Origin of the sequence: Vibrio sp. HDW18 (assembly GCF_011306175.1) — a bacterium.
GTDB classification, from domain to species: Bacteria; Pseudomonadota; Gammaproteobacteria; order Enterobacterales; family Vibrionaceae; genus Vibrio; species Vibrio chanodichtyis.
Genome location: NZ_CP049913.1, coordinates 2305887 through 2363557, shown reverse-complemented (window position 1 = coordinate 2363557; position 57671 = coordinate 2305887). Strand labels below are relative to the sequence as shown.

General features: G+C 45.7%; 40 protein-coding genes, 1 tRNA gene, 6 pseudogenes and 2 riboswitches (2 of these 49 cut by a window edge). Of the genes and pseudogenes, 22 read left to right on the top strand and 25 right to left on the bottom strand.

Going from position 1 to position 57671, the window contains the following annotated elements:
- Positions 1-605, bottom strand: the 5' portion of a protein-coding gene (locus tag G7083_RS11245) for a hypothetical protein (RefSeq protein WP_166014853.1). The gene continues 79 nt to the left of window position 1, outside the view; only the first 605 of its 684 coding nucleotides appear in the window; the start codon lies at positions 603-605; its stop codon lies beyond the left edge, outside the window.
- A gap of 258 nt (positions 606-863) precedes the next feature.
- Between G7083_RS11245 and G7083_RS11240 the strand changes: the two genes are divergently transcribed.
- Entirely contained in the window at positions 864-3230 is a 2367-nt protein-coding gene (locus G7083_RS11240) for a YgiQ family radical SAM protein (protein WP_166014852.1), read from the top strand.
- Positions 3231-3448: 218 nt separating this feature from the next.
- Here the strand turns inward: G7083_RS11240 and mukB are convergent, their stop codons facing one another.
- The 4 genes from mukB to cmoM are packed head-to-tail and all read right to left on the bottom strand — an operon-like array spanning position 3449 to position 10752.
- Positions 3449-7924 carry a chromosome partition protein MukB gene (mukB, locus tag G7083_RS11235; protein ID WP_166014851.1) on the bottom strand — a complete coding sequence of 1492 codons (4476 nt, stop codon included), beginning with the start codon at positions 7922-7924 and terminating at the stop codon, positions 3449-3451.
- Positions 7921-8640 carry a chromosome partition protein MukE gene (gene mukE / locus G7083_RS11230; RefSeq protein WP_166014850.1) on the bottom strand — a complete coding sequence of 240 codons (720 nt, stop codon included), beginning with the start codon at positions 8638-8640 and terminating at the stop codon, positions 7921-7923. The genes mukB and mukE overlap by 4 nt, the downstream gene beginning before the upstream one ends.
- Positions 8621-9958, bottom strand: a complete 1338-nt coding sequence (gene mukF, locus G7083_RS11225; protein ID WP_166014849.1) for a chromosome partition protein MukF — start codon at positions 9956-9958, stop codon at positions 8621-8623. The genes mukE and mukF overlap by 20 nt, the downstream gene beginning before the upstream one ends.
- Complete coding sequence (cmoM, locus tag G7083_RS11220; protein WP_166014848.1) at positions 9955-10752, bottom strand: tRNA uridine 5-oxyacetic acid(34) methyltransferase CmoM; 798 nt, start codon at positions 10750-10752, stop codon at positions 9955-9957. The genes mukF and cmoM overlap by 4 nt, the downstream gene beginning before the upstream one ends.
- Positions 10753-10868: 116 nt before the next feature.
- On the opposite strand from cmoM, the gene elyC reads away from it, so the two are divergent.
- From elyC to G7083_RS11205, 3 genes are all read left to right on the top strand, one after another.
- Entirely contained in the window at positions 10869-11684 is an 816-nt protein-coding gene (gene elyC, locus G7083_RS11215) for an envelope biogenesis factor ElyC (protein ID WP_166014847.1), read from the top strand.
- Positions 11685-12088: 404 nt separating this feature from the next.
- Positions 12089-13099: an HTH-type transcriptional repressor PurR gene (gene purR, locus G7083_RS11210; RefSeq protein ID WP_166014846.1), complete on the top strand. Its 1011-nt coding sequence runs from the start codon at positions 12089-12091 to the stop codon at positions 13097-13099.
- 158 nt (positions 13100-13257) lie between these two features.
- A riboswitch (cyclic di-GMP riboswitch) is annotated at positions 13258-13343 on the top strand.
- A gap of 114 nt (positions 13344-13457) precedes the next feature.
- Positions 13458-14045, top strand: a complete 588-nt coding sequence (locus tag G7083_RS11205) for a TfoX/Sxy family DNA transformation protein (protein ID WP_166014845.1) — start codon at positions 13458-13460, stop codon at positions 14043-14045.
- Positions 14046-14191: 146 nt separating this feature from the next.
- Here G7083_RS11205 and G7083_RS11200 read toward each other — a convergent pair.
- The 3 genes and pseudogenes from G7083_RS11200 to glgC all read right to left on the bottom strand — a co-directional run bounded on the left by G7083_RS11200 (position 14192) and on the right by glgC (position 17835).
- A pseudogene (locus tag G7083_RS11200) lies at positions 14192-14997 on the bottom strand (alpha/beta hydrolase).
- A gap of 165 nt (positions 14998-15162) precedes the next feature.
- A pseudogene (glgA, locus tag G7083_RS11195) lies at positions 15163-16616 on the bottom strand (glycogen synthase GlgA).
- A gap of 1 nt (position 16617) precedes the next feature.
- Positions 16618-17835 (bottom strand): glucose-1-phosphate adenylyltransferase, encoded by a 1218-nt coding sequence (glgC, locus tag G7083_RS11190; RefSeq protein ID WP_166014844.1) that lies wholly within the window; start codon positions 17833-17835, stop codon positions 16618-16620.
- A 130-nt stretch (positions 17836-17965) separates the two neighbouring features.
- On the opposite strand from glgC, the gene G7083_RS11185 reads away from it, so the two are divergent.
- Positions 17966-18130, top strand: a complete 165-nt coding sequence (locus G7083_RS11185) for a hypothetical protein (protein ID WP_166014843.1) — start codon at positions 17966-17968, stop codon at positions 18128-18130.
- Positions 18131-18343: 213 nt separating this feature from the next.
- Here the strand turns inward: G7083_RS11185 and topA are convergent, their stop codons facing one another.
- Positions 18344-20971 (bottom strand): type I DNA topoisomerase, encoded by a 2628-nt coding sequence (gene topA, locus G7083_RS11180; protein ID WP_166014842.1) that lies wholly within the window; start codon positions 20969-20971, stop codon positions 18344-18346.
- Between the two features lie 540 nt (positions 20972-21511).
- Between topA and G7083_RS11175 the strand changes: the two genes are divergently transcribed.
- Positions 21512-21775, top strand: coding sequence for a YciN family protein (locus G7083_RS11175; RefSeq protein ID WP_166014841.1), 264 nt, complete (start codon positions 21512-21514; stop codon positions 21773-21775).
- 57 nt (positions 21776-21832) lie between these two features.
- Here G7083_RS11175 and aroA read toward each other — a convergent pair whose 3' ends face one another.
- Entirely contained in the window at positions 21833-23119 is a 1287-nt protein-coding gene (gene aroA, locus G7083_RS11170; protein ID WP_166014840.1) for a 3-phosphoshikimate 1-carboxyvinyltransferase, read from the bottom strand.
- A gap of 336 nt (positions 23120-23455) precedes the next feature.
- On the opposite strand from aroA, the gene aat reads away from it, so the two are divergent.
- From aat to infA, 3 genes are all read left to right on the top strand, one after another.
- Positions 23456-24187, top strand: coding sequence for a leucyl/phenylalanyl-tRNA--protein transferase (gene aat, locus G7083_RS11165; protein WP_166014839.1), 732 nt, complete (start codon positions 23456-23458; stop codon positions 24185-24187).
- 3 nt (positions 24188-24190) lie between these two features.
- On the top strand, positions 24191-24892 hold the full coding sequence (locus tag G7083_RS11160; RefSeq protein ID WP_166014838.1) for an arginyltransferase: 702 nt from the start codon (positions 24191-24193) through the stop codon (positions 24890-24892).
- Positions 24893-24975: 83 nt separating this feature from the next.
- Positions 24976-25194 (top strand): translation initiation factor IF-1, encoded by a 219-nt coding sequence (gene infA / locus G7083_RS11155; RefSeq protein ID WP_166014837.1) that lies wholly within the window; start codon positions 24976-24978, stop codon positions 25192-25194.
- Between the two features lie 226 nt (positions 25195-25420).
- Here infA and fabV read toward each other — a convergent pair whose 3' ends face one another.
- Together fabV and G7083_RS11145 are read right to left on the bottom strand one after the other, a co-directional pair.
- Entirely contained in the window at positions 25421-26623 is a 1203-nt protein-coding gene (gene fabV, locus G7083_RS11150; protein WP_166014836.1) for an enoyl-ACP reductase FabV, read from the bottom strand.
- Between the two features lie 213 nt (positions 26624-26836).
- Positions 26837-29092, bottom strand: coding sequence for an acyl-CoA dehydrogenase (locus G7083_RS11145; protein ID WP_166014835.1), 2256 nt, complete (start codon positions 29090-29092; stop codon positions 26837-26839).
- A gap of 602 nt (positions 29093-29694) precedes the next feature.
- Here G7083_RS11145 and G7083_RS11140 point away from each other — a divergent pair.
- Positions 29695-30519 (top strand): TonB-dependent receptor, encoded by an 825-nt coding sequence (locus G7083_RS11140; RefSeq protein ID WP_166014834.1) that lies wholly within the window; start codon positions 29695-29697, stop codon positions 30517-30519.
- Positions 30520-30600: 81 nt separating this feature from the next.
- Here the strand turns inward: G7083_RS11140 and G7083_RS11135 are convergent, their stop codons facing one another.
- A complete protein-coding gene (locus tag G7083_RS11135; protein ID WP_166014833.1) occupies positions 30601-32328 on the bottom strand; it encodes a mechanosensitive ion channel family protein in 1728 nt (575 codons plus the stop codon).
- Positions 32329-32518: 190 nt separating this feature from the next.
- On the opposite strand from G7083_RS11135, the gene G7083_RS11130 reads away from it, so the two are divergent.
- From G7083_RS11130 to G7083_RS11105, 6 genes are all read left to right on the top strand, one after another.
- Positions 32519-33847: a paraquat-inducible protein A gene (locus G7083_RS11130; RefSeq protein ID WP_166014832.1), complete on the top strand. Its 1329-nt coding sequence runs from the start codon at positions 32519-32521 to the stop codon at positions 33845-33847.
- Positions 33840-35462 (top strand): intermembrane transport protein PqiB, encoded by a 1623-nt coding sequence (gene pqiB / locus G7083_RS11125; protein WP_166014831.1) that lies wholly within the window; start codon positions 33840-33842, stop codon positions 35460-35462. Before G7083_RS11130 ends, pqiB begins: the two co-directional genes overlap by 8 nt.
- 2 nt (positions 35463-35464) lie before the next feature.
- Positions 35465-36061 (top strand): ABC-type transport auxiliary lipoprotein family protein, encoded by a 597-nt coding sequence (locus G7083_RS11120; RefSeq protein ID WP_166014830.1) that lies wholly within the window; start codon positions 35465-35467, stop codon positions 36059-36061.
- A gap of 233 nt (positions 36062-36294) precedes the next feature.
- Positions 36295-37389, top strand: a complete 1095-nt coding sequence (locus tag G7083_RS11115; RefSeq protein WP_166014829.1) for an efflux RND transporter periplasmic adaptor subunit — start codon at positions 36295-36297, stop codon at positions 37387-37389.
- Complete coding sequence (locus G7083_RS11110) at positions 37389-40439, top strand: efflux RND transporter permease subunit (RefSeq protein ID WP_166014828.1); 3051 nt, start codon at positions 37389-37391, stop codon at positions 40437-40439. The genes G7083_RS11115 and G7083_RS11110 overlap by 1 nt, the downstream gene beginning before the upstream one ends.
- A gap of 226 nt (positions 40440-40665) precedes the next feature.
- A tRNA-Ser gene (locus G7083_RS11105) sits at positions 40666-40753 on the top strand.
- A gap of 410 nt (positions 40754-41163) precedes the next feature.
- On the opposite strand, the gene G7083_RS11100 is transcribed toward G7083_RS11105, so the two are convergent.
- The 3 genes and pseudogenes from G7083_RS11100 to G7083_RS11095 form a co-directional block, all read right to left on the bottom strand.
- Positions 41164-41580, bottom strand: coding sequence for a hypothetical protein (locus tag G7083_RS11100; RefSeq protein WP_166014827.1), 417 nt, complete (start codon positions 41578-41580; stop codon positions 41164-41166).
- Positions 41581-41730: 150 nt separating this feature from the next.
- Positions 41731-42221 (bottom strand): annotated as a pseudogene (locus G7083_RS15180) (integrase core domain-containing protein); the annotation flags it as partial.
- Positions 42198-42317, bottom strand: a pseudogene (locus G7083_RS11095) (ATP-binding protein); the annotation flags it as partial. The pseudogenes G7083_RS11095 and G7083_RS15180, both read right to left, overlap by 24 nt.
- A gap of 178 nt (positions 42318-42495) precedes the next feature.
- Here G7083_RS11095 and G7083_RS11090 point away from each other — a divergent pair.
- Positions 42496-42699, top strand: coding sequence for a DUF2986 domain-containing protein (locus tag G7083_RS11090; RefSeq protein WP_166014826.1), 204 nt, complete (start codon positions 42496-42498; stop codon positions 42697-42699).
- Here the strand turns inward: G7083_RS11090 and G7083_RS11085 are convergent.
- On the bottom strand, positions 42691-43164 hold the full coding sequence (locus G7083_RS11085; RefSeq protein WP_166014825.1) for an NYN domain-containing protein: 474 nt from the start codon (positions 43162-43164) through the stop codon (positions 42691-42693). The genes G7083_RS11090 and G7083_RS11085 overlap by 9 nt on opposite strands.
- A gap of 362 nt (positions 43165-43526) precedes the next feature.
- Positions 43527-44291 (bottom strand): LexA family transcriptional regulator, encoded by a 765-nt coding sequence (locus tag G7083_RS11080; RefSeq protein ID WP_166014824.1) that lies wholly within the window; start codon positions 44289-44291, stop codon positions 43527-43529.
- Positions 44292-44437: 146 nt separating this feature from the next.
- On the opposite strand from G7083_RS11080, the gene G7083_RS11075 reads away from it, so the two are divergent.
- From G7083_RS11075 to G7083_RS11060, 4 genes and pseudogenes are all read left to right on the top strand, one after another.
- Positions 44438-44662 carry a helix-turn-helix transcriptional regulator gene (locus tag G7083_RS11075; RefSeq protein ID WP_166014823.1) on the top strand — a complete coding sequence of 75 codons (225 nt, stop codon included), beginning with the start codon at positions 44438-44440 and terminating at the stop codon, positions 44660-44662.
- Positions 44663-44692: 30 nt separating this feature from the next.
- Positions 44693-45016 (top strand): hypothetical protein, encoded by a 324-nt coding sequence (locus G7083_RS11070; protein ID WP_166014822.1) that lies wholly within the window; start codon positions 44693-44695, stop codon positions 45014-45016.
- A gap of 16 nt (positions 45017-45032) precedes the next feature.
- Positions 45033-46685, top strand: a pseudogene (locus G7083_RS11065) (ATP-binding protein); the annotation flags it as partial.
- 41 nt (positions 46686-46726) lie between these two features.
- Positions 46727-48367 (top strand): response regulator, encoded by a 1641-nt coding sequence (locus G7083_RS11060; protein WP_166015050.1) that lies wholly within the window; start codon positions 46727-46729, stop codon positions 48365-48367.
- Between the two features lie 107 nt (positions 48368-48474).
- On the opposite strand, the pseudogene G7083_RS11055 reads toward G7083_RS11060, so the two are convergent.
- Positions 48475-48543 (bottom strand): annotated as a pseudogene (locus G7083_RS11055) (nuclease); the annotation flags it as partial.
- A gap of 174 nt (positions 48544-48717) precedes the next feature.
- A riboswitch (cyclic di-GMP riboswitch) is annotated at positions 48718-48805 on the top strand.
- An 82-nt stretch (positions 48806-48887) separates the two neighbouring features.
- On the opposite strand from G7083_RS11055, the gene G7083_RS11050 reads away from it, so the two are divergent.
- Positions 48888-52310 carry a M66 family metalloprotease gene (locus G7083_RS11050; protein WP_166014820.1) on the top strand — a complete coding sequence of 1141 codons (3423 nt, stop codon included), beginning with the start codon at positions 48888-48890 and terminating at the stop codon, positions 52308-52310.
- 433 nt (positions 52311-52743) lie between these two features.
- Here the strand turns inward: G7083_RS11050 and queE are convergent, their stop codons facing one another.
- From queE to G7083_RS11020, 6 genes are all read right to left on the bottom strand, one after another.
- Positions 52744-53409, bottom strand: a complete 666-nt coding sequence (gene queE / locus G7083_RS11045; protein ID WP_166014819.1) for a 7-carboxy-7-deazaguanine synthase QueE — start codon at positions 53407-53409, stop codon at positions 52744-52746.
- A gap of 182 nt (positions 53410-53591) precedes the next feature.
- Positions 53592-53954, bottom strand: coding sequence for a 6-carboxytetrahydropterin synthase QueD (queD, locus tag G7083_RS11040; RefSeq protein WP_166015049.1), 363 nt, complete (start codon positions 53952-53954; stop codon positions 53592-53594).
- A 242-nt stretch (positions 53955-54196) separates the two neighbouring features.
- A complete protein-coding gene (locus G7083_RS11035) occupies positions 54197-55327 on the bottom strand; it encodes a hypothetical protein (RefSeq protein WP_166014818.1) in 1131 nt (376 codons plus the stop codon).
- The gene (locus G7083_RS11030) at positions 55327-56757 is read right to left on the bottom strand and encodes a DUF6844 domain-containing protein (RefSeq protein WP_166014817.1); all 1431 of its coding nucleotides are present in this window, start codon (positions 56755-56757) and stop codon (positions 55327-55329) included. Before G7083_RS11030 ends, G7083_RS11035 begins: the two co-directional genes overlap by 1 nt.
- A 50-nt stretch (positions 56758-56807) precedes the next feature.
- Entirely contained in the window at positions 56808-57410 is a 603-nt protein-coding gene (gene lpoB, locus G7083_RS11025) for a penicillin-binding protein activator LpoB (RefSeq protein ID WP_166014816.1), read from the bottom strand.
- Between the two features lie 9 nt (positions 57411-57419).
- Positions 57420-57671 carry the end of a hypothetical protein gene (locus tag G7083_RS11020; protein ID WP_240911910.1) on the bottom strand. The gene runs 858 nt beyond the window's last position, so 252 of the gene's 1110 nt are visible here — the last part of the coding sequence; the start codon falls outside the window, past its right edge; the stop codon is at positions 57420-57422.

Sequence of the window (57671 nt, the reverse complement as noted above, 5' to 3'; positions counted from 1 at the left end):
TTGGCGCTAGCCGCGGAAAGTAAATGCCAGCACCACACTATACAACCGATGATCAACACCGCTAAATTCAGCAAAATCGGCTGCACTAATCTGCCGATCTGGTTTTCATCTAACCCATGTATATACGGCAGAATACACAGTGCGATCAGCATGGCCGCGATCACCCCAACCACAGGTAAAATGCGCTGGAATGCTTGTAAGCGTGAACGAGCAAGGCTTAATAACAGATGGGCAAATAATGCTCCGAGCAAAGCAACCGATGCTAATACCATCAGCGATGCAGACCAGACGGGCGCTTGACTCGCCAACATCAGCACATAGACCAGCGCGAAACCATTGGCGAAATAAAGAACCCACAACGGGCCTTGTTCACGAGTTTTTTGCGTTTGTACTTGTGAATAAAAATAAAACAGCGTCAACGCCACCAATAAAGCGACAAGGTTGAGTGACGCCATCGCCAACCATAATGCGAGTAGCACAGGCAACAATTTATGCAGCCGGCCACGTTGACCGGGGCAAATTTCGCCCTTCACCAACACTAAAGTCATTATGATTTGAGCCCCCAACAGCATTGGGGCGAGTACGGAGAGTAAAGAATCAAGCATAGTAGGCTAATCAGACAGCGGAACAGACCGCCGATAATAGCAAACCTCATGCACAAATCCCAAACGTACCTAAATGGCTAGCCGATCATTAATCCATCCACAATGCAGAAAATTGGCATACAAAAATCCTGCTCCGAAGCTCAGCTTAGAGCCATGTCAGTGTTGGCAATAATCCCTATCTATTTTACGGAAATGTTGCGCTAGATAGTCAGCAGCCAAGCCGCTATAATGCCGCCCTCTTAATCTTGAGGCGGCCATATGCACAGCGAAATCACCCCTATCCACCACTACAAAAAATACTGGGCCGAATGTTTCGGCACCGCGCCATTCTTACCGACCAGTCGCGAGGAAATGGATCAGTTGGGCTGGGATAGCTGTGACATTATCATTGTAACCGGCGATGCCTATGTTGATCATCCTAGCTTTGGTATGGCAATTATCGGCCGTTTATTAGAAGCGCAAGGCTTTCGGGTTGGGATTATTGCTCAGCCGCACTGGCAAACCAAAGACGCTTTTATGGCGCTCGGTAAACCGAATCTATTTTTCGGCGTTACGGCGGGCAATATGGATTCGATGATTAACCGCTATACTGCGGATAAAAAAATTCGCCATGACGACGCCTACACACCAAATAATAAAGGCGGTGTGCGCCCAGATCGTTGCTCGTTGGTGTATTCACAACGCTGCCGTGAAGCTTATAAAGATGTGCCAATTGTGCTTGGTGGTATTGAAGCCAGTTTGCGCCGTGTCGCCCATTACGACTACTGGTCGGATAAAGTGCGCCGCTCCGTGCTGTTTGATGCCAAAGCCGATATTCTACTGTTTGGTAACGCAGAACGAGCCTTGATCGAAGTGGCTCATCGCTTAGCCAATGGTGAAACTATCCAACAGATGACCAATGTCCGCGGTACCGCGGTCAATCTGACTCAAGTGCCAGCCCATTTTAAAATTATCGACTCCACGCGTCTTGATCAGCCAAACAAGCCGTTTGTCCCAACCAATCCGTACGAAGTGGAAACCCAATGTGCGACCAAAAATGATGATCAAGCAGCCCAACCGATCACTGTGCGCCCATCTCGCCACGATTGCAAAACCACTGCGGTGCGTCTGCCTTCGTTTGAAAAATTGGTCAATGACCGCATTTTGTACGCTCACGCCAGCCGAGTGCTGCATTTAGAAACCAACCCGTATTCGGGACGCGCGCTGGTGCAGCGTCATGGCGACCGTGAACTGTGGGTAAACTCAGCGCCGATCCCGCTCACCACCGAAGAGATGGATTACGTGTTTGGTCTGTACTACGCCCGTGTGCCACACCCGAAATATGGTGATGCCAAGATCCCGGCTTACGACATGATCAAAACCTCAGTCAACATTATGCGTGGCTGTTTTGGTGGCTGTTCATTCTGCTCGATCACTGAGCATGAAGGGCGGATTATTCAAAACCGCTCGCAAGAGTCGATCATCAATGAACTCAAAGAGATCCGCGATAAAGTGCCGGGCTTTACTGGGGTGATTTCCGATTTAGGTGGCCCTACCGCTAACATGTATCGCCTTGGCTGTTCGGATCCGAAAGCGGAAGCCAACTGTCGTCGTCCAAGCTGTGTATTCCCGGGCATCTGTCATAAGCTCAATACCGATCATCGACACACCATCGATCTGTATCGTGAGGCTCGTAACGTACAAGGGATTAAGAAAGTAGTGATCGCCTCTGGCGTGCGCTATGACTTAGCGATTGAATCACCGGAGTATGTACGTGAATTGGTGACTCATCACGTGGGCGGCTATTTGAAGATTGCTCCTGAGCATACCGAGCAAGGCCCTCTGAGTATGATGATGAAACCGGGCATGGGTACCTATGATCGCTTTAAAGAGCTGTTTGAAAAATACAGTGCCGAAGCGGGCAAAATACAGTACCTGATCCCTTACTTCATCGCCGCTCACCCGGGTACCGAAGATGTAGATATGCTCAATTTGGCGCTGTGGCTAAAAGCCAACAACTACCGCTGCGATCAGGTACAAAACTTCTATCCATCGCCAATGTGTAATGCAACCGCAATGTACCATTCGGAAGTCAATCCGCTGAAACGGGTAAAATACAAGAAACCGGAAAAGGTGCCCGTTGCGAAAGGCGAAACACAGCGCCGCTTGCATAAAGCACTGCTGCGCTACCATGATCCGGCCAACTGGCCACTGCTGCGTGAAGCGTTGATTGCCATGGGTAAACGCCATCTGATTGGTGACCGCCCTGAGTGCCTGATCCCTGAAAAAGATAGCGATCAGATCACTCCAGCGCAAAGCCGCAAATCGGGTCGTCACGGAACCAACCGTTTTGCGACCAAGCATACCCAGAGTCAACCGGGTTTTGATGCGCTACGCGGTAACAAATCCGCTGGTCAAGGTCGTCCGAACAGTAACAATAAATCCCATCAGGGCAAACCCGCAGGTAGTCAAGCTAGCGGTAGCAGACCGACAGCAAATAAGCCTGCGGCAAGCAAACCGGCTCGAGGTGAACAAAACCGCGGCCACTCGGGTCAACGGGGTAACGCTACCGGTGGTAAGCCATCAGGTTCTGGTCGCCCTGCGAGTCGTGGCAATACGCAGCGCCAAGCTCCACGCGCTCGTTAAACCCTATTTGCCTTCTTCCCCCCTTTTAGGGGGAGGAGAGAAGGGGGTATTTTCAAAGCATCGGTAGCACCGAAAGCAGTCATAGCCCCATTAAACCAGTGCAATCAAACCTAGCAATACCAACTATTGGATTGAACGCACCCAGCAGCTTCAACTAAGAAAGGTAAAACGCCTTCCAAATGGAAGGCGTGTTCATTTCAAGCACTGATGAGCATCGACTATTCTATCAACTCACCGGCCAATTGTGCGGCGAATGTCTGCTCAGCTGTTTTGGGCTTTTCAGTTTGTGCAAAACCGCGTAGTCCCACCACATGTACGTGCTCATGATCTTTAAACACTTTACGCACCAGTTTGTAAGTGGTACCTCGCTCTGGGCTGATGTTCTCTGGCGCAGCAATCAGTAACTGCATATCCAGGCGCTCACACAGCTCAAACAAGGTAGCGATTGATTTGCCATCAAGACGTGCGGCTTCATCAAGGAATAACAGACGGCACGGCACAATATCTTTACTGCGCAAACGCCGTGACTCTTCTTCCCAACTCTGTACCACCATCAACAGAATCGATTGACCTGTACCAATTGCCTCACCCGTCGACAAAGCGCCAGATTCGGCTTGCAGCCAACCATCCGCACCACGGTTCACTTCCACACTCAATTCGAGGTAATTACGATAATCGAGCAGCTCTTCACCCAGTACTTGCGGTGAACGTTGCCCCATATCGATGTGTGGATTGACCCGTTGGAACAGTTTCGCCATCGCTTCAGAGAAGGTATAGCGGGCGCTTTCAAACAGATCTTTGTGCTGCGCTTGCTGTTCCGCCAAACCTGCCAGCAGAATTTGGTGACTCTCACGCACTTTCACGTTGAGGCGCACCCCATTCACCTGGCCAAAGGCGATATTCGACAGACCTTGGTTGAGCATGCGGATCCGATTTTGCTCACGCTGAATGGTTTTGCGAATAATACTCGCCACCGAATCAGAGCTGATCGCCAAGCGCTGCTCGCGCTGGGTCAGCTCTTCGGTTAAGCGAGCCAGTTCCACTTCCATCTCTTCAATCGCTTCGACCGGATCGTCGGTACGAATGATGTCTTGGCGGATACGCTCTCGCAGATGCTGATACACCGCAATGTAGAACAGCACTTTACGTTCAGGACGGCTATTATCTTCCGATAGACGCAGCGCATCACGCAGATCTTGGTTGTTGGCCACCGCCAGACGCAGTGCACCAAGTGATTTATCGGACATCGAGCGCAGCTCATCGGCGGATAAGTAAGCCAGCTCACGCTTATGCAAGCGACGCTCGACATCGTTATCGCGCGCCAAGCGCAAGACCGAGCACCAGCCTGCTTTAGCATTGACCACTAAAGTACGCAGCTCTTGATACTCTTTCTCGCCTTTTTTCATGCGCTTGACCAGCGCTTTCATCTCTAGCTCAGTGGCGGTCATCGTGCGTTCATATTCACTCTTACGGCCGCGCGCGGTGTGTAGCTGCTGTTGCAACTCATCACGACGCAACTGGGCACGCTCAAATGCGCGATCATCCACATGCACGCCAAACTCTTGCAGCTCTTGTTTGAACTCTTGCACCGTTTCTAATTTGGCTTGATGTGAACTTTTCAGTGATGCCAACAGTTGATGGTATTGACTGAGCTGAGCTTGGCGCTGTTTTAGCTCTTCACGGTTGCGAGTGCGCTGACTTTGTGCCTGAACCAACTTGGCTTTAAGCTGCTCACTCAGCTCACTACTTTGGTTAAGCAGTGCGACCGAATCGGAATACGCAAAATGGTGGCGACGCTCCAGCAGATCTGCCAGCGCAAAAATTTGCGCTTTAAGCTGCTGCAACGCTTGATCCGCTTGCTGGTATTGTTGCTCCAGCGCATCAAACTGCTCAGGGTCAGCCTCGAGTACTGCCGCCACTTTTTCCAACTCGCTGATGGTACGACCATGGGCCGCGATAAAGGCTTTCACTTCCGTCAGTTGTTGCAGTTTTTCTTCCAGCTCTTGATAACGTGCTTCCAGTGTCTGTTCATCAAGCAGGCTCATTTGCGGCGCAAGTTGATCCAGCGCGGCTAACGCTTGTTTGCTCGCTTGCAATTGGCTACGCAGTTGTTGCTCTTGTGCATCAAACTCACTGATCGAACGCAGCCGCTGGTTACGCTGCTCACGCGCACGGAGCAAGGCTTGCTCAGGATCCGCATCAAACGCGACAGGTAAGTGGGTGGCCACAAATTGGTTAAAGCTGGCGTACAGACGTTGCAGTTTTTGCGAATCAAACGCCGCTTTAGCATGATCTTCCACCACTTGATCGCGCTCTTCACGCAGCAGCTCTAAGCGTTGCTCGCGGGCGGCACGCCCAAACAGTGGAATAGCTGGTAGGCGGGAATAGCGCATTTGGCGCTGATTAAGCTGCACGCACACCGCGCCTTCCAGCTCTTGCGCGTTAAATGAACTGTCATCAAACGCATCCACATCACCTTCAATCAGGTACAGATCTTCTGGACAATCATCCAGCTCGATCAATTTTTCTTTGATACCAGCCAGATCGGAGACCACAATCGCGTGCCGTGCAGGGCCGTACATGGCGCTGAAATACGGCGCATCATCAATCGCAATGTCATCGTAGATTTCTGACAGCAGCACGCCACCTAGCGTATCCGCCAGCCCTTTCAGACGGGGATCGTTAGAGCCACCGGGAGAAGCTAAACGCTCAATTTCGTTATCCAGTTTGGTGCGCCGTTCGGCGAGCTTATCTTTGGCCTGTGATTGAACTTTTTCTCGCTCTAGCACTTGCTGCATATGCGCCATCACCGAGTGGCTATCGGCCAGTTCAGCACCGGTTTGCTCACGCAATGTTTGTAGCACATCACTGGCCTTGATCCACGCCGGGGCAATCGACTCACAACGGGCAATTTGCGTTTGCAATTCTTGCGCTTGATGGCGTAACTGGCCGCGCTGTTCACGGCAGTTTTCCTGCGCACTTTCCAGCTCTTCCAATTGTGCCGTGTGGCGCTCACGCTCTAACTCAACGCTCGCGGCATCATCCAACGCCACGTGATGTTGCTGATGATATTGGCTAGCCAGAGCTCGCACGTTACGCTGCTGCTCAAGCTGACGCGCCACATCACGTTGCTGCGCTTGCCACTGGCTCTCATTATGCAGCGTATGCTCGGCATCCCGTGCTTGACGTAGCAATTGCTGAGCTTGATTGGCAGCATCACTGCGCACCACCTCACCTTGCACACGCGTCACCAGTTCAAATGCATGGTTGAACTGCTGCGCCGCCGCGGCGGACATATCCAGCTTGTGTTTGAGTGCCAAGAGCTCACTGGTGCGCGTTTCCTGCTCCGCTTTCAGCTGAGCGGCTAACGCCTGTGCACTTTGCGCAGTCAACTCTGGCTTGCCAAGTAAAGCGCGCGCTTTATCGAGCGCTTGCACGGCTTGTTGATATTGCAAAGCCCGCGTTTGCTGCACATCAAGCGCTTGCTGATAATCGGCCAGTTGTGATTTAAGGCTATCGACTTCCTCTTCGGTGATCGTGGCCTGCTCTTCTGCCATCATCACCTGTTGATCCGCCTCTTCGACCACCATCAATTGCTCTTCAAGGCGGAAGCTCAGCTCTTCAAGATCGTCTTGATAGCGCTCAATTTTTTCTTGCTGACGCAGGGCGTTTTGCACCAACTGCAAGTGATCGGATGCGCCTTGGTGATCTTGCTCTAACGCGGTTTCTTGCTCCAGCAACAGAGCTAATTCTTGATGAACACGATGCAGCAACTGGTTTTGTTCAATCAAGGTGGTCCGAGCAGCAAACAGTTCACTACGCAGTGCCAAAGTTTGCCCCACTTTATGATGTCGATCATTGGCGTGGCGCATGTAGTCAGCGGCCACATAGTGGGTCGATTCGGTGATCAGGTGTTTGAACAGATCGCGATCCGCTTGCGTGGTTTTGATCGCTTCCAGCGTCATGCGGTTTTCACGTAGCGCCGATTCCATATCTTGGAAGGCTTTTTTCACGCCACCATTTTGCGGCAGCAGGTAATCTCTTAGTGAGCGAGTGATCGCACTGGAAATACCGCCATAAAGCGATGCTTCAATCAAACGGTAGAATTTCGAGCGGTCTGAGCTATTGCGCAGTTTTTTCGGGATCACGCCAAATTCAAACATCTGTGCATGGTAGTCGACAATCGACGGAAAAGATTTGCAGTGCGCGCCTTCAATCTGGCTGACCGCCTCTTTCACTTCATTGATTTGACGGACCCGAGCATGCTTGTCTGACACGGTTTCAATCAAGATATCGGTTGGCTTGATATGGCTTGGCAAGCCTTGGATTAAAAACGGCTTGATATCGACTTTCTTATCACGTCCCGCCACCTGTTGCAGCTTGACCGCAAACAGTAGCCGTTGGTTGCGTGAATTAACCACATCCAGCGCGGCGTAACATGCACCCGCTTGCAGCTTGCCGTACAATCCTTTATCACGCGAAGCGTGTGAGCTACCCGCTTCGGTCGTGTTGCGGAAATGGAGCAGGCTTTGGTCTGGGATCAAAGCGGTAATAAACGCCGCCATGGTGGTCGACTTACCAGCACCGTTACCACCCGATAAGGTGGTCACTAAATTATCAATGTCAAAAGTACGTGCAAAGAAGCCGTTCCAGTTGATCATGGTTAGCGATTGATATTTACCTCGTTCAATCATGCTTCATCTTCCCACTCGGTTTGCTCTTCATCGTACTCGGCTGGATTTTGCAGCAGACTTTGCTGACTTGGTTCTGGGGTATGTACCACCGCTTCACCATCACGGATCAGACGCAGCTGCGCCTCACGCACATCGCCACCCAAACGCACATCGGCACCAAAACGAAATACCGCTTCAGTAATGCGAAATTTGGCCGTATCACTAATGGTGATGACCATGCCGAGGCGACGTAAACGGCGCAGCGAAGTGCGCACTTTTTCAAATAATTTTTCACGATCCAGATCTGAGCCGCTGGCACGATTCGTCACCAGCTTCATCAGTTTCTTCTCTTCCACCAGCGTCAACAGCTCATCGTACAGCTCTTGGTTGGTGAAAATGCCTTCATGCGCCAAACGCTCGGGGCTCAAATACAGAAAACACAGCACTTTACCGACCAGCATATCCAGCTCAGACAGTACGCTGCGGTTAATCAGTGAGCTAGAACGAGGCCGCAAGTAGAAAAAGCCTTCTGGCGCGCGCACCAGTTCGGTGTGATAACGTTGGTAAAACAGCGCTAAATCCAGCTCAAAATCAGACAAAAATGCGTGGTTATCCAGATCATCACTGGCCACATGCCGCCCCGCACGTAACAGACTATCGAGTGCTGGAAACAGCGGATTGGCGATCGCTTTAGCCAGATTTTCTGGCATGTATTGATTAATATCGGTCGATGACATTCGCTTGTACCTTTGCGCCAAAATCGTTAATCGCTGTCCAGTTCGGCTGGATAGCGCGGTAATCAGATTCGGAGTAACCGAGCCTCACCGCTTGGTCGACAACCATTCGGGCTAAATCAAAATGATGAGTGCGTGGATGACTGGCTAAGTAGTCGCGCAGTACCTGGGCTAAATCAATCGCTACGCCCTGCTCTTTATGCACTTGCAGCATGTGGCTAATTCGCTCAGCCAGTTCGTCATTCACTTGTTGCAGTTGTTGGTATTCCACCTCGGTGGGTACTTGGCCGGTGACTTCATCATCACGCAGCACCAATGTTTCATCACGCAGATCCGATAAACGTTCGGCCTCAGCGTAAGTGAGGTACCAAGGCTGTTCAAAATAGTCGCTCAACGACTGACGCAGACGCTGGCTAAACGCCCGATTCTGATCCATGTCAATCGCGGTACGAATAAACTTATGCACGTGGCGGTCGTAGCCAATCCAAAGATCGATTGCCTGCTGTCCCCAACTGGTAATGCGATCGAGCTTCATTTGCAACGCAAACAGCGTCTCTTCGATAAAGTCCAATTCCAAATTGCCATACACACACTCTTGGAGATCAAGAATTTGGGTTTGCAACTCATCGCCCGCCGCTTGCAGAGTATCTTGCAGCTCTCGCAACGTAGCCGAGGTTTCCGACAGCAAGGCTTCACAGTTGTTGATCGCATCGCGCCAATCTTTATTTAACAGTTCGGCGATCTGCTGCTTGACCGACTGTTGCTGCTCATCCATCACTCGCTGGTTGAGATCGATGCGGTCAAAAATTTCACTGACCGAATATTTGAGCACCCCAAACACGTTTTTGCGCCAGTGTGCCGCATTGCCGCCCTGCTGCGCCGATTGCAACGCTTTGGCCATTTCATCGGCCACCATCGAGAGCTGAATCGATAACTTGAGTTTGGAAAATTCGCGATGTCGCACATAGTAATCGGTGATGCCGATTGCTAAAGGCGTTAGCCGATATAGGCTTGCCCCTTCGGTCATTTCACTGGTAAAGCGGCTCAGTAATCGCTGCTTAACCAGATCATTAATCGCATTATTGGCTCGAAAAGCAGAAGCTTCGCCCGATTCTGCAAACATGCGTGTGACTATCGCAAATGCATCGTGCAGTTCCCCTTCGCCGAGCTCTTCATCAAATCTTTCATTACCGAGCACCGCTATCGCCAGCAAAAATGCCAAGCGCTCAGTCGGCAGATTCAATGAGAAGTCATACTGTTTGACCCAACTGACCAATTCGTCGATCGGTTTTTGCCCAGTATCCTGAGTAAACTCACTCATTGTGTTTCCTGTTCGTGTTTTTTCTTAGCCCATACATGAATGTATCGACCTAATGAGAGGTAAGGTTCCTGACGGCAAAATTTACGCTCCAGTGCAACCAAATCCTCATACTGATATTCGCCCATGTTTTTCATGTTGCCGATGTAATCACTGAAACAGCGAATACCGGATTTTCCGCAGATCTCAAATCCCGCCTGTTCGATCCATTGGTAGACCTCTTCAGGAAGTAAGCCTTGCTGCGGTTGTAATTTGAATCGTTTACGGTGTGGCATATCTTCTAGCACGTGCGGAATGTTGCCACACACGGCGTTTTTGTAAACCAAACCGTGATAGTTGTAAAACATCACCGATGCCATACCACCAGGTTTAACTTGCGCCAACACGTTTTGTAACGCAGGCTTAGGATCGGCCAGCCACTCCATCACCGCATGAAATAACAACACATCAACCGGTTCGCTAAGATGCTGTTGAATGGTCTGCACCGATGAGTGAACCAAGCGATACTGCTCACGCAGGCCTTGGTTGGCAATCTCTTGCTCGGCCAATTGCAGCATTTGTGAAGAAAGATCACACAAAGTGACGCGATGGCCAAGCCGAGCGATTTTCTGTGAAAGTTGCGCCAAGCCCCCCCCTGCATCCAATATGTGCAAAGGTGCATTTGATGCATTGAATTGAGCGAGTAATTGCTGCAAATCTTCCCAAACAATGACTTGGCGGATCTCGCCTTTGTCAGAGCCGTAAATATTTTTTGCAAATTTGTGGGCAATATTGTCGAAATTACGGTCTTCAGTCACAGTAGCTTGAGTTATGATAATCCATCGTACCCGCTATTCTGTCACAGGAGTAGCAGGAATAAAGAGGCTTCGACTCTTTTTATATTCAAGTGCTGTTTTTTCGGACTGTTTTCGCTATGTTTGAGCTGAAAAAAATTTTTTCTTCGCTGTTGATGCCACTGCCAGCGCTGCTGATCCTTGGTTTTCTCGGCTTGATGCTGATCATGTTCACCGCCAAACGTAAAACTGGCTGTCTGGTGGTTTTATTCTCACTCTCTGGATTGTTTCTGGTCTCCTTTCAACCTGTTGCCACGCGTTTATTAATGCCACTTGAGCGCGCTTACACCGCCTTTTTACCGGTCGAAGGCTCGCTCGATTACATAATGGTGCTCGGCAATGGTCATGTTGTGGATGATGATATACCACCGACCTCGGAACTCACTCGCGCAGCATTAATGCGCTTAAACGAGGGCATTCGTATTTACCGCATGTATCCAGGTTCTAAATTAATTCTCTCCGGCTATACTGGCGGCAGTGAAGTCAGCCACGCGCGAATGATGGCGCGAGTCGCCCTCGCGCTGGGCGTACCCAAATCCGATATTATTTTGCTGGAAACCGCCAAAGATACCTGGGAAGAAGCGCGCCAAGCAGCGGCTTTTGTGCAGCAAAAGCGTATGGTATTGGTAACATCGGCCAGCCACATGAAACGCGCCATGCGCGAATTTCAATCGGCAGGTCTAACCCCGATTGCCGCACCGACCAATTACTTAGGTCATCTGAATATTATTCAGCCTTGGGACAAGTACATTCCCAAATCACGCTATCTTGAGCAGACAGAGCTATTTTGGTACGAAAGCTTAGGGCTACTGTGGCAAACTCTACGCGATAGCGTGGCGGGTGATGCCAGTCCTGTTCCTGAAACGAAACCGGTCAATGTCACGCTGACAGATTAACCACCGGTTATGCCTTAATCTGTTCGACTCGCAACAGTGATAGTGCACATTCGCTATCCTGTTGCGATTGCGGATTGATTTAAGGTACAAGGTCAATAAGCTATCACTGCTAGACCTATCAATTCAGAAATAAGTTACCGTTTGATGAATGAATTTGATTGCAGTTGCTGGCGGCGCAGTCTAAAATTCACCCGCAAATGATAAAACCAATATGATTGTAAACCGCTGTTTTTCGGCGGTTTTTGTATTTTATTACTTTAGGCATCATGATTGTTACGCCCAAGATACGTTATGTGTGGTGATTCGCACTCCAAGTATCACAGCTTGCTCAATCTCGCCTTACCTGCTGATTTAATTCACCAATAACATTCGCTGACATCAGCAGTCATCGATAGGAACACTCTATGGCTACGATAAAAGATGTGGCGCGCCTTGCTGGTGTGTCAACCACCACCGTTTCCCACGTGATCAACAAAACTCGCTTTGTGGCAGAAACCACCCAAGAAAAAGTGATGGAAGCGGTGCAACAACTTAACTACGCACCAAGTGCTGTGGCACGTAGTTTAAAGTGTAATACCACGCGTACGATCGGCATGTTAGTGACGCAATCGACCAATCTCTTCTTCTCTGAAGTGATCGATGGGGTGGAAAGCTACTGTTACCGTCAAGGTTATACCTTGATCCTATGTAACACTGGCGGCATTTATGAAAAACAGCGGGATTACATTCGGATGCTCGCCGAAAAGCGGGTTGATGGTATTTTGGTGATGTGCTCTGATCTCACCCAAGAACTACAAGCAATGCTTGATGTGCATAAAGACATTCCGAAGGTGATCATGGACTGGGGGCCTGAAACTTCCAATGCGGATAAGATCATTGATAACTCAGAAGAAGGTGGCTATCTGGCGACCAAGTATCTAATTGAACACGGACACCGCGACATTGCTTGCTTAAGTGGTCATTTTATCAAAGCGGCCTGCCAAGAGCGTATTCAAGGTTTTCGCCGCGCGATGGCAGAAGCCAATTTACCCATCAATCAAGATTGGATTTTAGAAGGCAACTTTGAGTGTGATACTGCGGTACTAGCCGCCGATAAGATCATCGCGATGGATAAGCGCCCCAGCGCAGTGTTCTGCTTTAATGATACGATGGCGTTAGGCCTCATCAGCCGCTTACAGCAAAAAGGGATCCGTGTTCCAGAAGATATGTCGGTGATTGGCTACGACAATATTGAATTGGCCGAGTATTTCTCACCGCCATTAACCACGGTGCACCAACCGAAACGCCGTGTAGGTAAAAATGCGTTCGAAATCTTACTGGAACGGATTAAAGATAAAGAGCATGAACGGCGAATTTTTGAAATGCATCCTGAAATTGTCGAACGGGATACCGTAAAAGACTTGACAAAATCCTAACTTGCTTGAAAATTCACACCATCTGTATTTGAGAGCTTGTCACATAAATCTGACAAACCTCATATAGAAAGAGCAGGATTAGCTCAGCGCATTCTCATAATTGAAACATTAAACTGTGATAATGCGCTAAGAATGACTGATTTTTATCAGGAAAAGTGTCACGCACAGGGCAAACCATTTGAAAGAGTGGGACGCAAAGCCTCCGGCCTAAACCAACAACTTGGTAGGTAGCGGGGTTGCCGATGGCAAAAATGCATACAGGCTGTTGACTGATTATTGACACCTTGGCTGCATGTTTTTGCTAATTTTCTCGGGCCTGATTTGGTGGCGTAGGTAACAATACTCCGAGACTAACAGCATGGATAAACCAGTATTAAAAGATTCAATGCGGCTCTTTGAGCAGCTAGGACGTGTGAAATCTCGTTCAATGTTTGGTGGCTTTGGTATTTTTGTCGACGATACAATGTTTGCACTTGTGGTCAACGATACGCTGCACATCCGTGCCGATGAAGCCTCGATTGAAAAATTCAAACAACAAGGTTATGCCCCATACGTTTACAAAAAACGTGGCTTCCCTGTCGTGACCAAGTATTACGCTCTGCCTGACAATTGCTGGAGTGATCCGGCCTCAATTCTAACTGAAGCTCATACCGCGCTTGATGTGGCTAAAGCGGAGCGTGAGACGCAAGCTCAAGCCAAACCTGACCGTTTAAAAAATCTGCCTAACCTGCGTTTAGCAACGGAAAGAATGCTCAAGAAAGCCGGCATTGAAACGGTCGCCTCTCTCCAATCCAACGGATCTGTCGCTGCCTATAAAGCCATTCAGCGTACTCATACTGCCGAGGTGAGCTTAGAGCTGCTGTGGGCCTTAGAAGGCGCAATTGAAGGTAAACACTGGTCGGTGATCCCACAGCAGCGCCGTGATGAGCTGTTAAGCCATCTCTAGATTAGTGTGATGATGGTTCACTGCGTCAAGCACAGAGTTCGCCACATAAATCCACGCGCCAATCATGGCGCGTGTTTTTTACTACCCAATCACTCATCGGTATACCGACCGCCGTTATTGTGATCAGCTAGGGCTAAATGCCGCGTTTAACGGATCTGACGCTGAATAAATTCGATCGAATGCTGATTGAACAGCTCCGGCTGCTCAACATTACACACATGCCCACAATTGGGGATCTCGTACAGCTCACTTTGTGCGTGCAGCGCCACCATCTCTTTAACCGGATGAATGAACATGTAATCTTTCTCACCCATCAGATATAAGGTGGGGATTGGCAATTCACGGTCACGGAAATAACGCATCAAAGGATTAACTTCAGCGGTTAAAGTGAACCAACGTTTAAACTCTTTTTGACACAGCTTTTGCGCTTCACGAATAAACAGATGACGTGACTCTTTTTGGCTACGCTGTGGCATCACAACGTAAGCAAACAAGCGATATAGCCACATGTATGGGATGATATGTTTGCTCCAATGCCCAAGCTTAACCAAAATTTGTGAACGAGTGTTGAGCCGCGTGACTGCCCCCCTAGCACCATTGAATTAACACGATGCGTGGCAAGCTCAGCTAAATTACGCACTATGATGGTTCCGAGCGACATACCAACAAAATGCGCAGACTGAATTTTCAGGTGATCAAGCACGCGCAATACATCCAGTGTCACACTTTTGAAAGTGTAACGATTGGCAATCCAGCCTTTCAGTAAGGGATTCGATTTCCCATGCCCACGCAAGTCAATCAACAATAAATTGAAATGCTGACGATAAGCTTTGATTTGCTTAAACCAGATCGCAGAGCTGCCCCCTGCGCCATGCACAAAAACCACCCACTCATGGCTGGTAGGATGGTGATACGTTTTATGAAATAGCACTTTTTCGGCAATCGTCGTCATTGGCACCTCTTTATAATGCAGGCCAAGACTAGCATAATCTGCGAGCTGGGCATCGGGCGAGTTGTAAGAAACTGTTGTCTCAGCATAAAAAACTAAAGCATTAAAAAAATCAAGGCACTAAACAGTGCCTTGGGAGGTAGTGCCTTGCAAGTTTTCCAATTTCAGTTAACCAAATCGCGCTAACTGATACATCTTGATATAGTCTTGGGCTGATACTTGCCAACTGAAGTTTTGCAGCATTGCACGTTGTTGCACTTTGCTCATCTCTGCTGGCTGCTGCAAATAAAACAGCAATGCCCGCTGCATAGTAATTAGCAAAGCTTCCGGTGTCGGGTCTTGATAACTAAAACCAGTCGCCTGCTCTGGGAATTTATCGTAATCGTTGACCGTATCTTTTAACCCACCGACTTCTCGTACAATCGGCAGCGTACCATAAGCCATACTGTAGATCTGATTCAGTCCACAAGCCTCAAACTCTGAAGGCATTAAGAAAAAATCAGAGCCAGCTTCAACCCAGTGCGCTAAACGTTCACTATAAGTTTCAACAAAAGCCAATTGCTCTCGGTGTTGATACGCCAACTTACTCAGCCGAGCGGCAACCTCTGGCTCGCCAGTCCCAACGATGACCACTTGGACACGGTTACGCAAAAAAGACTCTAAAATGGGTAACAGGTAGTGAAAGCCCTTTTGGTGGGTAAGTCGACACACCATACCAAATAGAGGCACATCGCTCACCGGTAAATGCAGCTCAGCTTGTAAGGCTTGTTTACACAAAGCCTTACCTTGGCGCATTGAATCAGGATCTTCACTATAAGTCACCGGTAGATAGTGATCGTTACGAGGATTCCATTCACGATAATCACAACCATTGACTATGCCATGTAAATCGCGCGCTCGGCGTACAAAATCATCCACCAGCCCATGTGCTCCCAACGAGGTTAATAGCTCAGAGGCATAATTGGGGCTAACCGCATTAATTTTATCCGCAAAGGCAATTCCGGCACGCAGCATGCTGACGTGGTCATAGCCATATTGTAAAAACTCCATCCCGATAAATTTAACTCCGGAATGATTTCCAGTTGATGATAAGAAAAAATCCCTTTGAACATGGCATTGTGTATTGTCAGCACACTTTTGACCCGCTCAAAAAATGGATCATAGCGATAACGGGTTTTCAGCAAGAACGGAACTAAACCGGTGTGCCAATCATTAGCGTGAATAATATCCGGCTGGATGCCTAACTTAGGCAATACATCCAAACACGCGGCACAGAAAAAACCAAACCGTTCACCGTTATCGGCGTACGCCTGATTACTCTCCGCATACAACGCTGGGCGGTCAAAATAAACGGGACAATCGATTAAATAGACCGGGATACCTTCCACATCACATTTCAGAACTCGATATTGAGTATGCGGCCAATGGGTGAGCTCAGTGTTCAGCACCAGCTCTGCGTGTTCTCGGCCCGGCACTGCGCGATAAGCAGGCAGCGCAATGGCCACCTGCTGATGTAACGCTTTCAACGCCTGTGGTAATGCTTTCGCGACATCGGCCAAGCCACCACTTTTTACCAGCCCCTGTACTTCTGAAACGGTAAACCAAACGTTGAGCTGTTCCATTCTAAAATCCTACCTTACTGCCTTTTTCAATCACCACTATCCCCTCATCGGAAACGTGGAAGCGTTTTCTATCCAATTCCAAATCTTCACCAATAATGGTTCCGGGGGCAATTTCTACATTCTTATCGATAATCGCGCACTTAATCATACATCCCGCACCAATTTTTACATCACCCAAAATCACCGATTCACTAATCAAAGAGCCAGCGGCTATATTACAGCGAAAACCGAGTACCGATTTGTAAATCGTCGCACCTTGGATATAGCAACCTCCCGAAAGCAAACTGTCGGTTACTTTATTTTTCTTCTCTTTGACATCCACCAAGGTGACAGGCGGTAGTGGTGGATAGTAAGTATGCAATGGCCAATGACGGTTATACAAAGAGAAAGAGGGATCTTTGTCGAGCAGATCCATATGCGCTGACCAATAAGACTCAATGGTACCCACATCACGCCAATAGGCCGCCCCTTTCTCCCCTTTAATTTTGTTGGTGGTAAAATCGTACACGTACACTTGGCCACGCGGAAACATTTTAGGGATGATGTCTTTACCAAAATCATGGCTGGACTGGTTATTTTCAGCATCTTCACGCAGTTCTTTGCTGAGCGTTTCTGCTTCGAAGATGTAGTTGCCCATTGAAACCAGTGCCCACTCAGGCTCGCCTGGGATCGATTTCGGCTGGCTGGGTTTTTCCTCAAAGCCGATCATTTTGCCATTTTGATCAACTTCAATCACGCCAAACTGAGATGCTTGGCTGATCGGCATGCGCAGTGCGGAGACCGTCAGCTCAGCCCCCATCCGACGATGAAAATCGAGCATTTGGCGAATATCCATTTTGTAGATATGGTCTGAGCCAAAAATACAGACTTGATCCGGTGACACAATTTCCACAAAACGTAAGTTCTGATAAATCGCATCCGCCGTTCCTTCGTACCAACGTTTACCATCACGCATCTGCGCAGGAATAATATCGATAAAACGATCGGTGATCCCAGAGAGGTTCCAGCCTTTTTTCATATGAATGTAAAGAGATTGCGATTTAAACTGAGTTAATACATAAATCCGCATTAAATCCGCATTGACAAAATTGTTTAATGCAAAGTCAATTAAGCGATAGCTACCACCAAAAGGAACTGCCGGTTTGGTACGGGTTTCTGTCAACGGTTTCAACCGTGACCCTTCACCACCCGCCAAAATCATGCCTAATACTCCAGCCATATACCATTCTCCATTTTTATATTATTTACCGCACCACAAAATAATCTTTACTTTAGGGGGGGATGGTGCGGAGCTCCATGCTAACCAACTGTCAGTTAATCAGTACAACTATCAAGATACGGAACAACAAATGCAATCGGTTGATTATAAGTTATCGAATTTATCGCCGAATACCAATCAATTTTTAATCATTTGCGCACTAAAAACGAGCAGCAGCAACGATAAAAATCAAATCGAAAAATCTTTCGCGTTTGGGATACCAAGTATTGCGCAAGGTAATGCGATAACAGGTTAAATAACCTCAAATTGAGTAGTGTCTTTGATAGTAAGGAGCCTTTGCGTGTAAGACTGACTCTTAAGTCACACTCCCGTAAGTTAATTGCAAAAATGTTAACGAAATGTGAGTAACAACTGAGTAAATTGGCGGTGAGAATCAAAAACGAAGCAAGGCAGCTAAGCTGCCTTGTAATTAGAAAGAAAATATCTGTTAAATTTTTACCAGTTAAAACTATTTGGCATTTTTACGCTTATCGGTAACCAACCATTTACCATCTTGGTAGACAGCCAACCAACCGGAGGGTTTAGCGTCCGTCTCAGTACGCACATAGTGCTCTTTCTCTTTACGGGAGAAACGCACGACCGCAGCTAAACCATCAGGATCATGAGTTGGAGCAGTGGTCAGATACTGGTACTTTTCGGGTAAACGTTCAGCAAAACGCTTGAGTTCTTCGACTAAGGGAGCCCGCGTTTCACGCGATTTCGGGAAATTGCTCGCGGCCAAAAACAGACCAGATGCGCCATCACGTAGCACAAAATAGGCATCCGAATTAGCACATGGCAATTCAGGGAAATGCACCGGATCTTCTTTTGGTGGTGCCACTTCACCATTTTTCAGGATCTTGCGGGTATTTTTACACGTTTCGTTAGTACAACCCATGTACTTACCAAAACGACCATTTTTCAACACCATGTCTGAGCTGCACTTATCGCACTCAACCATTGGCCCTTCATAGCCTTTAACTTTGAACTCACCTTGCTCAACGATAAAACCTTCACAGTTGGGGTTGTTACCACAAACGTGCAGCTTACGCTTATCGTCAATCAGATAACCATCCATCGCGGTTTCACAAATTGGGCAACGTTTTTTGGCACGCAGTGCTGCCGTTTCAACATCTTCTTCTAAGACATTGATAATACCCTCTTCATCACTCAAGTTGATGGTGGTTTTACAGCGCTCTTTGGGCGGTAATGCATAACCTGAGCAACCTAAAAACACCCCAGTCGATGCAGTTCGGATCCCCATTGGCCGCGCACAGGTCGGGCACAAGATATTGGTCATAACAATATGATTCGGTTTCATACCACCGACGTTTTCATCTTGCTCGGCCGTGGTTAAATCGCGACTGAAATCAGCAAAAAACTCATCCAATACCGCGGTCCAATTGACATCGCCTTCGGCGATCTGGTCGAGTTTTTCTTCCATCCGCGCAGTAAAATCGTAGTTCATCAAATCATCAAAGCTTTCGTCTAAGCGATCGGTCACAATTTCGCCCATTTTCTCGGCAAAGAAACGACGCTGCTCAACTTTGACATAGCCACGATCTTGAATGGTGGAGATGATCGAAGCATAGGTTGATGGACGGCCAATACCACGCTTTTCAAGCTCTTTGACCAATGCCGCTTCGGTAAAGCGCGCTGGCGGCTTAGTAAAGTGCTGTTTAGGATCGAGGCTGACTAATTGCAGGCGCTCACCCACTTTCACCGCCGGTAAAATCTGATCTTCGTTCTTGCCAAGTGGACGCTGCACACGCGTCCAACCATCAAATTTTAGGATTCGCCCTTTGGCTTTAAGCGTATATTCTGCCGCTTTCACACTCACAGTGGTTGAATCGTATTGTGCAGGGGTCATTTGACAAGCCACAAATTGATTCCAGATCAGCGCGTATAGCTTATGGGCATCGGCTTCCATCCCTTGCAGATGCTCGGCAGTCACCGTGACATCCGAAGGACGGATCGCTTCGTGTGCCTCTTGCGCATTTTGCTTGCTGCCATACACATTCGGCTGACTTGGTAAATAAGTTTCACCATACTGTTGGGTGATGTAATCACGCAGGTTGGCGACCGCTTCTGCACTCAAATTGGTAGAGTCAGTACGCATATAAGTGATGTAACCCGCTTCATACAAGCGCTGAGCGAGCATCATGGTTTTTTTCACCCCATAGCCCAAACGCGTACTCGCGGCTTGCTGCAAGGTTGAGGTAATAAAAGGTGCGCTCGGTTTGCTTGAGGTTGGCTTGTCTTCACGCTTGCACACTTCAAACTGTGCTTGGTTAAGCGTGGCCACCGCAGCCAATGCTTCGCTTTGGTTAATCGGTTTAAACGCGACATTATCTTTTTGTGCCACCAGCAGTCGGAAATCTTGCTGCTCACTGGTTAAAGTATCAGCGTTGATATCCCAAAACTCTTCTGGCACAAACGCTTTAATTTCACGTTCTCGCTCAACCAATAACTTTACCGCGACGGATTGAACCCGACCGGCAGAAAGACCTCGCGCCACTTTTTTCCACAGCAGCGGCGAGACCATAAAGCCCACCACGCGGTCCATAAAGCGACGCGCTTGCTGAGCGTTAACGCCATCCATATTCAATTCGCCCGGCTGTTTAAACGCCTGTTGAATCGCATTTTGGGTGATTTCGTTAAACACGACCCGTTTGTATCGCTTCTCATCGCCACCGATGATCTCACGCAGGTGCCAAGCGATAGCTTCTCCTTCGCGGTCCAAGTCGGTTGCAAGGTAAACGCTGTCTGCGTCTTTGGCGAGCTTTTGCAGCTCAGCGACTACTTTCTCTTTGCCGGGCAGAATTTGATAGTTGGCATCCCATCCGTGATAGGGATCAATCCCCATCTTTTTGATCAGCGCTGAGCGTTCTTTGTCACGCTTTTGCTGCTCTTTATCCTCAGCGGTTGAGAGTTTTTTAGTCGAGCTAGCCGCTTTCGCGGTCGTGGTAGTTTGCCCAGCAGTAGGCAGATCACGTACGTGCCCCACACTGGATTTTACGATAAAGTCTTTACCAAGATACTTATTAATAGTTTTAGCCTTGGCTGGTGACTCGACGATAACGAGTGATTTACCCATATTGACTCAATTGTCCTTCATCATTGGGCGATATATAAATCGCATGACGTTCTAAAATGTAATTCTTTTTTTACTATCGAGCCAGATAACCAGAAGATCAACTGGTTTTTTCTAAAAGCTTTTTATTTGCTCGACAAATCGACGAAATGTTGTTCCGCGCGCAAAAACGCGTCCATACTAAAGTGAAGCTCACTGTGCCGCGACCCCTGTGCAGTTAACAGCGCGAAAAAAACCGCGAACTATGCCATAACTCACACTTTGGTCGCCCAAGCTCACTCTTTTTCGACTGACGATACCCCATCAACCCTTTACTTTTATACCCAAACAACTTGGAGTTGCAGGTAGGCGGCAAGTGAGTGAATCCCCATGAGCATAGGCAAACTATGTGATTGGGGTGAACAAACGTAGCCAACACCGCTGCAGCTTCAAGTAGGAAGGGTATAGCCCTTAGCTTTTAATTCTTAGCCTTTAAGACTTTACTTTTAACCCTTGGCGTTATGCCAGTATACTGGCGCTTTTTAAGCGTAACGAGCTATCACCATGAGCAATAAACAACCGATCACCGAATTTGACCTATTACTGATCGCCAATCACATAATTCAAAATCATGAACATTACCTTGACGGAATGCGTGCAACGCAAGTAGAGGAAAAAGAAGGCGTGTTAGTGTTTAAAGGCGAATATTTCCTCACTGACCAAGGTCTGCCCAGCGTGAAAACCACCGCCGTATTTAATATGTTCAAATACCTCGCCCATCAACTGTCGCCACAATTTACCTTGCAAAAATTTACCCTGCAAAAATGATCAAAGCCTCGTCATGAGACTTTGATCATCATCGATGATATCGAGTTCAGTGCAACGCTAGCTCTTGTGACTTAATTGCGCCAATTTTTCAAAATAATCTGGGAAGGTTTTGGAGGTGCATTTAGGGTCATTAATCGTGACCGGTGTATCGCTCAAGGCGAGCAGTGAAAAGCACATCGCCATTCGATGATCATCGTAAGTATCGATCGCCGCATGGGTTAACTTAGCCGGCGGCGTGATCACAATAAAATCTTCCCCTTCTTCAACCTGTGCGCCAACTTTACGCAGCTCAGTCGCCATCGCCGCTAGACGATCGGTCTCTTTGACTCGCCAGTTATACACATTGCGGATCGCCGTGGTACCTTTAGCAAACAGTGCGGTGGTCGCAATCGTCATCGCGGCATCCGGGATATGGTTGAAGTCGAGATCCACCGCATTAAGCTGCCCGCGCCGTGCCATCACGTAATCTTCGCCCCACTCAATCTGCGCGCCCATTTGCTCTAACGCATCGGCAAATTGAATGTCACCCTGAATGCTGTTTTTACCAATCCCCGTTACCTTGACTTCACCACCTTTGATGGCTGCCGCAGCCAGGAAATAAGAGGCGGAAGAGGCATCCCCCTCAACTAAAAAGTCACCAGGCGCAACATAAGATTGCCCAGCGGGGATCACAAATTGTTGGTAATCATGGTTAATCACCTGCACCCCAAATTGCTCCATAATGTGCAGTGTAATGTCGATGTAAGGCTTAGACACCAACTCACCCATAATGTCGATGGTGACTTTGCCTTGCGCCAGCGGAGCGGCCATTAAAAATGCGGTCAAAAACTGGCTAGAGATGGAACCATCGATCGACACCGTACCGGCTTGCAAACCGGTACCCTGAATGCGCAGTGGCGGGAAATTTTCCTGCTCCAGATACTCAATTTGTGCTCCAGCCTGACGCAGCGCATCCACCAAATGGCCAATCGGACGCTCCTTCATGCGAGGCTCACCAGTCAATACAAATTGACCTTGTCCCAAACAGAGCGCCGCAGCCAAAGGACGCATCGCAGTACCTGCATTGCCTAGAAACAGCTCTAATGGCTGAGCGCAAGTAAAGGCTTGACCCAAACCTTGTACTTCACAAGTGGTTTTATCAGCAGAAAGACGATAATTCACCCCTAGTTGAGTCAATGCATTAAGCATATGGCGAATATCATCGCTATCGAGCAAATTGGTCAAACGGGTGGTGCCAGAGGCTAATGCCGCCAGTAATAGCGCGCGATTTGACACGCTTTTCGAGCCGGGAAGATTCACTTCTCCAGAGATGAGAGGTATCGGTTGTAGAGTCAAGCTTTCCATTAGATGTTGTGTTTCCTTGCGTCGCTGAAAGTCCTGTAGCTGATAATCCTGTAACGGAAAGTCCTGTAGCTATGGGTTGCCGCGAAAATTTTTCGTCTCCGCAGACTAACCAAATTCCCGCGCCCGCGCTAGCCTTAATCTGATCCAGTATGAATATTTATTTCTCTTTATGCATAAGATACTGTTCCGGGACGGTGACCAAGTCAGCAGATTGGCAAATACCTTAAAAATCATTAAGATCTACTGATTGTAAACTCAAATTTTCACATTACGGATTGGCTCTAAACCACTGGTGGAGCCAATTTATTGCCAGCACTGCTAAGGTAAACCCACACAATGGCTATTTATCTCGCTGAATTAGGCGTGGACGATTGGAGGTTTCCGTCTCCATTTGATGCTTTAGAAGATCCTAACGGACTGCTGGCGTTTGGCGGAGATCTCAATCCGCAGCGAATTTTAGCCGCCTATCATAATGGTATTTTTCCTTGGTATGGCCCTGAAGATCCTATTTTATGGTGGAGCCCTGCACCACGAGCGGTATTTAACCCTAGCCAGTTTCGTCCAGCCAAAAGTGTGCAGAAGTATCAACGCCAGTGGCAATATCGAGTCAGCCTCAACCAAGCTACGCCGCAAGTGATCGAACAATGCGCGTTAACTCGTCCGGCCGATCAGCGCTGGCTGAATGCACAGATGCGTGCCGCTTATACTGAGCTGGCACAGCAAGGTCACTGCCACTCGGTTGAAGTGTGGCAAGGTGAGCAATTAGTCGGCGGATTGTATGGAATTGCCGTTGGGCAACTGTTTTGTGGCGAATCGATGTTTAGCCTCGCAAACAATGCTTCCAAAATTGCACTGTGGTATTTTTGCGACCATTTCTCACGCCACCAAGGACAACTGATTGATTGCCAAGTGATGAATCCACATTTGCAATCGCTAGGAGCGACGACCCTCACCCGTGACCAGTTTATTCAGACATTACTTGCGGTTAGAGACCAGCCGCTCTGCGCAGGTTGCTTTACCCCACAGTGGCTCACCTCGCCCATCTTACCGAGTACGGTTAAGGATTAATCGATGAGCTTCGAGCGGCAATCCATTCGGATTGGCTTAACCAATAACCATCCTTGTAGCTATTTGAAAGATCAAATGGAACGGGTTGCCGTAGCTATCGATCCCTCAATGCAATCGGCTAAGAATTATCAAATTTTACTGGCTAATGGCTTTCGGCGCAGTGGTGAGACCATTTATAAACCACATTGCGATCAGTGCCACGCTTGTCAAGCACTGCGGGTGGCGGTAGCCGATTTTGTGCCAAGTTCAAGTCAACGCCGCTTGCTTAAACAGCTTAATCAAACCTTGCACTGGCAACTGAAACCGGAATTGGATCCAAATTGGTATGATCTTTACCAGCGCTACATTTGCGCTCGTCATCGCCACGGTTCAATGTATCCACCCAATAAAGACGAATTTGCCCAGTTTGCGGGGGCAACCTGGCTCAATACGCAATATTTGCATCTCTACGCCGCCCAAAAGTTGGTGGCGATTGCGGTAACCGATCTGCTGCCCAACAGCGCCAGTGCCTTTTACACTTTCTATGACCCAGAAGTACCGCTTTCTTTGGGCACCTTAGCTGTGGTTTGTCAGTTGAGTTATTGCCAACAGACCGGAAAACAGTGGCTTTATTTGGGATATCAAATCGATGAATGCCCGGCTATGAACTACAAAGTCCGTTTCAATCCGCATCAAAGGCTAGTAAATCAACGTTGGCAAGGGTAGAATACGCCGAAACTTCCCATATTGAACGTTTAATGGCAGAATCCTGCGCCGTTAAAGATCGCCAAATTTCTAAAGAGGATTAAATGGCTAAAGAAGACGTAATTGAGATGCAAGGCACTGTCCTTGATACTCTTCCTAACACAATGTTCCGTGTAGAGCTTGAAAATGGTCACATTGTGATCGCTCACATCTCTGGCAAAATGCGTAAAAACTATATCCGCATTCTGACCGGTGACAAAGTCACTGTAGAGATGACTCCTTACGATTTGTCTAAAGGTCGCATCGTCTTCCGTGCTCGTTAATCACTGATTTCCGAACGCAACAAAAAGCGGAGCTTAAGCTCCGCTTTTTGTTGTGGCGAGAAACTACCGACGGATTATTAATTGAGCCTATTGGACGACTCTGACTGAACAGATTCACCCCGCTTCAACAATCCGGTTGATTACGAAAAAAGGCGCAAAACGCGCCTTTATGACTATCAGTAAACAGGACTTGCAGTAAACACGGTTTGCAGTAAACAGCGTTTGATCAGAGATCAATAACCGCGAATTCAACCTCTGGATTAACATCTGCATCGTAATCGATGCCTTCAATGCCAAAACCAAATAGCTTGATGAACTCTTCTTTGTACATGTCGTAATCGGTCAACTGACGCAAGTTTTCAGTGGTAATTTGTGGCCACAACTCACGACAATGCTGTTGAATGTCATCACGCAATTCCCAATCATCCAAACGCAGACGATTGTCCTCATCCACTTCAGCGGCCGAGCCATCTGGTTTGTATAAACGTTGGCTAAACATACGATAGATCTGCTCTATGCAGCCTTCGTGTACGCCCTGCTCACGCATTTTCTTAAACACCATAGCAATATACAGTGGCATCACTGGAATGGCTGAGCTGGCTTGTGTCACCACCGATTTCAGCACGGCCACATTGGCGCTACCGCCTTTGCTTGCCAACTGTTGGTTGAGGGCACTCGCGGCGCGGTCTAAATCCATCTTGGCACGACCAAGCGCACCATCCCAATAGATTGGCCAAGTCAACTCGGTACCGATGTAGCTGTAAGCTACAGTTTTACAGCCTTCAGCCAGCACACCGGCTTGATCTAACGCTTGGATCCACAGCTCCCAATCTTGACCACCCATCACTGTCACGGTATCGGCAATCTCCTGCTCAGTCGCAGGCTCCACACTCGCTTCGATGATCACATCTTTATTGGTATCAACCGCCGTCGAGGTATAGGTTTCACCAATCGGTTTCAGTGCAGAACGGACTAATTCACCACTTTCTGGCATTTTACGTACTGGTGAAGCCAGTGAGTAAACCACCAAATCAATTTGACCGAGATCTTGTTTAATCAGCTCAATCGCTTTTTGTTTGGCTTGGTTCGAGAAAGCATCACCGTTGAGGCTTTTCGCGTACAGACCGGCTTCATGGGCTAATTTGTCAAATGCCGCAGCATTGTAGAAACCCGCGGTACCTGGTTTTTTGTCAGTACCCGGTTTTTCAAAAAACACCCCAATGGTCGCCGCACCACCCGCAAATGCGGCTGCGATGCGTGATGAGAGACCATAGCCGCTTGATGAACCCACCACTAACACGCGCTTCGGTGCATTAGTGATCGGGCCTTGTGCTTGAGTGTAGGCAATTTGTTGTTTTACGTTCGCTTCACAACCGACCGGATGGGTTGTTGTACAGATAAATCCACGAATTTTAGGTTTGATGATCATATTCAACTTCCTTAAAAAATCGTGGTTAGGATAAAAGGTTCAGACACAAATCGCATCTAATTTCTCTTCATTTCGCCGAAAATGGTCAGTGGTTGGAGCACTCAATAGCGCAAATTTTCGATTAATCTCACTCCATTCACTGTTAAAAATAATGCGGGCTTCTGTACAGAAGCCCTAAATACATTATGATTTTCAGAATTCACACGGTTGAACTTAACTTTGGCGGGTATGCACTTGCGAAAAATCATGGCTGAAATGGTCAACCTGAATCGCACGGCTGCGTAATTTTTCGGCAGCGACAATCGACGCCACTTCATCAGCCGTTAAGATTGCCGCTTGTTGCGCTTGCGCTAAGCGATCGACCAATTTCCCCTTACGATCAACTTTGCCCTGTTTCACCGCGTGTTGTAGCTTACGTTCTAAGCCTTTAATGTTGTACATGGCCAAAAACGCACTTTCAATCAATCCAATGTTGTCATTTTCGCCTTTACCGATATAACAAAGTTGCGTGAGGCGATCACGATGCGCTCCCGGCGTCATTAAGCTTTCGGCAATCTTCAACGCTAATTCGTCACTCGGTAGCGCAAAGTGATTGCCAAGCGGGAACAGTAGCCCTTTGAGCAATAAGCCAATCCCTGAAATAGGATAATTGCGATAGGCTTGATTGAGCGCTTTGGCTGCGTGGTATAAACAGTAGTGCATCGCATAATGCACATAATCGAGATCCGCTTGATGACGACCTTCATCTTCATATTTTTTCAGTACCGCAGATCCCATATACAGATAACTTAACGCATCACCAAAACGGGCTGAAATAAGCTCTTTACGCTTTAGCCCTCCGCCTAATGTTAACATTGCCATGTCAGCACTCACCGCGAGTGCGCGGCTTAAACGAGTCATCTGTCGATAGTAATCCTGGGTGGCACCACTCATCTCAACGTGAATAAAACGCGAACCGGTTAAAGCGGCAAATAATGCCCCAAAACTATTTTTGGTCGCATGAGCAATATGTTTAAACAGCAGTTGATCAAACTGCTGTGCCCCTTGTGGCTGATCTGGGTTAGCTTCTGCCGCCATCTCCTTAAGCACATAAGGGTGACAACGGGTCGCACCTTGCCCAAAAATCATCAGATTACGGGTTAAAATATTCGCCCCTTCCACGGTAATGGCTACTGGCACGCCTAAATAATGGGTTGCAAGGTAGTTCATCGGCCCAGTTTGAATCGCGCGTCCGGCATGAATATCCATTGCATCGTTTAAAATCGTGCGGCCAATTTCAGTCATATGGTATTTGGCAATCGCCGTAATTACCCCAGGTTTTTCTTTTAAATCCAATGCCGTGGTAGTTAACGTGCGAGTGGCTTCCAGCAAATAGGTTAAGCCACCAATACGCCCCATCGCTTCGGCCACGCCTTCAAACTTACCGATCGACATGCCAAACTGCTGACGAACATAGCCATAAGCCCCCGTAGTGCGCGCCGTCAAATGACCAATCGCCGCACCTAATGCTGGTAGCGAAATCCCCCGCCCAGCCGAAAGGCATTCCACCAACATTCGCCAGCCTTTACCCGCGTATTCAGCGCCACCGATTAGCCAATCGATCGGGATAAATACGTCATGACCGCGCGTAGGTCCATTCATAAAAGCTAAGCCCAGTGGATCATGACGCTCGCCCATTTCAACGCCGGGATGAGTCGCAGGGATCAGTGCACAACTGATGCCAATCTCGGATTGCGTGCCGAGTAAATGGTCTGGATCATACAGTTTAAAGGCGAGTCCGAGCACCGTGGCGACCGGTGCTAACGTAATGTAGCGTTTATTCCAGCTCAGACGGATCCCAAGCACTTGTTGACCTTCATGCTCGCCATAACAGACCACTCCTTGATCGGGAATGCTGCCCGCGTCCGATCCCGCTTCTGGGCCAGTCAGGGCGAAGCAAGGAATATCACGACCATCGGCTAAACGCGGCAACCAGTAATCCTTTTGCGCTTGAGTACCATAGTGGGACAACAGTTCTGCAGGACCCAATGAATTGGGCACCATAACCGTCACAGCGGCACTGACACTGCGAGTCGCAATCCGTGCGACGATGCTCGAGTTAGCCAGTGCCGAGAACTGGCGTCCACCATACTGTTTGGATATATTCAAAGAAAAAAATCGCTGTTGGCGTAGGTAATCCCATACCTCTTGGGGTAAATCACGATCTTGTTTGACGATTTGATAATCATCCAGCATCCCAAGCAGGGTTTCCAACTCTCGGTTAATGAAAGCTTGTTCTGCGCTAGACAAGGTGGGCTTAGGATAATGATGTAGCTTAGTAAAATCGGGCTTACCAGAAAACAACTCGCCATCCCACCATACACTGCCCGCTTCCATCGCTTCTTTCTCTGTGGGAGACAGCGGAGGCAACAGTTGTTTAAAAAGTTTAAAAACGGGGTCACTAATCCATTTTCTGCGTAGAGAACTCATCTTCAGATCCTTTTGTTCACCAGTGATATTGTTATGGTGGGTGATTAATCGCACCTGGTTGTACTTGATTATTGTTGACGACTTAGCGTACGGCAACTCTGACAACCAAGAATGGGATCTATCGTTTAATCACAAGGTTAGGATTGTTCGGCATAAACGCAAATTAAGCTTGAGCTCAGCCGCAAAAAAAATTTCTCTTTTTTTGCAAACACTCGGAACTCTTTAGCAAACCCCCAGTCTGAATAAAGGTGATTGACAGAGCTTTGAGAGTTTTACTGGCCGTCAAACTTGTATCTCGACTGACTGTCACCCATTACGCTGCTTTTTCCTTTTTATTAACTCCTATACTTGTGTACGCCCAAAACCTGTTTGTTTTGGGCGTTTTTTTATGTGGCAAAGCCGTACCTTAACGACCCGCTTATCGATTTACTTTGCAGTAAATCTCAGAGTATCATCCGCCCCCAATGGCCTTCACGGATCGGAAACCATGGTTATCTGCCTGTTAATTAGGTAATACTTGTTCATTTCTCCCACACATTTTGCTGGGATCCCCAAACTATTTGGCGTTGTCAGTAGGGGGATAATACCGTTGAGCCAATTGCATGAAATTAATAACACTGCTGACACTCACCTTAGTTGCCCTCTCTAGCCGTGTCAGTGCCGAGGCATTTTCATTACCGATTTGGAAAGAACAAGCACAAGCGTTGGGCTATGAATTACCCAAACCCATCGGTTTTAGCCTAAGCTATATGACCATGGAACAAGGGATCAATGTAGATTCCATTGCTATCCAAGGGCTCGCAGGTTTACCGCTGACATTGAACGCAGAACCTGGCCGCCAATATACCGATGTACTGACCTTACGTGCCGATGTGTGGCTGTTTCCCTTTCTCAATTTGTATGGCTTAGTCGGTAAGTTAGATGGCTACTCGACCACCGATGTCACCCTCAATTTGGGCTCATTACCGATCCCGATCAAAGACTTTCGTTTGGAGCTTGATGGTTACACCACCGGATTTGGTGTGGTGCTGGTTGGTGGCTATCAGAACTGGTTTGCGTTAGTCGACGCTAGCTTGACCCAAAGCCGCTTGACCGTGATTGATGGCAGTATTGATGCGCTAGTGATATCACCGCGCATTGGCTACGATTTTAATCAGCATGGGCAACCGCTCCGGATTTGGGCTGGCGCTATGTATCAAGATGTAGAGCAAACACTCCATGGCTCACTGGCCGATCTCGGCTTGCCTAGCCAACTGACCGGATTGCTCCCCAAAGATGCCGGCTTTGAAGTCAAGCAGCGTCTGCAAACCCAGTGGAATCCCCTTATTGGCATCCAGTATCAAATCAATGACAGTTGGTATCTACTCGGAGAGTTTGGCTTTGGTGATCGCCAAAGCCTGTTTTTTTCTCTCGATCGACGTTTTTAATCCTAAAGTGATGTGCACATTAAACGCATCATTATACGGTCAGCAAACCTAGCCGTTATTGGCGGCTAGGTCTATTGCAGATTAAACCGTTGGCCGGTTCGCCAGCACCACAGAGGGCTGATCAATCAGATGCAAATGCACATCTTGTTGTGGAAACGGAATCGAAATACCTTCTTGATCAAAGCGCAATTTGACTTGCTTAGTCACATCCCAGTAAACATCCCAATAGTCTTCGGTTTTTACCCAAGGGCGCACAATAAAATCAATTGAAGATGTGTTGAGCGTATGCACCTTGATATTCGGTTCTGGAGAACGTAAAACCGCAGGGTGTGATTTAACAATATCGGTGAGCACAGCTTCCGCTTTGAGCAAATCGTCGCTATAGCCGATCCCAAACACCATATCTACTCGGCGAATTTTTTCATGAGTGACATTTTTAATTACATTACCCCAAATTTTGCTGTTCGGCACTATGATGATCTGGTTATCAAAAGTTCGGATCGTGGTATTGACTAAACTCATGTGACTCACTTTACCGTCAACTCCACCCGCATTAACAAAATCCCCCACATCAAACGGACGGTAGATCAATAACATCATGCCCGCAGCAAAGTTGGATAAGGTATCTTGCAAAGCAAAACCCATAATGACCCCAGCAATCCCAAAACCAGTTAATACTGGCGTAAGGTTTAAACCCAACTGCGATAGCCCAACCAGGATGCCAATCACCCAAACCGCTTTGCCAGACATCGAAACAAAAAAGTCCTGCATAAGATGGGAGAAATGGATATTTTTCGAACTAACCACAAAACGTACAATGCTACGTGTGATTTGCGCAGCCCCTTTGGCGACCAAAACAATTAATAAGAAGATCACTAATTGAAACAGATGCTGTACCGCATCACTGGTTAGCCAATTTAGCCCGGCATTCCACCAATGACGAACGATAGACACCACTACCTGAGTATTCAATACATCTTGAGTAATACTGCCTGTCACTTGAAAAATTTGCCGCTTATAATCGGCGGTTTCCATTGCTAGGCTATCGGCAATCTCGACGACTGAGCGCAAGCTTTTAGTAACAATATCTAACCTTTGCTGAGTAAAGAGCAGCGTCAATTGTAAGTTGGCTTTTTCCGATTCAGGACTGGATTTAATCTGGCTATCAATCACGCTAATTTGCTGGTTTAGGTACTCCAACGAGGCGGATTGCAAGCGTAAACGCTGATTAACTCGCTCTGTTAACGTCTCTGTAATCTCGCGAGTATTCATACCTAATTGACTTAACCAATTCATATTTTCCAAACTGGAATGGTAGGTCGTATCAAGGTATTGGTGTAAATCACGATAGGTCGCAATGTAAGACAGTTTTTCTTCATGTGACGCCTTATCAAAATTACTGGTTAGCGAATTAAGCCGTTTTGAAATATAGCGTGTCGCCTCTTCAGTATAGCTCTGCTGGGTATTGACCAACTCAATCAGCTTCGGTTTGGCTACCTTTTGTTCGGCCACGGCTTTAGCCAAACTCTTTCTTAGCTCAGCATTTTTCTGAAACATTTGCAGTTGTAATGCATCACGCACATCACCGGTCGCTTGGTTGAGCGTTACCGAAAGTTCATTGATATAACGCTTAGTCTGATCAATGTCGTGCTCGAGTTCAGAAATAGGCGTTTCCACAACCACATTATCTGCCTCAGCAAAAGATCCCACTTCAGGTGGGTTATTGGCCCAGACTTGGGTTGCTAGAAGCAACAAACAAGCAGCCCATCCCAAATGCGGCAACACCTTAGCGCCGATTTTTTCTATCATTATTACTTTCCTCTTAAAATCTTGGTCACGCTAGACATCACCGGATCATCACTCTTTCATTTTGATAGTGCTCATTCATCACCCAACGCTGAATCAAAATACGTAGTAGCTAAACTCGCTATCTTCAGCTATCACTTTATTCTCAAGCATGTAGAATTGTTTCACGGCATATTAGCGACCAATAGCACCTATGACTACGGACAAAAACCAGCATAACTTGATTAGTTGCGATGAATGTGGACTCGTTACGCGTCTACCAAGCTTAGCTCAAGGACAAATCGCTCGCTGCCCACGTTGCCATCACCCACTGACTCAAAGTCATAAGCATCCCTATCAAACGGTCATTGCGTTGGCGTTAAGTTGTCTCTCATTGCTAACACTCAGTCTGATATTTCCTTTCCTGTCGTTTAGCATTCAGGGTCTAACCCAAGAAATTACCCTGTTGAATGCCGCAAAAATGCTCGGTGAATATCAGAATATCCTCTTGGCACTGCTACTTTTTACCACCGTCATCTTACTGCCAGCCCTATATCTACTACTGATCCTCACCATGTATTACCAAGCGGCACAAACTCAGCACCGCTCACTTTCTAAGCGCGAAGTGAAAATCGCAACGTATGGGTGCAGGTTGCTATTTAAAGTTCAGCCTTGGTTAATGGTCGATGTGTTTTTGATTGGGGTACTGGTGAGTCTGATTAAAATCGCTTCACTGGCAGAGGTGGCAATGGGCAACTCTTTTTGGGCATTTTGTCTATTTTCCGTTTTGCTGGTCAAAACCGTCTCTCTGATTGACCGTTACTGGCTATGGCAGCATTTTATTGCGGCGCAACCAACTCATAATGTTCAGGCAGGAGAGACCCATTGCAGCGATAACCACACGAATTGCCATTGTTGTCAGCAAATTAATCCGCAGACCAGCGCCAAAAAACCACGCTGTGTACGCTGTGGCAGTCGGCTACACGCTTATCATCCACAGCTCAATCTACAATATGCTTGGGCATTGCTACTGGCTGCGGTGATCTTTTACATTCCGGCCAATCTTTATCCAATGATGTACACGGTGAGCCTAGGTAAATCAGAAGGTTCAACCATTATGCAAGGCGTGATTTTACTATGGCAGCTCGGCTCTTATCCGATTGCAATGGTGATTTTCATCGCCAGTATTTTTATTCCCATCGCCAAGATGTTCGCTTTGGGATGGCTATATTGGCAAGCGGGTCAGCTTAATATTTTTCCTGAACACCAGAATTTAAAACGCTTGAAGGTTTACCGTGTCACTGAGCTGATCGGCCGCTGGTCAATGATCGATATCTTCGTGGTGGCGATTTTAGTGGCTTTAGTACAACTGAATAATTTAATGGCGATCTATCCCGGTCCTGCTGCGCTCTCTTTTGCAGCAGTGGTGATCTTAACTATGCTGTCAGCGATGATTTTTGATTCAAAAATATTATGGCAGCAGTCTGCCCCTGCCCCTGCCCCTCATCAACCCAAATGTACTAAGAAGGCTTTCTATGAGTGACCAACGCCAAACTCACGCTGAAATTACGTCACAAAGGCAGTTATCTGCGATTTGGATTATCCCAATTCTGGCTCTAGCAATGGGCATGTGGATGCTGTTTCAGTACGTCAACAGTACTGGCCCCAAAGTCACCTTAATCCTCCCCACGGCCGATGGGCTTGAAGTGGGCAAAACTCAAATTAAGGCGCTCAATCTCAATGTCGGGGTGATCAGTGAAATTAAACTGAGCAAGCGTTACGATCACATTATCGCCACCGCACAAATGACCAAAGATGCCCAGCGTATGCTGCGCGAGGATTCGCTGTTTTGGGTGGTGAAGCCACGGATTGGCAGAGATGGGGTTTCTGGCCTCGATACCTTACTTTCCGGTGCTTATCTTCAACTGCAACCCGGCCAATCGACTACCGCGCAAGATCAATTCACCGTAATGGATTTACCCCCCATCGCTCCTCCCGATGCCAAAGGATTACGTTTAGTGCTGACCCATAAAGAAGCGGGAAAATTGAATGTTGGCGATCCAGTGATGTATGAAGGTTTTACGGTGGGACGTGTGGAAACAACTCAATTTGATATCACCAGCAAAAGCGCGCAATACCAACTGTTTATCTTTGCCCCTTACGATAAGTTAGTCAGTAGTGGATCTTTTTTCTGGCTCAATTCAGGGGTTAATCTACAACTTAATGCCGAAGGGCTGCAGTTCAGCTTAGGTTCGATTGAAAGTCTACTCAAAGGTGGCGTAACGTTTGGCCTGCTGCAAGAAGAAGATTTTGGTCAACCAGTGACCGAGCAGTTGACTGAGTTTCGGCTGTTTGATGATCTCAAACAGATCCACGAAGACATGTACGATGATTACATTGAATTTGTGATGATGTTTGATGAATCAGTACGTGGACTCAAAGCCTCCGCCCCAGTCGAATATCGTGGTTTACGTATCGGCACCGTGAGTAAAGTGCCACTGCGTACCCGCCAATCGGATCTGGATATTAATAGCAATCGGATCCCTGTGTTAGTGCGCATTGAATTAGGCCGCGTATACGATAATTTCAACAAAGTCGATCTGCCGACGCTTAAATCTCATATACAACAAGAATTTATTAAGGGTCTAAAAGCCTCCTTAAAAACCGGCAATTTAGTCACTGGCGCTTTGTATATTGATACCGACTATTTTCCTGAAGAGCCACTGGAGACATTGAAAGAGTTCGATGGCTACTCACTGTTTCCAACCAAACCCGGCGGCTTTGCTGAAGTACAAAAACAGGTCACCGATTTACTTCGCAAACTCAATGGATTGCCGATGGATAAGACGCTTGAGTCACTTAATAGCACCTTGAAAACCTCGGAAAAATTGTTGGCTTCCGCGGAACGCTTGATCAATCAATCCGCGACACAAAACTTGCCGGCCGATATCCGCGTCAGCCTCAAACAGCTTGAGACAACCTTAGCTGGATTTGGCCCACAGTCGACCGTTTATCGGGAACTCGAAACCACATTAGATCAGCTCAACCAAGTCATGGCCGAATTTAAACCGGTAATACGCACCATTAATGAAAAACCGAATGCGCTGATTTTTGGTGACAATAACGCCGCAGACCCTATCCCAGCACAAGGAAAATAACCATGAAACAATGGCTATTGATGTTGTTAAGCATCACGTTACTTGGCTGCAGCACCGCTCCACAGCCGCAAATCAACTTTTACCTATTGCCACACTCCAGTACGTTAAATCACACGACACACACTCCACCCTCGACCTTGCTGATCGTGCAACCGGTCGAGTTAGCCGCTTATTTAGATAAGGCTGGCATTATTTATCGCCAATCCGCAACGCAAGTGATTGAAGCCAAATACAACCAATGGGCACAACGTTTAAGCCCGCAACTGACCGAGCTCATCATCGATCAATTGCGCCGGGATCAGACTGTCAGCTATTGGCCGCAAGCTTTTAATGCTCACTATGCTCAACAAAAAAATCACACACTACAAGTGAAACTCCAGCGATTTAACGGCGCTTATACTGGCAATGCCGAGCTAGCCGGCAGTTGGGAGTTATTCAGTCCACAAGGAGTGCGCTTGCTTAGACAAGATTTCTCGTTTGATGTACCACTAACCGATGAAGGTTATCCCGCACTGGTCGAGGCACTGTCATTAGGCTTAGAGCAACTCACCACTCAGATTAAGCAAATATTGTTACAACAATCCTTGCCTAATAATTGAGTTGGTCAAGGTATTCTATCGCAGAAAATGTGCACTGACTGGCAGAGTAGGCTAACAGGTTTAGCTTTTGTTTTTACTCAATCTATGATGCGCAAACGGTTACTGGGTTTCATTACAAAATAATCAGCAAACAACCTAAGGTAAATGTTACTCCATTAAGCGAGGCCTTGATTGACCACGCAGATTGTATGCCCAACCCACTTACTAATAATAAAATTGAGGAGCACAGCCCCATGAATCCGCCGGTTATCCGCCGTATGGTCGCCAAACGTACCGTTCTTAGTCTAATCATTTGTGCCACAGTACTGATAACGGCTTGTGGCGAAGCGCCACCGGTCAACACGCCAGCCCATGTGGTTAAACCTGCCTTAGTCGAAATTGTCGCTAGCCAGCGCGCCTCCGACCTAACCTTTAACGGGGTCGTTAGAGCGGCTAAGCGTGCTGATCTCGCCTTTCGGATCAGTGGTCGTTTAAACAGCATAGAGGTAAAAGAAGGCGATCAAGTCAAACAGGGTCAACTGTTGGCCACGCTTGATGCGCGAGATGCGAAAACCACACTGGCGACGGCTCAATTAGAGCTGAAAAATACCGAGCAAGAATACCGCCGCGCAACCGCGATTTATGAAAAAACCCAAGCTATTTCCAAAGCCGAGCTGGATAATGTCACCAATCGTTATGATCTGGCCAGAAACCGAGTGGAAGAAGCCAAGCGCAAGCTGGAATACACGCAAATCACCGCACCGTTTGCAGGCATCATCAGTGAAAAGTTGCTTGAAAATTTTGCCCAAGTACAAGCCAATCAACTGATCATGACCCTACAAGATCTGAGTGATTTAGAAGTGGCGATTGAGATCCCGCATCGCGTCATGCTGTCCGGTGTGCGCAATACGCGAGCCATCGCCGAGCTAAGCGCCATCCCCGGTCAGCAGTTCCCTCTTCAATTGCGTACCTACTCCACTCAAGCCAATACCGATTCACAAACCTATTCGGTGGTGCTTGGTTTTGAAGATTTACACGGGCTGCGAGTCATGCCCGGCATGTCAGCCAAAGTGTTTCCCGTCGCCACAGATGCCGAGGATGAAAACCGGTTGATCACCTTACCCATCACCGCCTTAGTACCAGATAATCAAGGCCAACAATTTGTCTGGGTCGTCAATGCTCAAAACCAAGCCGAACAGCGCTATGTGGACATTGGCACCATTTATAAAGATCGCGTCGTGATCAAGCAGCACTTACAACCTGGCGAGCAAGTGATTATCGCTGGCGTTTCTAGCGTACGAGACCGTATGCCAGTTCGACCATACACGGATCATAACGGAGCTCAATAATGGATATTGCACGTTATACCATGGCTAAACGCACCAGCGTTTGGGTGTTGATCGCGCTGACCTTAATCGGCGGCTATATCAGCTACCTTAAGCTAGGCCGCTTTGAAGACCCTGAATTTGTGATCCGCCAAGCGGTGATCGTCACCAGTTATCCCGGAGCAACCGCACAAGAAGTGGCCGATGAAGTCACCGATGTGATTGAAGGTGCAGTACAGGCCCTACAAGAGCTCAAAGAGGTCAAATCGGTGTCAATGCAAGGCCGCTCCGAAGTGACGGTCGAGATCAAACTGGAATTTGCTAAATCGGCGGCACAATTACAGCAAGTGTGGGATAAATTACGCCGCAAAGTCACCGATGCCGAGCGTCAACTACCTCCCGGAGCCGGCACGCCGATAGTGAATGATGACTTTGCCGATGTCTACGCGCTGTTTTATGCCGTGACGGGTGAAGGCTTCAGCGACAAACAACTGCAAGATTATGTTGATGGTTTACGCCGAGAATTGGTGTTAGTACCAGGGGTTGCCAAAGCCGCTACCTTAGCCGAACAACAAGAGGCGATTTTCATCGAAATCTCGCGCGAGCGGATGGCCGAATTTGGTTTATCGGTCGAACGCGTGTTGCAAGTGCTACAAAAACAGAATTTAGTCACTGTAGCGGGCAGTGTCGATGCCGAGCAGATGCGTATTCCCGTGATCCCAACAGCCAATATTAGCTCATTAGCCGATCTGCGTAATTTGCAAGTCGCAGTGGGCAACAACAATACAGTGGTACGTCTGGCCGATGTGGCTAACCTTACCCGTGGCTACACCGAACCTGCCTCAATGTTAATGCGCTACAATGGCCAGCGCGCCGTTGGTTTAGGGATCTCAAATGTCACAGGTGGCAATGTGGTCGAAATGGGCGATGCGGTTAAAACACGGCTAACGGAATTAGACAGCCAACGCCCACTTGGCATGGAGTTACACACCATTTCCATGCAGTCTGACTCCGTGCGCGCGTCGGTGGCTAATTTTATTGATAATTTGATCGCGGCGGTGGCAATTGTCTTTGTGGTGTTACTGCTGTTTATGGGCGTTCGCTCTGGGATCATCATCGGTTTTGTCCTTCTACTGACGGTCGCCGGTACTCTGTGCATCATGCTGATCGATGACATCGCCATGCAGCGTATTTCTCTTGGCGCATTGATCATTGCACTCGGCATGTTAGTCGATAATGCGATCGTGGTGACCGATGGCATCTTAGTACGCCTGCAAAAAGAGCCGAATGCCGATAAATCACAAGTCGTCTCTGATGTGGTCAATGCCACTAAATGGCCACTGCTTGGCGGCACTGTGGTGGGCATTTGTGCCTTCAGCGCGATTGGCCTTTCGCCCTCCGATATGGGGGAATACGCCGGCTCACTATTTTGGGTGATCCTCTATTCGATGTTATTAAGCTGGGTATTGGCGATCACAATCACCCCAATGCTGTGTCATGATTTTTTAAAAGTTAAAGCACAACATCAGCACGCTAAACCTTCCGCACTGGTTGGCGGCTATAAACACGTATTGCAATGGGTACTTGGCCACCGCACACTAAGCTGCTTACTGTTATTCGGCACCCTAATCGCTGCCGTATGGGGCGCACAATTTATTCCTCCCGGCTTTATGCCTGAGTCACAACGTCCTCAGTTTGTGGTCGATATTTCTCTACCCCAAGGCTCGGACATTCGTCGTACTGAACAAATCGTCGCCAGTATTGAGCAACACGTTCGACCCAAAGCCGGCGTGACTAACATCACTAGTTTTATTGGTGGTGGTGGTTTACGTTTTATGCTGACTTATGTGCCTGAGCCGGGCAACCCAAGCTACGGTCAACTGCTGATTGATATTGATGACTACACCAAAATTGCCCCTCTGGTTGCCGAGTTGCAAGCTGAGCTGGACACCACATACCCTGATGCCTCGATCAAGGTGTGGAAATTCATGCTTGGCCGTGGTGGCGGTAAAAAAATCGAAGCTGGTTTCAAAGGCCCTGATAGCCGTGTACTGCGCCAATTAGCGGAACAAGCCAAAACCATCATGCACGATGACCCGAACCTTATCGCCGTACAAGATGATTGGCGTCAGCAAGTACCAGTATTGCAGCCAATCTATTCCACACAAGAAGCTCAGCGCCTTGGCTTAACCACCCAAGAGATCAGCAGTGCCATTGCACAAACGCTGAATGGACGCAGTGTTGGAGTCTATCGTGAAGGCAATGATTTGATCCCACTGATTGTTCGAGCACCGGAAAACGAACGTAACCATGAGCGATCGATTGAAAATAGCGCTGTGTTTAGCACCCAAACTGGCCGCTACATTCCGGTCAGTCAGTTGATCGACTCGGTCGATATCGTTTATCAAGATGCCCTATTACGCCGCATCAACCGTATGCCGACTATCTTGGTACAAGCCGATCCTGCGCCCGGCGTCATGACCAGCGATGCTTTTAACCAAGTCCGTGACAAAATCGAGCAAATTGAATTGCCTGCGGGTTACCAATTACTTTGGTATGGCGAACACAAATCCGCAAAAGATGCTAACCAAGGCTTGGTCATTTCGGCTCCGTATGGCTTTGCGGCGATGATTCTGGCGGTGGTCTTTATGTTTAACGCGCTGCGCCAACCTCTCGTAATTTGGATGACGGCACCCTTTGCGGTGGTCGGTGTCACGATTGGGCTTATCACCTTCCAAACGCCCTTTGAGTTTATGGCGATTTTAGGCTTTTTAAGCCTGATCGGTATGATGGTAAAAAATGCCATTGTGTTGGTTGACCAAGCCGATGTAGAAATTCGCGCCGGCAAAACCGCCTACCTCGCGATTATTGATGCTGCGATCAGCCGCGCGCGCCCAGTGTTACTCGGAGCCTTCACCACTATTTTAGGTGTGGCTCCGTTGCTGGTAGACCCATTCTTTAAGAGTATGGCGGTCACGATTATGTTTGGTTTGCTGTTTGCCACCATTCTAACCTTAGTCGTGATCCCGCTTTTCTATGCGGTACTGTTTAGAGTGAAAGTCACCACAGCCTAATCTGGCGGCCAATCTCAACCTTCCCAAACCCAATCCCCCAAAGCAATAAGGCTCCGAACGGAGCCTTATTATTATAGAAATCCCAACGCAATTGTTATGATTTTACCCACTCTAGTTATTTTGTAAGCAAACAGACTCAATGCGCGAGTTTTTTTCGACTTTGTGCTTGACCATCCACAATAGAATCATTAAATTAGCGCCTCGTTAGCCAAGCGGTTAACGATTCGGTGAGTTGTCCGAGTGGCTGAAGGAGCACGCCTGGAAAGTGTGTGTACGGCAACGTACCGAGAGTTCGAATCTCTCACTCACCGCCACATTCAAGAAAAAAGACGTCCTAGGGCGTCTTTTTTCTTATCTGAAATTCATAATAATCAAATGGTTACGATTCAGTAATGTTCCATGAGATGCCATAAAAGCGCTTGTTTTTGGTAATACTTAAAGTAATACCCAGCTCGCCACTCTCTAGTGCCCGTATTACTTTTGAGCACTAAATCAGGTATTACTTTATTGTCATTTCCTCTATCAATTCGATCTTTAACTTGATGTAAAATAAGAAGTTACAGACCAAAAGTAATACCTAGATTTTGGGGGGGCATGCTCTGGACAGTGAAGAGTATGTAGACAAGGACAAATAAAAGAAAAAATACTATTGAGCAAGACTACGCCCGTGCCACTACATATAGCGAGAACAGACTTAAATTACCCTCCCACCAAGTATTGACATTTATCGAGACTTATTTATCTTCGATAAATATTCTTGCTTACATCTGTACGCATCATCCAATCTTACACTGTGCATAGGCTGTATTTGTACCGTTGATTTTGCGTTGTATTGAGTTATATCTCCCAATTTTGATGTTTCAGGCAGCGGTAGCGTGGCAGTTTGCATGCTGAGACTTAACTTAACAGCCCTATCTATACAGCGTTTGTATGTATATGAGTTTATCATCTCCTTCCGCTGATGCTCTTGGTATACTTCAATACCAACCATAGTGACAAAAAATGATGCCGAAACAACAACAAAAAAAACTACAATTCTCTTCAACATTTTAAGAGACATGAATCTTATTGCCTGGTCGATAAACTTTCTTCTTTCAACAAATTGTTTTTGCTTGTGTTTTAAATCAAGCGAATTTTTCAATCGATATATCATTTTACTGTCTGTTTCCTTATTGCAATATATAGCAATCACCCCATTTTTAACCGTAGTTAAAAGTAGAAATTATGCGGCCATCAATAGCGACTCATGATTGTAAAACCAAAGCCATTGAGTGGCATAGTCTTTAATTTATTCAAGCCTATCAAATAAATGTTTGCTGACCCAACTGTAGCTGATGGTTTTGTTGTGTCGCTCAATATAGGCACTTTGTTGTGTCTTTCCCGGTTGAATTTAATCAATCCGGATCCCAAGTTTTTCGCCCATTCTGTAAATGCGTAACTAATAAACTCCGGACCATTGTCACAGCAGATCGCCAGTGGTTTTATGCGCAGATTTAAGGCTAGATCGCAGTAAATTCGGTAGATCCGCTTGTGGTTCCAACCGAAGTCTTTCACGTTGCGCAAGCAATGAAAGCACAGAGCACCGTTTCTTTCTCTGTTAGATCAATGCTCTGAGCGTTCTCATCGTCATTGACGGACTGATATCGGTAACAAGTTTCGCCAATCTAAAATGTCGTATAGACTAGGCGAATGGTCACTTTCGGTTGACCAGTGCGTGTTGCGGGTAATCACTTTTTTAATCAGGTATTGCTCCGAATATCGTTTATCTTTCAACCGATAACTATAACCACTCAACTGTAACATATCGGAATGTTGAGGTTTTCGATCTAACATTGCTGCAGTTAGCGTAGCATCATCGGAAAATGCGCTTGGCCATTGGCATAAACTTGATTGAGTTCACATTGAAAACCCCGTATCCTGCGCGGCACCAAGGGGATCGGTCGTGCAACACCAATCGCCCTTTATACTATCGATACCCAACCGACTTAGCGTAGCAGTTGGCAACGCCAAATCGCCAAGCAATAACACCTAACCATCCTGTTTCGAGCACCAGCCGATGAACCGTAAAAAGAAAATTAATCAAACTTTACAAAAACGCCTTAAAAAGCAACATGCTAAATTGCACCCGAGCAACAAGCCTCGTTATATTTCTAAAGCCGAGCGCGCTAAGCTCGCCGCTGAACAAGATGCGAATACCGATCTTGCGGCCAGCGATTCAAACACTGCTCAACCCTTGCAGAGCGATGGCACATTACAGTAACAAACTGTGCTCAATCGGGTGAAATTGACTGGCAACATCGATTAAATGTTGTGCAGTCAGTTTCGGCACGCCATACACTTCCACCTTAACCTGAAAGCGTTGCTGAATTCGGGTCACCAAAGGCTCAAAGTCCCCATCCCCAGAAACGAGCACGACGGTATCCACCTGTTGGGCTAACTCATAACCATCCAAAGCAATGCCGACATCCCAATCCCCTTTCGCGCTGCCATCACTACGCTGGATAAACGGTTTCAGCATCACGGCAAAGCCAATCCCTCGTAAAATATGATGAAATTGCCGCTGCTGCGGATCTTTGCTGGCAATCGCATAGGCATTGGCTTGGACCACCGAACGACCTTGCGTCGCTTGCGACCAAAACTGATTGTAATCAAAATGCCGCCCATAGCGCTCGCGGCAGGTGTAATACACGTTTTGTACATCCACCAAAATTGCAATTTTTTCCATTACTTCCTACTTAGTGAGTGTTGATTCCAGAGCTAAGGTCGAATCTATTGTATGCAGTTAATGGGTATTGGCTACAGATTATTGCTTTTGCCCGTTACTCGGCCTCAGCGCGCACTTTGGCAATGTACTCAAACTGTTGGTCAGCAGGCTCTCCACTTGAGTCTTACCAGATGAATATAACTGCCAACTAACGGAGCGGAGCTAATTTAAATCACCCATCCATACGAAATTATTTAATCTAGATATATCCTATTTAGGATCTAAGAATCCTAAACTAAGTAGCCCTATCATAAGTAACCTTTCAGTTACTCATTCATAATAATATCCAAGGCTATTGATAGCATAACCTCAGCAACACCGAATCAATTTAAATTTCTTTCTATTATTTTAACTTGGACTATTGGCTTCACTACACTGCCAACAACCAAGCCAATAATTTTTATTCGTTCATCAAACTCAATATTAGGTACAAACATGATATCGTAGTCTAGATTATCACTAATGATATAATGCCCTTGATCCTTCATACTGTATTTAATTCGTTTAATCAATAACATTGCATCGAGTATTAATACATATATACCATCGTAAACCACCTTCTCTGATGTATTCAATATTTTTAATAGTAATGAATCATTACTTTGTATAGAGGGTTCCATACTATCCCCCCATGCATTAACTACACATAAATCATAGCCATATAGTTTCTTCTGACGTAACCACGTTTCAGGAAATGAAAATTCACCATTTTTAATATCACTGTCAACAAGTTTGACATTTTTTGTCAATGTCTGAAAATCATATTCTGGAACTTTAATGTTTCCGTCTATATCCAAAGCCGTGACATTTACATTTTCACTATCACCCGTAGCTAGCCAACTGATACAGCACTCTGATGCATCAGCAATTAGAGCAAGACGATCCAAGGTTGGATATGTCTTTCCGCCAAGATAGTCACGCAATGTCTTATCTGAAAGCCCGCACCTGCGTGAAAATGAACGCAGAGACTCATCACCTATCGCAGTGTTTAACCGTTTTGCAAAAGAAGCAATTAACTCAGATTGTGTAACCCTTTCAGGATAAGGCTTATTACACAATAAGTTACCATCATCTGGTTTTATTTTCATATGATCCCTCTAGATTAAAAATAAAAAAACAACTCGCACTAAAAATCCGCACATACGTTGACTTGCGAATTTTTCGTCGCTATAGTCATCAAACACAAAGCCAAACCCATGACTTACTCGCACGTGTAACCACTAAGGATATCAAAATGAAAACGAATACACACGACTGGCATCCAGCGGAAGTAAAATGTGCACTGGAAAAGCTAGGAACAAATTTGAGTGAACTAGGTGAAAAAAATGGTTTGGCGAGATCAACTTTACGTAATGTATTTCGTTCACCTTGGCCTAAAGGAGAACGAATAATTGCGGATGCATTAAATGAAAAGCCTGAGAATATTTGGCCTAGTCGTTATATGAATAAACTAGTGTAATTTGTGATATGCGTTTTAATTATAAAAAAAATGGACAATTTAGATATGCAACAAAGCCCGCACAAAATTCGAGAAAAACTTGGTAGGTTATCGAAAGGAAATAAACTAGAGTTTCGTCAAAAACTTAGTTCAAAAAAAATTAGATTTTGCACATCAAAATTTCCATCTATAATTAATAAAAACCTCCATATAAATAAATTCATATATAAACCCATCAATAGAAAAATTAATGTAATTGGTCGAATTTCAAAAGCAAATAATAATGATATTAATAAAGCACCAGAAAATTATAATTCACATGTCAGACACTTAAATAAAATCATTCCAAAAACAATAACCAAAAAAATATCTTAAATATACACTTGAATATATTAGCCACTTAGAATACACACAGCAGATACTGTATGATTCTCATCAAAAAGCACTACAAGAAATTAAAATACGAAATCACTTTATGGCTGTTATGAGTCATGAATTACGTACACCTATTGCCGCAATGCTTGGGCTAATGGAACTACTGAAAACACGCTTAAAAAATAGTGATAACCAGTTGCTATTAACTAACACTATCAGCTCTGCTGAGCGTTTGAAGTTACATGTTAGCGATATCTTAGATTTTTCTAAAATAGAGGCACAACAACTACAACTGAATATTTCACAGTATAACTTAGCCGATGAATTAGGGGCTCTATTACGCGGATTTGAAGCTAATGCTCAACTCAAAAAAATCAAATTTGAAGTAATTTGGTCACCAAATCCATTTCTGATAGCTAATCTAGATTCCTTACGCTTTAACCAAGTCCTGACCAATATACTTTCTAATGCGATCAAATTTACTGAACAAGGACAAATCATTGTCAGTATTGAAACAACTCATGATTGTTTAATCATCAATGTGGAGGATACTGGTTGTGGTATGACCCAATCACAAATTGATTCAATATTTGTTCCATATGTACAAGCCGATAATACGATTACTTGCCGTTTTGGTGGAACAGGATTAGGTATGTCAATTGTCGCTAATCTCATTGAATTGATGCACGGTAATATAGAGGTTAAGAGCCAATTTGGTTGCGGTACTCAAGTTAAGGTGAGTTTGCCAATTTCGATTGAGGTATGTAGTGAGTTCAAAGATCGAGTGCTTGCTATAACGCCCCGCTCTCCTTATTTATTATGGGCTCAAGTATTAGGTATCAAAATTAAAGGGGAACAATATTGGGTAGAAAAAAATAGCCAAAATATTTACCCAGATCTATTATTCAATCAGTTAAGAAAGTTGAATAGCTTACATGTTAATAATCCACAAACTCAAACACAGTTACATTTGTTGCAAGGACATATATTAGTCGCTGATGATGATCCTATTAACCGCCTACTACTAAAAAAGCAATTAAGCCAACTTGGTATCAGATCAACATTAGTCTGCGATGGTAAACAAGCTTTCGATAAACTTGCCAAAAATCCAGAGCTATTTGATATGTTGATCACAGATTGTTATATGCCAAATCTCGACGGTTTTGCATTAGCTCGTAAAGTTAAGAAAGAATTACCAACCTTTGATGGTGCCATCATTTGCAGTACAGCAGAAGATTCAAGATTTATTACAAGACAAGCACAACAGGCAGGAATGAATAAGGTACTCTATAAACCTTATAGTTTAGAGACTTTGCGTAAAACCTTGATTCATTATCTTACAGTACAGGCTGTAACCGAACCGACAAGTACTTGGCTAGAAGATTACGAGCCAAATGAACGCGAGGAGATGGCATCTGTAGTAGCCGATTCTCTAATGCAAGACATTATTTTATTGAATCAGCCAGAATGCGATATCAAAGCTCTCGCACATCGAATTAAGGGAACTGCTGGTGCTTTACAATTAACAGAACTTGCTGAATTAGCCCAGATCGTTGAAAATCAAAATTCACCACACCAGTTGATATTGGATAAAAATAATTTGATCAATACCATGCATAAAGTCATCGGACAGGCAAAACAATGGCTTAACAATAATTTAATAGATTAATGAATGGTTAGTTTTAAGTTAGGAATGATTATAATATGAAAATAATTAACCCATCTCTTTCTGAACTCCGCGTATTAATTATCGATGATGCTCAAATAGTAATTTCAAATTTAAGAATAATGTTACTTAAGTTTGGTTTTATTGATGACAAAATACTAACAGCAAAAAATCCAAGGATGGCTTTATTTTTAGCTCAAAAACATAAATTTGATATTATTTTATGTGACTATAATTTTGGCAAGGGACTAAATGGAAAGCAATTGTTTGAGGAGTTCAAACATTATAATTTATTAAAGAATGATTCTGTTTTTATAATCATAACAGGTGATTCTTCATCTTTTGTTGTTCATTCCATTCTAGAACTTAGGCCAGATGAATATATATTAAAACCTTTCAATATATTAACATTACAAGAAAGACTCATTAGCGCAATATTAAGAAAGCATACACTAAAATTATTATACGAAGCTGAAAGCGAAGGTAATTATGAACTAGGTTTGGCACTGTGTGATGAACTTGAAGCATTTCATGTAGATTATTATTTTGACATACAGAAATTCAAAGGTGAATTTTTAACCAACTTACGCCGCTATGATCATGCACGTGAAGTTTATCTCGACACATTAGAATACAAAGATTTCGATTGGGCAAAAATTGGACTTGCTAATGCATTAAAACAAACAGGTAACCATATTGAAGCAATGGAAATAATCCAAGAATTACTGACTAATACACCAAACAATGTTAGAGCTCGAGTTGAAGCTGCAAGTATTAGTTTGAGTAATAATTCAATTCCAGAAGCAATCCAGCATTTAAAAATAGCCAGTGAAATTGTACCAGGGCATACAGAAAGAGAATGGGTTTTATCTAATTTATGCTTATCCGTAGGAGATCCTATTTCAGCACTTGAACGTTATCGTCTATATGTCGAGATAAATAAAGAAACACATCTGAACAATAATCAAATGCATCTTAATTTAATAAGATGTTTATTGTATTCATCAAGAAATTCTGAACAAGAACTGCGAGATGTATATCTACAAGAATCAAAATTAATTCTCAAAGATCTCTACGATAAAGGAAAACATCAAGAGTTACTACCACAATTAGAACTTGTTGCAGCTCATATTGCAATGGAAGAAAATAAATATTCAATGTCTATCGAAATATTAAATAAAATTTACCAAGAAAAACAATTTGATTTATTTGAGGATAGATATCATTTTACTTGGTTACTAAATATTATGTCATTTGATTCTGAATTTTCAAAATCAATTAGTTGGTGTAACGAATCACTACTAGTTGAAGGTGCTGGCATATTATTAGAAAGTAAGATTGCACTAGGAATATCGTTAAAGAAATCAAATGAAGATAAATTAAAATGGTTACAAGAGCGCTACAAAATGTTATCTAATAAAAACATAGGCCTTGATTCATTATTAGATATATACATTCAAATTTTAGATAGGTGTCCAACATTACGAACCATATGCATTAAAGTTGTCAATATATTATCTAGGCATTGGCCAAACAATCTTAATGAAACTGAAACTGAAAATTTATTAAACAGATGTAATAATACCATACGACAGCTATTCAGTGATCAGGAATTAAACCACATGATGTATTATGAGCTATATGAAAAGGCAATCACTTTTCGAGTTAGAAAACATTATGAATAATTATTTTCAAATCAATGTTTTTTATGCCAGACAATGTTTGATTAACCGATTGCACTCAGTACAGCGAAGAGCCAAACAAATGAGATGAGCTTTTTGATGACTCAACGATAGTCATAGTGCTCGCGGCAGGTGTAATACACGTTTTGTACATCAAGAAAAATGGCAATTTTTTCCATTCTTTCTTTCCGTTACTACTGTTTCGTTGCGACTAAGTGAGGATTGATTTTATTAGTATGTGAGACTCACTCCAAAATTAAATTTAATTTATCCATTAAAAACAACATTCTATACCGTTAAATTGCATTTACCCAAGGTTAAACCTATATTCCGGTGGCAGAAATCATACTGCACATTGAAAAAGGCAAACCAGTTGAAAAGCTGGGACGCAAAACCACCGGTCTAAGGGGCAAGAGTACCTATGATAGCGGGGATGCCATTGGTATCTGATCCGTCACTTCGTGTAACGGGTCAAGTTGACGCGTATGCCTTATTGAATTAATCAGATCAATAAGGAACCTCTATGTTTACACCTCGATTTACCCCGTTGGCGACACTCATCGCCAGCGCGTTATTGCCTGTTGCGGCCAACGCGCAAATCACCATGCAACAAGCCGCCGAACAAACGTTCAACACGATTAAACAGATGCAGCAACGCTCGCTGACTAATGATGGGGTGATTGTTGAAAATAACAAACGCTACCTTATTCATAATAATCAACGCTTCGAATTACACGATAATCACTACCCTAAATTCCCTTTCCCCTATGGCGAGAACGCGCGCGCGCCCTACTATGCGGCTTTTCCATTTCTCGATGATAAATGGGACATAGTGCTGAATGATAATAATGGCTTTTATTTTATTCATGATGAATTTGGCAGTATGAGTTCGGATGTGATCGGCTGTTTTATTGAATATTATCCGCACCCGAGTTTTACCGATGAGCGGATCATGCGCTTTGAAAATACCGAATGCCTCGGCGCCCCGAATATTCATGACCTTCAAACATCGGGCATTTTTGATGTGGGGGCCACCATCAGTTGGCAAGGCCACACACCTGGCACGACCTATCAGCTCAGCCTTAGCCAACTCAGCAGTAGTCAAGGTGGCACTACCCAAGCAGCGCAGCACTTCACAGCCAGCGCACCAGAATTTTACCTAGGTAACCTGCGCGCTGAAACGGAATATCAACTGGCGATCACGGCATGTAACACGACTGACTGTATGACACTGGAGCCGATTCGCTTCACCACCGAACCAAGCAAAGCCGGTTTTCATGATGGTCTGCGTACTCTCAATCACCTAGAGGGTGAAATTGAAGCGCACGTCTCTCTTATGCAAAGCCACAGTTTAACCGCCCCTTTTGGTAACGATGAATTAAATACCCCAGATGTAGTAATGCATCGTGAAGCTATGCTGCTTTTAAGCCCGACCCTTGAAGATATTAACCAATTATGGGTCGAAGTTTATCAAGAGGGTGAGCTGATTAGCCGTGAGAGCATGCTCTCGCCTGCGAACCAGCCAAGAACCGACCAATATGCGGTCGATGGTCGGCCTATGGTCATTTTTAGCCATGATGTGTGGAGCTTGAACCTACCGTGGCATTGGGTAAAACCCGGCTTATCACTGCGCTTTATCGATAACCATGGCCGAACCTCTGAGTTAGCCGAGCAAAATATTGTGTTTGGTGGTGCACCTGAATTGGTGTTCCAAAATATCGATATGGGTATGCTTACCCAGCCCCGGGATCGCAATACCATGGCCAATAACACCGCAGAGCATGCGGCCGATTATTTTCAAAAAATCCCGGTATCAAAACTGGTGATCGGTCAATATGCGCCGGCCTATTTTGCTAAAGTTACCATGCCGAATGGCAAAATTTACACTGAACGCAGCGACACCGATGGTGGCTGGCACAGTGGTGATATGCGTGGCTCCATTGGGAAGGCTTTAATCTCTATTGGGATTAATAATGCCAACGTCGGCATTACCACCTCAGCCGGTGATTCACAAACCTATAATCGCCGCTTTAATCACATCACCGCCCATACCAATGTCGGCGTGTATACCAACCCTGAAACCGGTGCCAGCAAAACCGTTGTGCATGGCGGCAGCGGCGGTGGCGGTATTTTAACCTTAGAAGAAACCACCGGTAATGAATGGTCGCATGAAGTGGGACATAACTTTGGTCTTGGCCATTACCCAAGCATGGCCTCAGTGCACGATATGGAAAGTGGCTGGGGCTGGGATGCGGTATTTAAACGCTTTATTGGTAATATCGATTGGCGTGGCGCACCACTCGAAATGAGCTACGGCGGGGAAACCTCACTGCCTTATTTAGATACGTTCCGCTTTTTACGTGACGCGCAAGCCGGTGGTGAATCGCGCAAAGTGGGTTTGGTCAGTCACTTTACTTTCGAACATCCAACCCAAGCCCGTCGAGTGCAAAACTGGCTCAATAATGGCTTTAATCAAGTACCTGACGCTGACGCTTATTACGTAAAATGGGATCAAGCACAGCAACGCTATGTCGAGGCAGAAAGCAGCGCCCCTGCCGCACTGCAAACTGGCATCCCCGTCACCACTTTAGTCGGCATTTACGATCCTCTTGGTGATCTGCCGAGCCAAATCTATCCAGTTCTTTATGGTAACTACGGCAACGTCTTCGATCTGGCCCCTGCCACCGACTATCAACCTGCCGAAAGCGGTCCTTACCTTGATGGCGGTTGGCATCCATACCGTGAATTAACCAGCCAACACTTATCGCTGTCAGGCTGGAAGACCATTGCGGATAATGGCAGTTATAAAACCTTGTGCCAATTTAGCTTTACCCCGACCAGTGGTGACCCTGTAAATCTAGTTGGCCATGTTGATCAATCGACCAATACTTGTCGCACCAGCGATGATATGCGCTGGAATCTTGCTGGTACATGGCAAAACATGGTCTCCGCCGAAGGAGATTACTCTATGCTCTACGCCTACGGCCGTGGCAAGATGGTCTACACCCCAACCCCAGACATCGGCGAAATGAATCTTTGTCTGCTGAAAGACATCAATAATCCAAGTCATAACGGTGCAGGCTTTGTGCAAGACAATAAATGTGTGCAAATTCCTGGTATCACTCACACCAATAATGCACAGTGGGCTTATGCCATCAAAGGCGACACTATTGAACAAGGACAATACATTCATATCAATGTCTGTCGCCTCGATGTGGTTAGCAAAAATGGCCAAACCATGGCATTTGATTTGACCGCACATCGTGAAAATAGCAGCCAAAGCAATAAGTTCCATATTAATTTACCGCAACAAGAACTGGCCAGTGTTGCCTTAAGCTGTGAAGATGCGCAAGGGGTCAAACTCCTCGATACGTTAATCCCCTCAGCTGACACAGGGTTAGAGGATTTACCACCTGCGGTCATTATAGGTCAGGAGCATGGCTATCAAGTGCTCACCAGTGATCTGGGACAAGGTTGGTTTGATCACAGTGAGGCGATGGATTACCAGCAGTTAACTAAGCGCGACCAAAACAATATTGCCACGATGAGCGTGAACAGCCAAAAACTGCCAGTGTGTCGGTTTGAGCTTGCGATTAATGGCACCCTTCACACGGTGCATGGTTTTGTTGAACAGTTGGTGACTAACGATTATCGCTGCAGCGGTGGGGATGATATTTCGGTGATCCAAGATGGCAGTGCGCAGCGACTAGAATCGCCACTCAATCAGTTCCAATGGTTATCACTCTGGAATCCAGAGCATACTGGTGAGCGAATTATGGCCAAACCAGACTCTGATCACCCCCTGTGCAGCATGACTCGCGCGCCTTTCTATGGTGCGGGTTTTGTCAATAGTGCCAATCAATGTGTCCAAGCGGCCGGCATTAAGTGGTCAAACGGCAACGACTGGATTTTCTCCAGCGGCTACGGCCAGTACAGCTTTAAGTAACGCCCTCTCCCTCCTTGCCGAGCGCTACATGGCAAGGAGGGAATTCCTCGCTTCGCTAAGCTTTTTGCCCACTCGGCTCTGTTTTGGCCAGCACCAGCATAACCATTGCGTTGGCCAAACCTGAGCAATCAGCGTAAGGTCAATTGGTGACAAAGATAAGAAGGCATACTCCGGCTCAGGAACTCTTCATCTGTGGTGGCGAGAAACTCTCAGAAATTGCTGATACCGATTAAAAACGGATGAAAAGATCTGAATCGCTTGATGACTATACCCAAACAACTTGGAGTTGCAGGTAGGCGGCAAGTGAGTGAGTCCCCATGAGCATAGACAAACTATGTGATTGGGGTGAACGAACGTAGCTAACACCGCTGCAGCTTCAAGTATGAAGGGTATATATTCTAAGACATAACAATTGACAGTTTTAAACCATTAACTAGGCTATCTGTAAATATTTATGCGTTTGTATCGACAGACGCCAGTTATTTTTAATACAAGCCTCAATACACATTTCAGTCGCTCTTTGCTTTTGGCTTATTGGTTGCAGGGCGATAATCACCTCTTTCTGCAGTTCGAAATTAGCCATCAGCTCATGTAAATTATCAATATCTTTTTGAGTGCCAACGGGATGTTTTATTTCGTTAGCACGATAGAGCGCTTGTGATCGCATCGCTAAACCACCGCGCATATCTAATTTGGGAGAGACAGTTACCCAAGTAGATTCACTACACTGCACATCAAAAGTGCCACTGGTTTCAATCTGTGTAGTAAAACCAGAGGCTGTAAACAATTGGGTTAACGGCGCCAAGTCATACATACAAGGCTCTCCCCCGGTGATCACAACATGTCTAGCACTAAATGATTGAACACAATAAGCTATAATTTCTTGCGGCGATAGCGAACACCAAGCATCACTCTCTTGTTTTTTATTAACTACACGATCCAAAGAGGTTTCTTTTTCTAGGTCGATGACCCAAGTCTGTTTGGTATCACACCAAGAACATTCTACTGGACAACCTTGTAGTCGAATAAATATCGCAGGCACTCCAGTAAAAAAGCCTTCTCCCTGTATCGTTTCAAATACTTCATTAATTTTAAGCAATTAAACACCCCTTGCTAAGCGGTCAAAAATTAAACCGAAAACTTTATCGCTGAGAATTAAAAATACTTATACCTATTTTTTAATTTTAAGTAGATTTATTTTAACATCACTACAGAGTACAAAAAGCCAAGCTGTGCAGAAAGCAACCACACTGCACAGCCTAAGCTTATTCGATTCTATAGTTAACTCTCGGTGTATATACACCCAGCGGTACAGGTTTCTTTAATTTCGACTTTAGATAATAAAGGCAAAATAGGTTTCATTTTGTGCCAGATCCATTGAGCCAATACTTCACTGGTTGGATTTTCAAGCCCAGCAATATCATTGAGATAGTGATGATCTAATTGCTCATAGGTCGGCTTGAATGCTTGCTTTACATCACCAAAATCGATGATCCAACCAGTTTTAGGATCAACCTCTCCAGACAGGTATAACCTAACCAAGAAGGAGTGACCATGTAACCTGCCACATTTGTGACCCTCTGGAACATTCGGCAACTTATGGGCCGCCTCAAACATAAATTCTTTGTAAATTTCGGTCTTCATCATTTTTCACTTATTGACGTTCCGACTTGATGCCGTACTAGAACTCAAACCAACGGCCGAGCATCATATAGCAAGTCAAACCATCGCAAAAGGCTAACTCAAGCATAGCGCTCTAGGTTGACCATAAAAGTGAGTGACTCAGGGAGTGATTTAGCGAACCAAATTAAAAACTTATTACAGATAAAAGCAACGTTCGTTCGCCCCGACGAACACCCTTGTCGATGCTTGTCGGGGCAGGCAGATCACAATATGATACCTACGGTTTTCTCGTCTTCTTGCGGAGCAGACTGCGACTCCATTGGTTTAGCGGCTTTAGTACTAACTGGCATATAATCTGACTGGCGAGCAATGCTTTGATTCTTCACCGAAGATGCCTTACCTTTTACAATCGATAGGTAAGCCATCTTTGGTAAAACCCTAGTTACTTTGACAGTTGCAACCTTAATTTCATCATGGCCAAGACTCTCTTTGGTCACAGGGTCAATAAACTTCTCACCAAGATTAAAAATATCAAGGTACTGACCTACTTTTACGGTAGATCCTCCCGAATTAAGAATCAGTGTTCCATTCTCACCCACTAACACGACTAGCGGATAAATATTATCCTTGAGTTGCGTGAAGATTTTCTTAGACGCGATATCAAGCAACACGCTCAAATTGTTGCGTTGTGACGTCGTAGGAATTGTTGTTGACCACTTAATCTGATTATTAACCACATCTAGGATTTTAAACTCGACAATGACTCGTGTGTCATAACTGGTTTTTACATCCTTAATCTGTTCACCAGTTAATTCAACCGTGCGAGATTTATCGACAACACTCTTATTAGTGCGAGCTTCAAGCACATTTCCGGTAACCACATATTGCAACGTTGGATCTGAAGTACTATGCAATACCTTAAACTTACGATCTTGTACCAAATACTCCTGAATTTTCTTGGAAATTGTTGAAGATTCAGGACCAGTAAATGGACCAAGCGCAATCGTACGACGATTAGAGTTCAAATCTTTGATTTGAGAACGCGGATCAACTTCAACCTGCACTTCCAATCTCACACTGCAGGAATTATTTGCACAACGCTCTGTTAATACCTTATATTTCACCTCGCCAGCGGAACGCATAGCCGTAGCATTTGCAGATTGCTGCATCAACTGATTGGTATTTCCATCATTTTTCGAGGTCAAACTCGATACGCGCTCACTGTCGATAGAAACACCAGAAATCTGCTCTACCGCTCGACGCAGTGCAACATCGATGGCTAGGTCCAATGTCTCACCTTCGCCTGTCGAAATCACCTTTTCATAACTTGCAGCATGTGCACTTACGCCACATATCCATAGACATGCAATGAGTAATTTATTTATCGTCTTCATTAGAAATCCGCCGAGTCAAACATATTTTCGGATTCTGCTGAGTTCATATTTCCAGCAGGGCCATCTAAACCCAAATCGGCTTCTATTTCGAGAGTTTCAGCATTTTTACCACTCGCCATGTTTACCGCATGTTGAATTGTTTTTGGATGCCAAACTAGCACACTACCTACCATTTCATGCCCAATGACAGGATGCTTTCTACGCCATTCATACTCGACACTGACACCGGTCATTCCCTGAACGCTGGACGTCATAGCTGCAGACTCAGAAACCTTTTGGATGAGATTATTTGTAATGCCAGAAGATTTACTGCGCACGCCTTCAGCCATCAGATCAAACTGCTCCATTTCGCTGACTTGATTTTCTTCAGAAGTCGCAGAACGGAAATTACCACTTAGGTTATAGGTTTGTGCCAAACTCGACCAAGCATTATTAGTCGCAAATATCTGGGCTGTTTGACGCTCAAGATTACGACGTTGTGCAGATTGAGCATAAGTCACACCAGATTGACCATATGACACTAATAATGGATAGCCTTGATGGTCATACATCACCTGCGTACCGACCTTTAAATATAAACTGTCGTTTTGGGCATAGAGCATTTCATATACGGAAGTGAATTTAGGGTTAGCTTTTGCCTTAATTGGAGCAATCTGGCCTTTCGAATCGACCATCGCCCGTACCTGCTCACGTTTCTCCGCAGACAATGCCATCACCACCCCTACCGTACCTTGGCCTGAATCACGAATTTCTTCGTAAACTTTAATGACCATCATACCGGCCAAGTCGCCGTAGGAAGTACGGATGGCTTCTTTAACCACAGACTCCTTGAATAAATCTCTTTTAATCGACGGTGGTACCGTTTCAAATTTTTTCGGGTCGATCTCCATCGCTTTAAGCTCAGAATCCAATTTTCCCTCTAAAACCGCGACCACTTTATCTAAAAAACTCGCCATTTTAGTTTCATTCAAAAAATCTTCTTTGGTTGGCGTCGGTAGCCCCGATAAACTCGTGCGACTGTAAAGCACGTTATTCTCAACATCAGTATTTAATGTTTGAAGGTATGACTTTTGTGCGGCTAATACGGCTTTATCCAAAGCGGCAGCACGGTATTCCGTCCAACGAGGATCATTGCGGTCTACCGCAATCTCCGCGGAGCCTGAATAAATAAACACACTGTGTTGTTTACCTGTTTTCGCTAAGCTGCTTTTTATTTGTCGAACATAATCAGCCATTTTCTGCTCAATCACATCTGCAGTATCGACCTCATCTTTGACCTGTACAACATCAATATCACTGGGCTGGCCTGCCGCCTCTGAAGTGACTTCTATCAACACTTTATTGCTTGGTGAGGATTGAGTCTCTTGTGCCAAAACTGGTAATACGAAGCAAGAAACAACGAGTGCCAACATCCATTTATTATTTTTCATTTTAATGCTCTCTTAAACTACGAAAGGGCGACCGAAGTCGCTCTAAATTTTTACCAGCTCACGGATGAACCATCGGCAATTTTACCGACGATTCTTTCGCCCTCGTAGTACGCTAATCCATTGTCGATATTGGTCATACTTAACTGGAAGTAATATTCAATTCGTGTCGCACCATTATCTAATGTCGCATTACGCTGCATAATTTTACCCGACAAACTGAAATCAGGTGCCATAACTTGGTTGTCACCTTTAACACTGGACTGTTTTACTATTTTAGAGTCTTTCAGCTGTCGCATTTTTGTGGTTGCATCATCTTCACCAAAAGCGGTTGTCACTAAAAACTTGCCTGATTGCAGCATTTTTACGCGAATGCCTTTTACTAGCTGATCAGTATCAATACGTTGCATCGTGTCATTTTCAATATTGCTGACGTAAATAATATAACGCCCACCCGCGTCCGCTTGCGGATGATTCATCAGCTTATTGGCAATAATTTCATCAGCCATTTCGGTAGCCGCTTTAGAAAAATCAGCATAACTTAATGCGGCAACAACATTTGTTGTTGAGTCTGCTGCATCAATATATGACGTTGTCGTTTTACAACCGTTCAACATGATCGCTGCCATTGCAGCAGCAAGAGCCATTTTTTTCATTATAAATCCTTAGATATTTACTACTTTAACTAACGGAGCCACATCATTCGATGCGGCTTTTACATAGATAATATGTTGAGTGGCATTTTTATCTAACTCCACTGGCAAGGTAAATGGGCCAGCCTTGATTTCTACCTGCTTATTTTTTGTTTCTAAACGTGCAGCCTGATACTCACTCGGTAGAGCGGAAAAGGTGCGAATATCAGCCCCAGTTGTGGCGAGCTGCAATAAACCAATTGCACTACCCAATAATTGATTATC

Coding starts and splice junctions, on each gene's coding strand:
- G7083_RS11085 (WP_166014825.1), bottom strand. CDS start 43,164: ATGGAAAAAATTGCAATTTTGGTGGATGTACAAAACGTGTATTACACC.
- infA (WP_166014837.1), top strand. CDS start 24,976: ATGGCTAAAGAAGACGTAATTGAGATGCAAGGCACTGTCCTTGATACT.
- G7083_RS11080 (WP_166014824.1), bottom strand. CDS start 44,291: ATGAAAATAAAACCAGATGATGGTAACTTATTGTGTAATAAGCCTTAT.
- G7083_RS11050 (WP_166014820.1), top strand. CDS start 48,888: ATGTTTACACCTCGATTTACCCCGTTGGCGACACTCATCGCCAGCGCG.
- G7083_RS11120 (WP_166014830.1), top strand. CDS start 35,465: ATGAAACAATGGCTATTGATGTTGTTAAGCATCACGTTACTTGGCTGC.
- G7083_RS11185 (WP_166014843.1), top strand. CDS start 17,966: ATGCAATCGGTTGATTATAAGTTATCGAATTTATCGCCGAATACCAAT.
- G7083_RS11140 (WP_166014834.1), top strand. CDS start 29,695: ATGAAATTAATAACACTGCTGACACTCACCTTAGTTGCCCTCTCTAGC.
- pqiB (WP_166014831.1), top strand. CDS start 33,840: ATGAGTGACCAACGCCAAACTCACGCTGAAATTACGTCACAAAGGCAG.
- aat (WP_166014839.1), top strand. CDS start 23,456: ATGGCTATTTATCTCGCTGAATTAGGCGTGGACGATTGGAGGTTTCCG.
- G7083_RS11175 (WP_166014841.1), top strand. CDS start 21,512: ATGAGCAATAAACAACCGATCACCGAATTTGACCTATTACTGATCGCC.
- glgC (WP_166014844.1), bottom strand. CDS start 17,835: ATGGCTGGAGTATTAGGCATGATTTTGGCGGGTGGTGAAGGGTCACGG.
- G7083_RS11115 (WP_166014829.1), top strand. CDS start 36,295: ATGAATCCGCCGGTTATCCGCCGTATGGTCGCCAAACGTACCGTTCTT.
- aroA (WP_166014840.1), bottom strand. CDS start 23,119: ATGGAAAGCTTGACTCTACAACCGATACCTCTCATCTCTGGAGAAGTG.
- queD (WP_166015049.1), bottom strand. CDS start 53,954: ATGAAGACCGAAATTTACAAAGAATTTATGTTTGAGGCGGCCCATAAG.
- mukF (WP_166014849.1), bottom strand. CDS start 9,958: ATGAGTGAGTTTACTCAGGATACTGGGCAAAAACCGATCGACGAATTG.
- G7083_RS11205 (WP_166014845.1), top strand. CDS start 13,458: ATGGATAAACCAGTATTAAAAGATTCAATGCGGCTCTTTGAGCAGCTA.
- G7083_RS11145 (WP_166014835.1), bottom strand. CDS start 29,092: ATGAGTTCTCTACGCAGAAAATGGATTAGTGACCCCGTTTTTAAACTT.
- topA (WP_166014842.1), bottom strand. CDS start 20,971: ATGGGTAAATCACTCGTTATCGTCGAGTCACCAGCCAAGGCTAAAACT.
- G7083_RS11110 (WP_166014828.1), top strand. CDS start 37,389: ATGGATATTGCACGTTATACCATGGCTAAACGCACCAGCGTTTGGGTG.
- purR (WP_166014846.1), top strand. CDS start 12,089: ATGGCTACGATAAAAGATGTGGCGCGCCTTGCTGGTGTGTCAACCACC.
- mukB (WP_166014851.1), bottom strand. CDS start 7,924: ATGATTGAACGAGGTAAATATCAATCGCTAACCATGATCAACTGGAAC.
- G7083_RS11090 (WP_166014826.1), top strand. CDS start 42,496: ATGAACCGTAAAAAGAAAATTAATCAAACTTTACAAAAACGCCTTAAA.
- G7083_RS11030 (WP_166014817.1), bottom strand. CDS start 56,757: ATGAAAAATAATAAATGGATGTTGGCACTCGTTGTTTCTTGCTTCGTA.
- G7083_RS11035 (WP_166014818.1), bottom strand. CDS start 55,327: ATGAAGACGATAAATAAATTACTCATTGCATGTCTATGGATATGTGGC.
- G7083_RS11075 (WP_166014823.1), top strand. CDS start 44,438: ATGAAAACGAATACACACGACTGGCATCCAGCGGAAGTAAAATGTGCA.
- G7083_RS11130 (WP_166014832.1), top strand. CDS start 32,519: ATGACTACGGACAAAAACCAGCATAACTTGATTAGTTGCGATGAATGT.
- lpoB (WP_166014816.1), bottom strand. CDS start 57,410: ATGAAAAAAATGGCTCTTGCTGCTGCAATGGCAGCGATCATGTTGAAC.
- elyC (WP_166014847.1), top strand. CDS start 10,869: ATGTTTGAGCTGAAAAAAATTTTTTCTTCGCTGTTGATGCCACTGCCA.
- G7083_RS11070 (WP_166014822.1), top strand. CDS start 44,693: ATGGACAATTTAGATATGCAACAAAGCCCGCACAAAATTCGAGAAAAA.
- mukE (WP_166014850.1), bottom strand. CDS start 8,640: ATGTCATCGACCGATATTAATCAATACATGCCAGAAAATCTGGCTAAA.
- fabV (WP_166014836.1), bottom strand. CDS start 26,623: ATGATCATCAAACCTAAAATTCGTGGATTTATCTGTACAACAACCCAT.
- G7083_RS11240 (WP_166014852.1), top strand. CDS start 864: ATGCACAGCGAAATCACCCCTATCCACCACTACAAAAAATACTGGGCC.
- G7083_RS11160 (WP_166014838.1), top strand. CDS start 24,191: ATGAGCTTCGAGCGGCAATCCATTCGGATTGGCTTAACCAATAACCAT.
- G7083_RS11135 (WP_166014833.1), bottom strand. CDS start 32,328: ATGATAGAAAAAATCGGCGCTAAGGTGTTGCCGCATTTGGGATGGGCT.